Origin of the sequence: Wenzhouxiangella indolica, from assembly GCF_042310355.1 — a bacterium.
In the GTDB taxonomy this organism is placed as follows: domain Bacteria; phylum Pseudomonadota; class Gammaproteobacteria; order Xanthomonadales; family Wenzhouxiangellaceae; genus Wenzhouxiangella.
Genome location: NZ_JBHJMR010000013.1, coordinates 1 through 57,671 on the forward strand (window position 1 = coordinate 1; position 57,671 = coordinate 57,671).

A 57,671-nucleotide genomic window follows, 5' to 3' on the forward strand; every position below is an offset into this window, starting at 1 on the left:
GCGTCAGGCCAAGGGCGGCTTCGAAAATCTGTGCGCTCATCACTCCGGCTCCAATCAGGGTCCCGAGGCGATGATACCCACTCAAAATTCAACAGAGGCCTAAATACTCCCTTTTGCCGTCCGAATTCATCGCCAAGAGGAAGAAAGGTCATTGAGGAAAGACGACTCTGCTGTGTTGCAGCTGTTAACTGCTCAACGAGCTGACGGGTGAAACTAGTTGGTTGAACAAGGTGGCTAATATTCTGAATCGCACAGGTAGAACGCACCCTCTCGTCGGCACACCCGGGATCCTCGCTATATCGATTCAAAGTCAATGCTCTGAGCTCATTCACTGAAAGACCGTGCAGGGTTGCCAACCTAATCAGAAATGAGTTAATAGACTCAACCTCTGAAGAGCCTATACCTAAAGGATGAAGCCGGAATAATTTCATTCGTCTATCATCTTTTTGTAGACGCGATTTCGTATTTCGAAAGGCTTACGTCCTCGCTTTGACTTTTCGGACGCCTTAACCTTTTTCCAATCTACCGGACGCTTTTCCGGAGTCTTGTTAAGGAGTTCTGCGCCGAGTTCAATCTCTGCGGCTATTGCCTTGAGATCGCCATCGTTTCGGCGCGCTATATCCATATGACGCCATGCCAGGGCGGTGTCCCCTTCTTTCTCCATCCTCGCGAGCGCGGAGCGCAGCCAGCGGCCTACGGCCCCGACAACACCAAGACTGTAGGTGTAGATGTATTCTGCCCAATCACTTAGGGAAGTCACACCAGATTCGAACCTAACCCCTTGCGAATACCATTCGAGAACCTTTAGAAACTCAAAAGCATCCTCTTCCGTCACGCCATACGGTGTAAATTCAACTATCGATGATCGCCCGACCATGTGGTTGGAGCTACGCAGCATGCGGACGATTGGGTACGCGCCTGCGAGTACCAGCGTAACCTCCGCACTGGCCGAAAAACTTTTAAACGAGTCCAAAATGGCGGTTCGAACGTGTGCAGATTTTCCGTGCCACTCGATATGCTGCGCTTCGTCTATGGCCAAAAAACGCGTACGGAGGTACCTTAGCGCATGCTCACATGCTGCCATCAGATCGGGGGTGTTCCTTCTATCAACTCGGTCTAAGTTAGCCTTACGAATCGAGGCGTTTTCCGCGGATGTTGAGTATGCTGGGTGCTCAAGCGCCCTTAAAAGATCCGCATAGAATGCTTTCGAGGAGAAACGACCTTCCTGAGCTCGATTGAGCGCCAGAACATACACGAATGGGTTCTCACTCATTGGATCACCACCTGATGCGTCTAGGTACTCTCTGGCTAATCGCTTTAAGAGTGATGTCTTGCCTGCCCTCGACGGACCGGTCAGAACAATGACCTCACCAACATCCGAGTAGGCCAGCTCCGTCTGCAGGGCGGACAGCGCATCGCGATATGTTTTATGGTGTAATTTCTTGGAAAGAATTTGATCTTTTTTAATCCTTGCCCAACTCGCAATTTCTTTTTCCATTAGTCATCCTGTTCATCAAATTCCATTTCGGGCCTTTCCAATCCGGCGAATAGCCCGATCGACTCTGCTCTATCTCGCATAGTTGAGGATGTCCTCTTTACTGTGTGGCGTCTTTTTTCTTCAAGCCTTTCTTTCTCAACCTCAGCTAACGCAACCAGTTTTTCGTGTTGGTTCTCAGCAGCGAGCTCATCAAGGTGGGCCTTTGCTTCGGCACCCTCGAGGTGGTGCGCCGCCTCATCTAGTCGAACTGCATGCGACAAGCCCTCAAAACGCTCGAATCCTGGCGCCGTAGCACACTGCCATCGGCCATCGACTAAGAAGCGGATCAGGTAGGGGTTTTCCGGGTCTTCTCGGACTTCTTTCTTACGTGGGCCAGTGACTAGATTGTCTGAAGTCGGCGTGTAGTGCTTCCCGAGCTTCTGGATACTCCCGCGATCTGACACGGTATAGTCATCGCAGTCAACGGAGGTCGCAACCTGAAACCGGCTATCAACATCGACCGGAATTCCACTCATGGGGAATCGTTCGAGAAGCCTGTTGAACAGCAGCCCTCTGCTAAGGCGAGACCCTGGCGCGAGTTTCTCGTTGTAGGCAGCCTTGGCTTCTTCGAATTTGGGATACAGCGTTAATAGGTTGTCTACCACTTTGTCGTATGGCTGAAACTTTCTGGAAAGCGAGCGCTCTTTCCATTGAATGCACTGAGCAGGATAATCAGCGATGAATGACGAATTTACGCTCGCAAACACGCCCTCTTGTATGCCATTCCACCGGCTGTTTCCACTTGGGCTGACCGTGTAGGTAAATTCGTATTCGGCAGCCAGCTGCCTGGTAAACACAGAGTTCATGTCCTTGCCGCCATCTGTATGTAGCGACTCAAATATCCTGCCGTAACGCCTTGCCAACTCGCGAAACACCAGCGCAAATACCCGCCTTGATGGCTGCTTGAGCGTCAAGAGAAAAAAGAGCATCACTCGCGTTGCCTCGTCGGTGACAATAGTTAGCCATGGTCGAAGGACTAAAGCGCCAAGTGAAGACGTAGCGACACGAACAAAGCCGTCCATTTGGGTATGATCCATCGTCACGCGTTCAAAAGGCCGTTGTGCTTGGGCGTGTCTCTTTATGGCCGGGGTGGACGCCCTTGCCTGATTCGCGGCTCGACGACCACCGGCCTTTCGGGCCATCGTGACGGGATCCAGACCCTTGAAGCGCTCACTGAAAGTCTTCTTCGATACTGGCGGGCTATCCGGATGAGCTTTTCTTGCTCGGCTTTTGTACTCCCGGAATGCCTCATTCCGGCTGTTAAAGCTCTCATTCGGTATGTTGTGTACGAATTCCGTAAGCAGTTCCTGCACTTCCGGCGCGATCTTGGGTTTTCGGTTTCCCCTAAGATGAAACTGGGGCATAAGAACCGAAGATCTGGCTGAACCTGGGCGGGCAGAGGCTAATCTCTTTCGATATCTGCGAGCAGTTCGGCCCGTGCCGTGTTCGGCCCCTTCCTTCGATGCGTAATGCTCGACCGCCTTTCTATTGCCAAATTCAGCAATGTCAACGCTCTCAAAAGTTTGCTTGTTGCGTGCGTGGAGCTCACTCGCTGCGGATTCGAGCAGTTCCTCATTTTCCGCAACGATGGCGCAATCATCAACTAAAGATTGGCGTTGTAAATCGGCGGAAACTGCACCTTGGTCGATCAGCCAGAGGGCGGCATGGAAGTGACTATCTCCAAGAGATTCGCGAATGTAGCCGAGCGTTAGAAATGTTTCTTTTGACAGTCGGTCCGTGATCGTTTTGACGGCATCCAAATCGGGCTCGGTCATGGTGCAGCGAACTCGGTGCAACAGTGTGTGGTTTCTAGCTTCCAAGCGGGAGATTTCTTCGGCTAAGCCAACCTTATAGTCCAATCCAATTTTGGAGAAGTACGCTCGCGCCGGGAGGAAAGTGAAACAGTCTCCTTCTTGTACCCAGTCTTTGGGATTGCTTTCGACAAGCTGCTGGGCATCCTTTGCGGTCTTGACTTCTATTATCTGGACGATATCGGTGAGCAGAACCAGGAGATCAGGAGTGTAGTCTCGGTACTGTGGCCGACCGAGCTTATCGTGCCTGTAGATATGGATTGGGAGAGGCTGAGAATGGTACTCAAGAACATTTTTGCTCTGGTGCTCCAGCCTCCTGATCCAGGCTAATTCTTCTCTCGACTCAAAACACCGCGTTGCTTGATTGATCTCAGAGAATGCATGTCCCGTGACGGACTGCTCTGCACCTCGGCCGATTTGGCGTGTGGGGGCTTCTTTGCGGCTTTGGATCACATACTGGCGGCCCTCATCCGGGATGCTCAGGTCAGCCAAATAAGGCTCAAATTCGTCGTCGGATAACATTGGTCCCTCCATGTCTCGGGCATGACTCGCCCGTCTCCGGCCGTCTGGACTGTTGACGGGCCAGGTTAGGTGTGGATAATGGAGGGTGCCGGAGAACCCTAAACTACGGCACCATCCTCAGAGCCCCGGGCTGCAACCCGGGGCTTTGTCGTTTTCGCGTCAGTCTATTTCCCGACCATTACCTCCTCTCCTCTCTGCTCCAGGGAGAGACGCTGTTCTATGGCGTCAGCCACCTCCCGCGTCTTTGCAAGCAATGTTCGCCTACCAGGAAACCGCCCAAGTGGGACGGGTAGATTCCCCGCGGCGTGTGCCTGACGGACCGCGCCAGCCGAGGGGTATTTCAGAACGCGCGCCAGCTCATCAACCGTCAGCACAGGCCCGTAGGTCCTGAATAGGTCCAAGTAGGTTTCTGTGTCGCTGGCCATCTCTCGCTGCGTCTGATTGCTCCTAGTTAGTGCCCGAGCTTACAACAATCCGGCAGCTCTGTACAGCCGAAGAATTTGCCATTTTTGTCAATACAATCATGAAATTGGGATACAAATTTTCGTGAGCTTACGGACACTTCTGAGTGGGGGTCGGGGCTAGCGCGCACCCTTCTGATACTTCCTGAGTTTTATAGGATTGGTTAGGAATCTTACCGAGGAGTTATGTGCCTCGATAATTTACTGGAGGACCTCCAGGGTGCCCGGAAACTGGCAGTTTGTGGCTGTTCAGACCGAGAATCGGATACAAATTTACGGCTTCAGGGAAGGTGCCTACACCGAGGGACGGTGCGGGAGCCCCGCGCGGACTCCACCGCCCGCCGTACATTTCGGCGCCTTGGTCAGACAGGGGATCGGGTCATTTCTCTGGTCTACGCGTTAGGCCCGCACAATCAGGCGACCACGCCGTGGGCGATCCGACCGAGGAGCTCCTCGACTTCGCGGGCACCGGTTTCCGTAATCGCGAATTCCGCCGGCGAAACTCCGCCGAGACTCCGGTTGGGCGCACTCATCCATTCGCTACCGTCACGTTTGCTGCCGAGGACGTCCTCGGCCATTCCGTACAAGCCCACAAGCCGGACAAACCGGTCTGATTCGTCAGCGGTGAAGCGGCCGCCGCGTTTGCGCCGCTGAAAGGTGCTGGGGGAGATATGGAGCGTTCTTTGCAACAGGGGCTCAGGAATGTGGTACTCCGCGGCCAGCCGGATCACCTTGCCGGAGAGAAAGCCGCGGCTGATCATCTGGACCATCTCGGTGATCGAGTGGCCGCCGCCAAGGGCATCAAAGGCGTAGAACCGGAAATCCCGGGCGGAAATGGCGAGCTGTTCGTGTTCGGTTTGACCAGCCATGACACAGCCCTCCACCAGATAGTCATTTGACCATCTTCAATGGCCAGATCCTAAAACAGCTGCCCTCACCCGTGCAAACGCGCCCCTGCAGGCGCATCTTGGGATGTGCTCCTGCCGCTGTGGGCTACTACGACAAGCCTGGCTAGCAGCTCTGCTCAAAACTCCAGACCAGCGGCGTTAGGCGTACCCTCCAGCGGTCACCCGATCCAGATACCCCTCCACCGCAGATTCTCGCCCCATTTTCAGCATGTCCTCGGCAGTCATGAGCCCAAAACTGGGCAATGACTGCGACCGAAACCAGGCGAAAGCTATTCTCGGGTGGCCGGTCCACGGCGCTACGCGCTCCAGGATATACACCAGGGCCAGCAATCGACGCTGAGCTACCTCAGAGCGCCGCTGCGGGTCGTCTGGGCCGTCTTCGGGGGATAGGCCGACAGAGGCCACCAGTTCGGCCTTGGTGGCGAGCAGAATCCCAGCCAGCGCATCAACGTCGACCGTTCCGTCAGATCGTATGATCCGGTTCGTCCAACCCGAAGGATTGCTCATGGCAGGCCCAGCCTAGCTCCTAATTTGCACCTCCCGGAAAGTATACTCCACCACGTAGCGAGTACATTCTGTCCCGGGCCAACGAGGGCCAAAACTCCAAAACAGCCACAGCACAATGAGCTTGGCGGCGCCCAACCGCAAGGCGGACCACGCCCAGCCAATTCACAACATGCGCGCCCTAACGGGGCTCAGCGACTGCAAAATCCATCACAGACCCGAATCGAAGTCCACCAAAGACCTACTCGTCGTAATATTTCTGATAGCCTCGCGCGTCCCGGGAGCCTCGCGAATTATCTCTGGACTCTCTTCATCATGGTATGAAACAAATCGAACGTGCTGTGATTCGCAACGGTTGAAGAAGTAGCAAGAGCTCGGAGACTGTGATTTCGCCATCCGGAAAAAGGGAAGAAGCTTTAATCCAACTGCCTCTGAATTACCTAGCAGGTATAGGGAGTCAACATCCATTGGACTGGTAGTTGAGCGCTCAACTCGCTCAAAACTACTTCTTGTTCCCATTAGCTTGGGCATTTTATAGTGATGTTGACCATCTCGGAAGCTTGAAGAGCCCGGCTGAACCAAGTCGACTGATCTCCACGCCAATCCAAAAACCTCACGGACATCTTGTAGAAGATCAAGAAACTTTTTCTCAAGACCCGTCGCAACACTCTCACCCATTGCGCCGCCGTGACCGAGGAATTGGTTACGTAAGCCGCTAGCCTCGTCAAATATCTTAGCAAGCCTAGATTCAGAAATTGCACGCAGAAATCTTTCGCTGTGAATACAATAGATCTCAAATGCTAGGGACTTCAATTCATTATCATCAAGCATCCTTCTCAGTTCTTTTGCTAAAGTAGCGTGAACTGTTTTCCACGTTCCAAACGTCGCCCTTTGTAAAGATGTATTTGCTCGTTTTAGCCCTGAAATGAGGTTTGGCTGAACATGTGCCCACTGATGATCGTCAGATGTAAAGGCGCTGAGGTGGACTGTCGACAGGAAGGCAGAAAGAGCTTCGAAAAAGTCCTTCAATATTGGGAGCCGAACAACTGCCTTTGCCTCAGCTGTTCGATGTCGCCATAGAATACTAGCAAGTGGGTAAGGAAGTGTTTCTAACCAAAAACTGTCCTTGTCATCTCGATTTATAAACTCAAGCCGATTCTCCAATTCATCTGCGGAGGTCTGGCCCTCCCAAATTAACTCACGAGTCTCTGAAACTTCGGACTCAAGCCTCTCAAGTCGACGTTCGACATCAGTAATTTGACCCTGTGCTTCCAAGTTTGGCAAGTAAAACGTCGCCAGCATCAAACGGGTTGGCATTAGTAGTCCAGTATCGGACCTGGCCGCACTCGCCTGCATGGTCAATTGCCCAAGCTCAGACTTTATATAGCTCCTGAAGAATGCTGGATCGACTACAGCCCCATTCAACTTGAAGCGAAACGAGGGGCGATTGCTCGGCGGCGTATTGCCCTCAATGCGTACTGTTCCCGTAATATCAATAATTGCTTCATTCGGACCTACTTCACTCAAGTCATCGTCTTTAGGATCAAACCGCTCAGGCTTTCCTGCGAAGACTTGATCGGCAGGTAAAGGAGAAAACATTCCTTTTCGAAATTGGCTACGCAGTTTATACGCAGCCTCAATCGCCGGATAGCCAAGAAATTTCTCACATTCGGAAATACAACCCAGACTTGGATGGCCACTTTGAGAACGGCGATACCAATTTTTCAGTACGGTAGCGATCTGCTCATCAGTCTCTGGAAGCTTTGCCGTAAAAATTGGTTGCTGATATCCCACCTCTATTAACAGCAAATGAGCGGATACTAGAGTACCTGGAATCAGGCCACTCGGAACATATATTGCTCCTGCGACGCAACAGTTGAGCTTATTTAAAGTTTGGCGAAATTTGGAGCTTGTCGCGAGCCTGTTTTCAACAGTAACAATGGCAAGACCGCCTTTGCTAAGTTTTTCACAGCATGAATAAACAAATGCCTCTGATAGTCCTCTCGGAGCTCTTTCTGGGAAAAGCTCTTTTTGTCCATCAGAAAGTCTTGCGGCAAGCGGGAGGTCAGCAACTATTAAATCATAGCTGCTACCAAGCTGGTTGCGGATCTCTAAAAAGTCAGCGCGCCTTACTGAAGCCTCTTGACCTAGCATGACTTCTGCAATTCGATGGATCTCGGTATCTTTCTCAACCGCATCAACGGTAGACGGGGAGGTCGCGTCAACTATCGCACGGAGCATTGATCCAGACCCACAAGCCGGATCTAATATGGCGCTCGGCTCTTCTTGTTCTGCAAGGGCAGCAACAAACTTTGCTAGAGGCAAGCTTGAAAAGTGCTGGTTCCTGGGATCTGATCCACCAAACATACGCAGGAGCTTAGAAACAAGCTCCGGGGATAATTCGTCAGGAATGTCCCCCTTCACCAGGGGATCAAGCAAGGCGATCACCGCTGAACGACCGGTTTCCTTCTCAACAAACTTAGAACCCCGGCGCTCGATGTTAATTCCGATATCTTTTCTCATCATCAATTCCTACAGGCGGGAGCAGCACCATCTACTCTTGAACCGATCTGGAAGACCTAGACACCTAGCACGCATACTATGATGGAAGGAAGAAGGGTGTAAAATCAGCGGAAGTCGCCAAGCCGGCCTTAGTGATGCTCAGAATCTCTGCGAGCGGAACCACTGGCTGATCATCCGGCGGTCACGCTGATTCTTCGCTCTTCTACTCCATTCAGCTTCACGCCGGCGATCACATCAGGCACTTGCCGGAAGCCTCGAAAAAGCCGGCGCACATTCAGTCTGGAATATCTGGCTCATCGCCCCACATAGCTGAGGCTGCTCTATTCGATCGCGCAGTTCCAGCGCGATTGGCTGAAGCAAACGGGCTACTAGCAGAAGCACTATGGGTTGACCGATAAACGAGTCGATCATTCACAATGGTTCCAATATAGCGACCATCTGGTCCGAAAACCTTCTCACTTTTAATTTTGCCGACAACCGTGCCTGACTGGCTGTAGACTTTGTCACCTAAAACTTGGAGTGGTTTTCCGTCTTTTGTGTAGAGATTCATTTATCCTCCAAAGGAATAGCCTCACTTAAGGACAGCGCTCATTCGCTAACCGAAGGCGGGTCGGCTGGAGTGCCTTGATGGCACGCGGGCATCAGTTCATCCATGGCCTCCCTTAGATTGTGCCCAAGAGACGATAAGGGCGACGAATCCTTAGCCACAAGGGCATCAACAATCAGCCGGATGTAGGCGTCCTTCGATAAGCCTAACTTTCCAATCAGCAATGGCCAATATACTTTGCCCGGAAGGACGCGCACCAGATGTTCTGTTGGGTTTGACACCGCGTCGTCTATGATAGTAGCTTCGGCATCCATGATATTTTTGGGAGATGTCGCCCACTTGGCTGGATCAAGCTCTTCCTCATGATTTTGGCGCGTCGCGGCATCGGATTCTTGGACCTTCAAAGCGTTGAGCGCTCGGTTAAATTGGTCCGTGCATCGGTTTTTAAATCGTTCGGATACCTGTTTGTTTCTTAGGGCACCGGTGAATTTTGCTGCGGCCTCGTTTAGGAATTCACCATATAATACTTCGCTCTGCTCGTTTGGGTTCCCAATATGTTCCGATACCGCGAGGAAAATTGACTTGTGGCAAAGGAGGGATTCAATCTCATGTGCGGGCAAGACGTGAACGGCACTAGGTAATGAGTCCAGGAAAGCATTTGGCCAATAATCTCTGTCAACAATGCCAATCGCCTTCATGCCTTGAACAACCGCCGAATCAGAGAATGCTGCGGTGCACTTGATAACATCGCGGCACGAGCCCACTGGAACAACGGCAATGCTCCGGTCGTTGTAGTACGCTCGCAATACGCGTTGATCCACACTGGATTCCGTGCCTTCGCAGAAAACGACTGTGTCTGCGTAGATCGAGAATGAGGCCGCTGCTAGGATCTCCTTCGAAACGTCCGGCGGAACGCCCTGTTCCACGGGTGTGATCTGAGGGTTGCTGCCGGGTTTCACGATCAAATAACCAGATGCCTGTCTAGACTGGGCGAATGGCAGATCATGGGTTATGTAGACAAAGCGACAGTCCGATCGCAGGCGTTCGAGTTCGTCCCAAAACTGCATGGCAAGCCGTGAGTGGAGGTGAACCTCCGGCTCATCAACGACGATAACGCCCGGTTTGGCATCGAGGACGCGCCCTGCTAGATAGAGGGCGACGCGTTCTCCGTCGCTCATCGACTGTGCAGCATATTCCTTCTCTCCCGCCACATACTCGGAAGTGACCTTGGGGGTGTAGCCCTTGAACACGATTCGGCGCCCAGGGAACAGACGCTCCCACGAATCCTGCAATCGCATAAGTTTCGTAATCTCCGGTTCGACTCCCTCATTGTAGGTGTCACGAAAGTCGATGGCCGATGCCGAATCCTCGGCCATAAGCTTGGCGAATAGGTTGTTAATTTCGGACGAGATATTCCAAGGCTGCTGCCTGTGGCGCTGTTTGTGATTCGTTAGCTCCTGCTCTGCTTGGGTCAGCGACTGCATTGGGATGTTCTCTGCGAGCGCAATGTTCCGTAGCGCGGCTATCGTCTCGGCATCGTTCCATTTGGCCAGCTGCAGGCCGAACCGAGTTTTGCCGGAACCGTTCGGACCAATTATGACCAGGGGAGCATCCCCGTCGTGGATCGCCTGGGCGGAGTTGTACTTGATTGGGATCGTCATTAATCCATCTCTATGCGTGCCAACGTCTTAGCTAAGCGGCGCGCGTAAGTGCGGCCGGTGGAGGCTCTTTACGGTCGGAACGTACTTGAGCGGCTTGTTAGGTTTTTTCCTGCAATAGCTCATTTTTCGCCCTCTGAACTAATACCTCGTAGTAATTCAACGCCAACTTTGCAGCTGCGACAGGATCCTTTGAAGGTAGAGCTCTTTTAAGGTGTTGCTTAGGAGGATTGAACGTCTGCCTGTATCTTCTATTTTCAATCGCAGGTAATAGGGGATCACCTGGCGAATACTCTAGTGTTGGCGTAGATTTGCCATCTTGTGGTTGCGCATCGAATCTGTAACTCATATCCTTAAATAGGTCTAGCCGCGCAATGTGTCCTGACCAATTTGGCGCGATCTTTACATGGGCGCCGGTCCACGCTAGGGGCACTTTACCGTGCTGCGATTGGTGACGGGCCTGATATAGGTACTGTAGCAACTCGTCTTCCTTTCTCTGACGATATATCGGAGCTATCCAAGCGCTGTATTTGGGGACACTGTCTTTCCCTTCGTGGTCAAATGAAACCCAAGCTTCTTGTAATGAGTCAACGAAGCGGCCCCAGGCCTCCGTATAGCAGTAACGGCTCACCGCATTTTCCATTGCCTCAATACTAGAACGCGCCTCAGCCAGTTTACTTACTGCTACGTCCCAGATTCCGTGTTCTTTGGGACTTATTGACTTTTTCCTGGCACCAATCCTTCCTTTAAATATCGGCATTTACTAAATAAATCCAACGTTTGAGCTGAGCGGCGCGCCTCTGGCGCGTCCCGTGGAAGCCCGTCAGGGCCGGAACGTACTTGAGCGACTTGTTAGGTGTTGCGCGATCCGGACTCACCAATGTATCCTTACCATACAACCACCCACACTGCTGGGAATACAAAAAGGAGGTCTATTATGACCAAACTATTGAGATTCCCATTGCTGGCCCAAACTGAGGAACGTTTGGCTTGTGGCTGATGGGGAAGTTGGAGAAGGGAAATGGGGCAGGGGATCTACGCGGAACATTTTTGCTCAAGCGATTTTTGGGTAAAACCATCAGTCGTCTCGTTCAATAACTATCTGCGGTGAAGCTGTCGCTAGGCTAAGTTGCTACAAGAAAACGTTCTGCCATTGCAAAAACGGTGATTGTCATAAAGCCCCAGAGCTTAGCCGCTCCCTTCAAATCTACGGTCTCCAACCTGGATCCTGCCACCGGCTAGTATGTGACTGATGATTACATTCGGTCAAGGTTAATCTCTGGACAGGGCCGGAGTTAAAGCCGGCAAGCAGCCACTCTCGCGGGCTCAGATTTCCGCCTTGTTCCCCTACGATTGCTAGCAGATCACGAGACGCTAGAATAGATCAAAGGATAGAAAGGTCAGGAGCACGCCCGGCGAAGTGGCCCTGTAAATGGACTCATGGGATCAATCCCGAGCACGTCCGCAGCTTCTGGGACAGTCATTGAGGGGGCCCAAGGCGACTGCCCGCTGGCCAGTTAGATCGGGAAGGAGATGCTTTGCCGGTTGGCGTGAAATTCTTGAGAGAGAGTAATTAGCCCAGTAGAACGTCTCCTGTGAAGAGGGCCAACGCAGCCGATCAAGAGTTGACCGATCGATTTGGAAAAGTCAAATTTGTAGTCAATAAATCAGACACTTAATGCCGTGGCCACTTTATGCTTCCTCATCGTGGCCACTTTATGCTTCCCCAACCATAGTGGTTGTAGGTCCGAAACCATAACTTGTCCGTTTCAGACAAGCTATGTTGAAAATATCGCACAACCTGTCCGGCTCGCCTCGGGTAGGCCAGCTTGGGACTGAAGCTTGATCGGCCCCGCTTAGTTTGACGCGGTGAGCGCGTCTCTGCCCTTCGAGGCGCCCTTCAAGACCAGATTAGGAATCATCGGGCTCCTCGTGGCCTCCTTTGATCAGCGGCATGGGTCGACCATGGATATCGATCGGGCCAGCGTCTTGCAATGGTAGTGACCGCACCTTCTCCTCCCAAAGGTCACACTCCTGATCCGTAGGGCCGGGCTGATCTCCAATTGGGTTTCCTCGTTGCATCCGACGAAGCCTCTTCGTGGCGGCATCCAGAAGGCTTGCGCCCTCTATATTGCCCTCAGCCACAGTCAGCCGTCGATCATCATCGTCAAAAATGGAGTACCTTAGTTCCGCCCACTGTAGTTCTCCGGTCAATGTAGTGCTCCAAAATACGAGTACGCGGTCATTGTGAACTTTCGCAAAGATGGGAGCGCTAGCGCCGTCTGATTCCTCATACGGCTGATTCACGACTGTAGGCTGATCCCGCTGCAAAGAATCCCAATCAACTCTAGCAAAAAACAATTTGCTTGCATTCTGAACTCCAACAAGTCCCGAGGCGAAGCGAGAGTCCTGCCAGGCAGCCAGCATTCTTCCTTGCTTGGCTATCAGTTTGACGGTATTTCCCGTCGACGATCTAGTTAGAAGCAGGCTATCTTCTTCAGTGAGGGCCTGACCATCAAACCGGGCATAAAAGGCGGGATGTTGGCGACCACTTCCCTCCTGAATCGACCAGGCGACATGAACTGCCCCCTCAGAATCCAGCTCGACAGTCCAGTTCTTTAGTCGACTTTCTGGCTCAACCAGCACCGACGGATCACTGATCTCCAGACCGGATCCCTCGATAGTGATATCTCGAAGCAGCAGCGCATTTACATCTCGCTCAACGAGCAAGAGCCGCTCGGTTCTTTGGAGAAGCTTGATATCAAAACTTGCGATTCCGATGTCGTACCGCCGTAGCGACTGACTTTCATCAAGGGCGGCCAAATAATTCCGGGGCGCCGTTTCATTCGTGCCATTCGACGATGGCACCTGGTAGGGAACGAAAAACAGAGTCCGACCTCTGTGATGTAGACGCCATGACGGGCGCCTATGGTCGATCCCGATGTACAGGCATCGATCATCGATAGGAAGATCCCAGCCCTCGGGAAGATTGCCCTGAGGATCCCTGGCCACCAGGTTTAGCATTTCTCCTATGGGCCCAGGCCACTTGGCTTCCGGTACGATCTTGGCATATGCCTCGCTGACGACAAACGAGTCGAAATCGTCCTGGCTCCAGCCGATCTGGCCTAGTTCCGGAAGTTCGGAGCGATCGACTTTCTGTCGAGTGGCAACTTCATAGTCGCCATCCTCGGCACAAGAAGCCAGAAGGAGGCCTGATGCTGCCAGGGCGGTTCGGAAAAGCATCTTCATTCGCGAATAGTAATGGTGTGCAGCATCTGGGTCGGTGAATCGGTCCGGATTCTCTAGACACTCTGGAGAATCCGCGGCGATTCGAGGCGAAGGCGGAAAATCAATGGTATGGCTAGCCAGAAAAGCCCGGCCCACTCTCGGCTACTCAGCTGAAAGCCATACTCATGCAACAGCGATGTGGCTTGGCCAAAGGTAGATTCGCTCAACGGGTAATCCCCCCCGAAGAGTGGCGGTACTCAAAAGTAGAATTTTCTCGCAAACCAACGCAAAGGACTTCCCCCGCTTCATGGACACCTCAGGCCCTCACGATGAGCCCTGCTGATGGTCTTGGAGACAGCATGCCGCATCTTCCGGCATAAGCCGAAAGTCTAGTAGCCCGCGCCCGGCCGCCCACGCGATACTGTCGAGTCGACAATGCCCGCGGGCACAGCCATGCAAGAATCAAGCTACCAGCAGCACTTTGATCGCGCCCGTCGCGACCCCGACGCCTACTGGCTGCAGCAGGCCGAGCGCATTCAATGGTTTCGCCGGCCCACGCGCGGTCACGAGCCGGCCGCGGCCGGCGGCATGCAGTGGTTCGCCGACGGCGAGCTCAACACCGCCTGGCTCGCCCTGGACGCGCAGATCGCTGCCGGGCGCGGCGCGCAGGCCGCGCTGATCCACGACTCGCCTGTTACCGGCAGCGTCGAGACCCTGACCTTCGCCGAGCTGACCGAACGCGTCGCGCGCATAGCCGGGGCGCTGGCCGAACTGGGCGTGCAAAAGGGCGACCGGGTGGTGATCTACATGCCGATGGTGCCCGAGGCGGTCATTGGCATGCTGGCCTGCGCCCGGCTCGGTGCCGTTCATTCGGTGGTCTTCGGCGGCTTTGCCGCGCACGAACTGGCCGTGCGCATCGACGATGCCCGTCCCCGCGTCGTCCTGTCGGCCTCCTGCGGCATCGAGGTCGAGCGCGTCATCGAGTACAAGCCACTGCTCGACCGGGCGCTCGAACAGGCCGCTCATCGGCCGGAGGCGACCGTCATCCTGCAACGACCCCAGGCCGAGGCGAACCTGCAGCCCGGCCGCGACCATGACTGGCGGACGCTGGAAGCGGCGGCCGGGCCGGTCGACGCGGTCGCCGTCAAGGGCAACGACCCGCTCTACATCCTGTATACCTCGGGCACCACCGGCAAACCCAAGGGCGTGGTGCGCGACAACGGCGGCCATGCCGTGGCCATGCACTACAGCATGGAGGTGGTCTACGGCATGCAGCCCGGCGAGGTGTTCTGGGCGGCCTCCGATGTCGGCTGGGTCGTCGGGCACTCCTACATCGTCTACGCGCCGCTGATCTACGGCTGCACCACCATCCTGTACGAGGGCAAACCGGTGCGCACGCCCGATGCCGGCGCCTTCTGGCGGGTGATGGCCGAACACCGCGTCACGGCCATGTTCACCGCCCCCACCGCGTTTCGCGCGATCAAGAAGGAAGACCCCGAAGGCAAGTTGATGCAGGGCCACGACCTGGCCGCGCTCAAGCGCCTTTTCCTGGCCGGCGAGCGCCTGGACCCGCCCACCTACGAGTGGCTGCGCCAGGTCAGCGGCCTGCCGGTGCTCGATCACTGGTGGCAGACCGAAACCGGCTGGGCGATTGCCTGCAACCCTGTCGGCCTGACCGAGTTCCCGGTTCGCCCCGGCTCGGCCAGCCGGCCGACACCCGGCTTCCAGGTCGAGATTCTCGATCGTCACGGCAAGCCCTGCCCGGACGGCCGGCAGGGCTCGATCTGCATTCGCCAGCCGCTGCCGCCCGGCTGCCTGCTCGGCATCTGGCAGGACCCCGAGCGCTTTCGCCGCGCCTACCTGCAGACCTATCCGGATCACTACCTCACCGGCGACGGCGGCTACATGGACGAGGACGGCAATGTCTTCGTGATGGGGCGCACCGACGATGTCATCAACGTTGCCGGCCACCGCCTGTCCACCGGGGAGATGGAAGAGATCGTGGCCGGCCACCCGGCGGTGGCCGAGTGCGCGGTCTTCGGCGTGGCCGACGATCTCAAGGGCCAGCTGCCGCTGGGACTGGTGGTACTCAAGGACGACTGCGCCCAATCGGCCGAAGCCGTCTGCAGCGAACTGGTCGCGCGCGTTCGCGAGCAGCTCGGTGCAGTCGCCTGCTTCCGGCGCGCGGTGGTGGTGCAGCGCCTCCCCAAGACACGTTCGGGCAAGATCCTGCGCCGCACCCTGCGCGAGCTGGCCGGCGGCGAATCGCCACCGGTGCCGTCCACCATCGACGACCCGGCGATCCTCGACGAAATTCGCGAGCATCTCGAGTAGCGGGCCATGCGAATGCGCTTGACATCCGAGACCGGAACGTGGATAAGATGCAAACCATGGATCCTCTCGTGACAATCAATCACAACTGCGCAATGTGCATGTGCATGTGTCTGCAAGCCCCGGCTGCGGATGCGTGTACGGCTGTGTTCTGATCCAGTAAGACCCACCGAATCACGACAAAACCCGCAGCGGCCAGGCCGGTGCGGGTTTTTTCTTGTTCCTGATCCCCTCATCGAGCCCCCGCTGCGGAAGACCAACCACCCGCAACGGAGAGCAAGCAGATGAGTGACAGCAAGCAAAGACGATTCGAGACCCTGCAGGTCCACGCCGGGCAGGAGCCCGCGCCGGGCACCAACGCCCGCGCCGTGCCGATCTACCAGACCACCTCGTATACCTTCGACGACGCCGATCACGGTGCGCGCCTGTTCGGCCTGGAAGAGTTCGGCAACATCTACTCGCGCATCATGAATCCCACCAATGACGTTTTCGAACAGCGCATCGCCGCGCTCGAAGGCGGCGTGGCCGCCGTGGCCACCGGCTCGGGCCAGGCCGCGCAGCTGATCGCCATCACCACCCTGGCGCAGGCCGGCGACAATATCGTGGCCGCGTCCTCGCTCTACGGCGGCACCTGGAACCAGTTCAAGGTCACCCTGCCCCGGCTGGGCATCGAGGTGCGCTTCGTCGACGATGACGACCCGGCCGCCTTCGCCGCGCAGATCGACGAGAACACCCGCGCGATCTATGCCGAAACCATCGGCAACCCCGGCTTCCGCATCCCCGACTTCGAGGGGCTGTCGGCCCTGGCCCGGCGCGAAGGCCTGCCGTTGATCGTCGACAACACCTTCGGCGCCGGCGGCTACCTGTGCCGGCCGATCGAACACGGGGCCGACATCGTGGTCGAGTCGGCCACCAAGTGGATCGGCGGGCACGGCACGTCCATCGGCGGGGTGATCGTCGATGCCGGCCGCTTCGACTGGGGCAACGGCCGCTTCCCGCTGTTCACCGACCCGGCACCCGGCTACCACGGCCTGAATTTCTGGGAGGCCTTCGGACCGGACAGCCCCTTCGGCAACATCGCCTTCGCCATCCGTGCCCGCGTGGAAGGCCTGCGCGATCTCGGCCCGGCCCTGAGCCCCTTCAACAGCTTCCTGTTCCTGCAGGGGCTCGAAACCCTGTCGCTGCGCGTCCAGCGACACGTCGACAATACCCAGGCGCTCGCCGAGTGGCTGCAGCAGCAGCCCGCCGTCGAGTGGGTCAACTATCCGGGCCTGCCCGACCATCCTTCGCACGAGCGCGCCAGGCGCTACCTCGACCACGGCTTCGGGGCGGTGCTCACCTTCGGCATCCGCGGCGGCGAGCAAGCCGGCCGGCGCTTCATCGACAGCGTGCAGCTGGCCAGCCACGTCGCCAACGTCGGTGACGCCAAGACCCTGGTCATTCATCCGGCCAGCACGACGCACCAGCAACTGTCCGAGGACGAGCGCAAGGCCGCGGGCGTGACCAGCGAACTGGTGCGCGTATCGGTCGGCATCGAGCACATCGACGACATCATCGACGACTTCGCCGGCGCCTTCGAGCGGGCCGGACTGGCGGCAGCGGCATGAGAACCGACGACCGCGTCATTGCCATCGACAACCCGCCGCCGCTCGCCGGCGGCGCGCGGCTTCCGCGCCTGGAGATCGCGTTCAGGACCTGGGGCCGGCTGGATGCCGGCGCCAGCAACGCCGTGCTGGTCTGCCCGGCCCTGACCGGCGACCGGCACGTCGATCAGTGGTGGTCGGGCCTGCTCGGGCCCGGCCGTAGCCTGGACCCCGAAACGGACTTCATCATCGCCGCCGACGTGATCGGCGGCAGCGGCGGCACGACCGGGCCCGGCCACCGGCGCGGCCTGCGCCTGTGGGGCGATCGTTTCCCCGCAGTGTCGGTGCGCGACATGGTGACGGTGCAGCGCCTGCTCGTCGACGCGCTGGGGATCCGTCGCCTCAAGCTCGTCATCGGCGGTTCGCTTGGCGGCATGCAGGTGCTCGAGTGGGCCACCGGCCACGCCGACCGGGTCGCGCAGGCAGTCGCCATCGCCGCACCCGCGCGGCAGACCGCCTGGGCGAGCGCCCTCAATTATGCCCAGCGCCGGGCGCTGGACGAGCATGGCGACCTGGAACTGGCGCGGATGATCGCCATGCTCAGCTATCGCCACTGGGACAACCTCGACGGTCGCTTCGGGCCGGAGGCCGGCGGCGAGCGCACGGCACAGGGCTGGCTGGCGCATCACGGACGCACACTGCGCGAGCGCTTCGACCCATTGGCCTACCGGCGCCTGATGGACGCCATGGACGGTCACGATATCGGCCGGGGCCGCTGGGGCTGGCGCAAGGCCGCGCAGGCAATCCGGGCCCGCACCCTGATCGTGGGGATCACCTCCGACCTGCTCTATCCGCCCCGCGATCAGCGGGCCCTGGCCGAGGTGCTGCCGCACGCCGGGCTCGAGTGGCTCGAGGCTGACCAGGGCCACGACGCTTTCCTGATCGAGCAGGAGCGACTCGACCGCATCGTCTCGGGCTTTCGGCGCGCCAGCGAAAGCCCCCGGCCCGTTCTGGAGGCTCGCGCATGAACACCGTCACCCGCAGCCATCCGGCATTCAATGAACCTCCAAGCACCGGCGCCCGGCCGCGGTCGGCGTCGGAGACGGTCGATGTCGTCGTCATCGGTCATACCGGGCAAGTGGGCTCGGCCCTGGTATCCCGACTGGGCCGACTCGACGAACGCGGCGACCTTCCCGCGCTGCGATTCGCAGAGGGCATCAATCGCCGCAGCCGCCTCATCGTCGATCAGTCCGCAAGTCCGGCACTGCAACGTGATCCGGGAACACTCGAAGAACTGGGTGATCGCCTGCGCGCGCGGGGCCGACCGACCGTCGTCGTCGACTGCACGGCCGACCCGGATCTGCCGGCCCTGTATCCCGGCTGGCTCGAGGCCGGCATCGGCGTGGTCACGCCCAACAAGCACGGCTTCTCGGCCGACCTGGGGCTGTATCACCGCATCCACCGGGCGGCTCGCGTCGGCAACGCGCCGCTGGCCTACTCGGCCACGGTGGGCGCCGGACTGCCGATTCTCTCGTCCCTGCGGCGCCTGCGCCGCGCCGGCGCGGTGCCGGCGCGACTCAGCGCGGTGGTCTCGGGCACGCTCGCCCACGTGTTTGCGCAAATGGCCGACGGGCAACCGCTGTCGGCCGCCGTCGACGACGCCCGCGAGCGCGGCTTCACCGAGCCGGACCCGCTGGAAGACCTTTCGGGCAGCGACGTGGCGCGCAAGCTCGTGATCATGCTGCGCGAAGCCGGCCTGGACGACATCGCGGTCGAACGCCAGCCGGTTGTGGCCGACGACTGGGCCGACCAGGCCCGGCAAGGCCCTGCGGTGATCACGGCCCTGCGCGAGCGCGACGGCGAATGGCGGCAGCGCTTCGAGTCGGCACGGGCCGCCGGCGAGACCTGGGCCTACCTGGCGCAGTTCGGGCCCGAGGGTGCGAGCGTCGGACCGCTTCGTCTCGACCGCCGCTCGCCGTTCGCGCGGCTCGGCGGCAGCGCCAACCTGGTTCGCATCGAGCTGGCCGACGATCCTCGAACACCGCTGGAAGTCCGCGGCCCCGGCGCCGGGGTGGCGGTCACGGCCGGCTCGGTGCTCGCCGACCTGGTCGAGGCCGCCGGGGCGCTGTGCGGCCCGCGATGACATCAGACCGTTCGCGCGCAGGCCTTTTCGGGCGTATTCTAGGAAGTACGGACCGTATTGCCTTCGAATTTCCTCAATCGGGAGTTGGGCCATGAACATGACCGCCATGAGCGCTGCCCTGCCGCACGACTCGTGTATGCAGGGCCTGGCGCAGGCCGCCCTGGAGGCGAGCTACGACTCGATCCTGATTACCGACGCCAACCTGGACCATCCCCGGATCGTCTACGTCAACCCGGCCTTCTGCCAGATGACGGGCTGGACGCGCGAAGAAGTGATCGGCCGCACGCCAGCCATCCTCCAGGGCGAGGACACCGACCGCGAAGTCACCCGGCGGCTGCGGCAGGCGCTCGAGGCCGGCCGCGACTTCGAAGGCCGCACCCTCAACTACCGCAAGGACGGCCGCCGATTTCACATCGAGTGGCGCACCTCGCCGGTCAGGAATGAGAACGGGGAGGTCACGCACTACCTGGCCATTCAGCGCGACGTTACCGCCCATGTACGGTTGATGCGCCGCCTGGTCGAGCGCGCCGAGTCCGACCAGTTGACCGAACTGCTCAATCATGGCGCCGGCGAACGCGAGCTGGAACTGCAGATTGCCCGGGCCGTGGAAAGCGGCCAGCCCCTGAGCGTGGTGTTGCTCGACATCGACCACTTCAAGCCCGTCAATGATGAACACGGCCACCAGATGGGTGATCTGGTGCTCGAACGGATCGGTCGCCTGATCAACCAGCGCCTGAACCGGCAGGACATCGGCGTGCGCTGGGGCGGGGAGGAGTTCCTGCTGGTGCTGCTCGATACCGATCTCGAGGGCGCCCGGCGGGCAGCGGAAACCTTCCGGGGACTGATCGAGGCAACCGGGTTCCACGACGAAATCCGCATCACCGCGAGCTTCGGGGTCGCGCAATGGCGACCGCAAGACACGCCCGAGACACTCTTCAAACGTGCCGACGTCGCTCTCTACGAAGCGAAAGAAAGCGGCCGCAACCGGGTCTGCATCGCCGGGGACTGATCGACCCGTACTAGCGCCGGTAGAGATACTCCTGCATGCCGTTGCCCAGCAGCATGGTCTTTTCCGAGCCGAATCCGGGCAGGCGCTTCTCGAGCTCCTTGGGGCTGTAGCGCGGCGCGGGAATCGCTTCGAGCGCAGCCTCGTCCGGTTCGGCCAGCAGTTCGAGGCCAACCGGCGCGAAAGAGGCCGGAACGGCCGGCATGCGCGTGGCCCGGTATTCGATCAATGCGTGCAGCCTCGCGCGCGGTGAGGCGCGCTCGGCCAGGCGACGGCCCAGCGCCTCGATCACGGCGGCCGGCAGGTAGTTGAGCAGGTTCCAGCACAGCACCAGGTCAACCGTCTCGCCGTGCGCGGGCGGCAACAGGCCGTCGAGCCAGCGCTCGACGGCCTGCGGCCCTTCTTCGTCCTCGACGTCCGGCAACTCGGCCAGCCGGCCGGGCAGGTCGACCACGTCAAGCCGGCAGCGATAGCGACCGAACAGATCGACCGTGCCGGCTCGCGCGCGTCCCAGGTCGAGCACCACGTGGCGGCGGTCGTCCTCGAAGGCCTCGACCGCCATGGCGAAAAGCGGGGCGCGTATCGGCTCCGGGCCGCCCCCTTCGAGCGGCCGTGCGGCAGTGCTGTTCATTCAGGCCGTCCCGGGTGAATGCTTCAGTGGCTGGCCTGCTTGCCCGCTTGTCCACCGGACTTGGCCCCGCCGGCATCCGCATGCGGCGAGTCGGCCTTGGCGCCTGCATTCGCCGTCGGTGCGGACTTCTGCCCCGAGAAGGCCTTGCTGAGCGTCTCGCCCTTGGCGTCCATGTCGATCGACCCGTTGAACTGGGCACCGTCTTCCAGACTCACGCGAGGGGCCGCGATGCTGCCTTTCACGCGCGCGGACTTGCGGATGACGACCTGCTCGGAGGCGACGAGATTGCCGTCCATCCGGCCGTCGACAAAGATCGAGTGAGCATAGACATCGGCGGCAACATCCCCCTGGCTGCCGATCGTGACGCTGTTGTTCTTGAGTTCGACGGTCCCCTTGACCTTGCCTTCGATGACCAGGTCCTCGTCACCGCGCAGCTTGCCGTCGACATTGATCGACGGGCCGATCATGGCCGTGCCGCCCGAGTTGCGCGGCGCCGGGCGCGGTGCGCTGGTGGAGGCTTCGGGCTTGCGGCTTTCGCCGGCGGTGGATTCGGATTCTTGCTGATCGCGCTTGTTGAACATCCTTGTGTCCTGCTTTGGGGATTGGGGGCTGTTCAAGCTACTCCCGGGCGCCAGGGTGGTCAAGTGCCGGAAGACAGGAATGCGACCGGCCGGGCAACGTGGCCCGGCCAGTGCGTGACAGACGTCACATCACTCGAGATCGAGGAAGCTTCTGAGTTGTTCCGACCGGGTCGGATGGCGCAGCTTTCGCAGCGCCTTCGCCTCTATTTGACGGATGCGCTCCCGGGTGACGTCGAACTGCTTGCCGACCTCCTCGAGGGTGTGGTCGGTGTTCATGTCGATGCCGAAACGCATGCGCAGCACCTTGGCCTCGCGCGGGGTCAGGCCAGAGAGCACCTTCTGCACGGTATCGGTCAGGCCGGTGGTGGTGGCCGTGTCGATCGGCGAGAGGATGTTGGCATCCTCGATGAAATCGCCCAGGTGCGAGTCCTCGTCGTCGCCGATGGGCGTTTCCATCGAAATCGGCTCCTTGGCGATCTTGAGCACCTTGCGCACCTTGTCCTCGGGCATTTCCATGCGCACGGCCAGCTCTTCCGGCGTGGGCTCGCGACCCATTTCCTGCAGCATCTGCCGGGAAATCCGGTTGAGCTTGTTGATCGTCTCGATCATGTGCACGGGGATACGGATGGTGCGCGCCTGGTCGGCGATCGAACGCGTGATCGCCTGGCGGATCCACCAGGTCGCATAGGTCGAGAACTTGTAGCCGCGGCGGTATTCGAACTTGTCGACGGCCTTCATCAGGCCGATGTTGCCTTCCTGGATCAGGTCGAGGAACTGCAGGCCGCGGTTGGTGTACTTCTTGGCGATCGAGATCACCAGGCGCAGGTTGGCCTCGACCATTTCCTTCTTGGCGCGACGGGCCTTGGCCTCGCCGATCGACATGGCGCGATTGAGTTCGAGCAGCTCGCCGGCCGGAATGCGCTGGTCGCGCTCGAACTTGGCCAGGCGCTCCTGCAGGCCGGCCAGGTCGTCGTGGTGTTCCTTGACCGCCTTGGCCCACTTGCTTCGGCGCCTGATCAGGCCTTCAACCCATTCCGGGTCGCTGGCGTTGTCGCGGAAGCTGGTGATGAATTCCTTGCGCGGCATGCCGCAACGTTCCACGCAGATCTGCATGATGGAACGCTCGACGTCACGCGTGCGCGCCACCTGGAAACGCATGCGGTCGATCAGGTAGTCGAACAGGCGCGGCGGCAGCTTCAGGCGCATGAACTGCTCGGCGATCAAGTCGCGTAGCTCCGAGGCCTTGGGGCTGTTCGGGCCGTAGCGGTCGTAGAGCTTGATGAAGCGCTCGTGCAGCTTGCGCATTTCATCGAAGAACTGGGTCACCTGCTCGGGATCGGGCAGGGTGTTGACCGTCGGCGCCGGCTTGTCCTCGTCTTCTTCCTCGTCTTCGTCGATGTAGACGGCCTCTTCCTCGACGGCCGCTTCCATCGCGTCCTGGGAGATCAGCTCCATCTCCGCGAGCAGGGTCGGGTTGATGAAGCCGCTGACCAGTTCGTTGAGCCGCAGGTTGCCTTCCTTCCACGACTCGACTTCCTCGAGCAGGGTCTCGATCGTGCCCGGAAAACGCGCCAGCGCCTGGTTGACCTGGTTGAGGCCGTCCTCGATGCGCTTGGCGATATCGATTTCGTCCTCGCGCGTGAGCAGCGACACCGAGCCCATTTCACGCATGTACATGCGCACCGGGTCGGTCGTGCGGCCGAGCTCGGTCTCGACGGCCGCCAGGGCCGCCTCGGCATCCTGCTGCGCGGCCTCGTCGTCGGTATCGCTGCTGGCCGAGTCGTTGAGAATCAGCGCATCGGCATCATCGGGCTCCTCCTCGAAGACCTTGATGCCCATGTCGTTGATCATGTTGACGATGTCCTCGATCTGCTCGGGATCGACGATATCGCCGGGCAGGTGGTCGTTGACCTGGGCGTAGGTCAGCCACTGTCCCTGTTCACGGCCTTTCTGGATCAGCTGCTTGAGCTGAGAGGGTCGCGGTGCATTTTCCATAGGTGCTTTTTCGGCTTTCATATTTGTCCGTCTTCGTTGCGCCGGCTCAGCAAGCGGCGCAGTTCGCTGGTGCGGTCTGCATCGAGACCCCCTTCGTTCAGTTGGGCCTGCTGAAGCTCTCGAATTCTGGTCTGTACCATTTGACGACGGATTCTGGCCAGAGTTTGCGTCAGCGCCGCCGGCATTTCTTCCGGATCAGAGATCACTTCGCGGGTCGCCAGGCGGGCAAGCCATGGCGCTTCGCGGCGATCTCGCCAGGCCTCCAGAAGCTTAGCCGTAGAAAACTGGGGCTTGTGGCGGCAAAAGTCAATCAATTCGCGCAGGAAATCCACTCCGCGGACCGTTGCCGGGGCATCAAGCGCGTCCTCGGGCAGCCCGGCGGCCAGCCCCGGACGCTGCACGAGCAGGGCCACGGCGTACTGCACGGGCGTGAGCGAGCGATCCTCGTCCGCGGCCGCGGCAGGCCTCGCCTGCGGCCGACCCTCGGCTTTCGGCTGGATGCGCCCGCCGTGACCGGCGCGCCGAACCAGCTCCTCGCGCATCATGTCGGCGAACGCGCCCTCGGGCAACTTCTCGAGGTACGGCTCGGCCAGCGCCACCAGTCGCGCGCGCCCGTCCAGGCTGGTCATATCCAGCGATTCGGCCAGGTGATCGAAGAAGAAGGCCGACAGCGGCCGGGCATCGTCGAGCATCTGCGCCATCGCGGCCTGCCCCTGGCCGCGAACCAGCGAATCGGGGTCCTCGCCTTCGGGCAGGAACAGGAATCTGACCTCGCGATTGGATTTCAGTTCCGGCAGCGCCGCCTCGAGGCCACGCCAGGCCGCCTGTCGTCCGGCGCGATCACCGTCGAAGCAGAACACCACCACCGGCGAGGCACGAAAAAGCAGGCCCATGTGGTCGGAGGTGACCGAGGTGCCCAGCGTGGCGACGGCGTTGTCGAATCCGAACTGGAACAGCGCGGCCGCGTCCATGTAGCCCTCAACCACCAGGATGCGCGGCGGCAGGCCGCCGCGGCGCACCTGGTAGAGCCGGTAGAGCTCACGGCCCTTGTGAAAAACCGGCGTCTCGGGCGAGTTCATGTACTTCGGACCGCGCTCGCCGAGCGAGCGTCCGCCGAAGGCGATCACCCGACCGCGACGGTCGTGAATGGGAAACATTACCCGGTCGCGGAACTTGTCGATGACGCGCCCGTCGCGGCGCGTGATCAGTCCGGCCTGCTCGAGTTCCTGCGGCCCGAACCCCTCCTGCTGCAGAAAATCCGCGAGCGCCTGCCACGCCTGCGGGGCGTAGCCGATGCCAAATTCGTCAACCGTGGCCTTGTCGAAACCGCGCCCTTTCAGGTAATCGCGGGCCGCCTCGCTGGCACCGAGCTGGCGGCGAAACCAGTTCTGCGCCTGCGACAGGGCCTGATACAGCCGGTCGTTGCTCTTGACCGGCGCGCGACCGGCTTCGCGCGGCACTTCCAGGCCGGCGGTGTGCGCCAGCTCCTCGATCGCGGCGGGGAATTCCAGGCCGTCGTACTGCATGACGAAACCGATCGCCGTACCGTGCGCACCGCAACCGAAGCAGTGGTAGAACTGCTTGTCGGAGCTGACGGTGAACGACGGCGTCTTCTCGTCGTGGAAGGGACACAGGGCCTTGTGTTCGCCCCGGCCGGCCGGCTTGAGCTCAACGCGCGAACCGATCACTTCGACGATATCGGTGCGCTCCAGCAGGGATTCGATGAAATCTTCGGGGATGAGGCCGGGCACAGGACCAGTTCAGCGACCCGGGGCTAGCCGGCCAGCCGCGATCGCACCAGCCTGGAAACCTCAGCCATGTCGGCGCGCCCCTGTAGGCGCGGCTTGAGCAGGCCCATGACCTGGCCCATGCCGCTCATGTCGGTGGCATCGGCCTCGGCGATGGTCTTGTCGATGATCTCGACGAGCTCGTGCTCGGGAAGCTGCTCGGGCAGGTAGGGCTCGAGGATCGCGATCTCCGCTTCCTCGCTCTCGGCCAGCTCGGGCCGACTTCCCTCCCGGTACTGCTCGGCCGATTCGCGGCGCTGCTTGATCATCTTCTCGATCACGGCCAGCACCTGCGCATCGTCGAGCTCGATGCGCTCGTCGATCTCGCGCTGCTTGATCGCGGCGGTGACCATGCGCAGGGTCTTGAGGCGCTCCTTCTCACCGGAACGCATCGCCTGCTTGACGTCATCGTTGAGCTGCGTTTTCAGCGACATGACCGGCCCGTCCCGCCGAGAAGTTGCGTAGAATGCTTGATCAGTAGAGCCGCTTGCGGTTCACGCGCTCGCGCGAGATCTTGCGCAGGTGGCGCTTGACGGCCGCGGCCTTCTTGCGCTTGCGTTCCTGGGTCGGCTTTTCGTAGAACTCGCGGCGGCGCGCTTCGGCGACCACGCCGGCTTTTTCGCAGGAGCGCTTGAAGCGGCGCAGCGCGTATTCGAACGGTTCGTTTTCCTTGACCTTTACACTGGGCATTAAAATTCCCTAAACGGATTTCGTGGAAAGCTGACCATTATAAACGTGGAAATGCCCGACGTGCAAAACATTCTCGGCATCGAGACCTCCTGCGACGAAACCGGCGTGGCCCTGTACAGCGCCGCGAGCGGGCTGGTCGGCGACCTGGTCTACACCCAGGCCGACCACGCCGCTTACGGTGGCGTGGTGCCGGAACTGGCCTCGCGCGACCACGTCCGCAAGCTGCCGGGCATGGTGCGCGAGCTGCTCGATTCGGCCGGCATGCCGGCCAGCGAGCTCGATGCCGTGGCCTACACCGCCGGCCCGGGCCTGGCCGGCGCCCTGCTGGTGGGCGCGGCCACCGGTGTTGCCCTGGCTGCCGCGCTGGGGGTGCCGGCCATCGCCGTCCACCACATGGAGGGCCACCTGCTCTCGCCCCTGCTCGAGGACCCCGCTCCGGACTTCCCGTTCGTCGCCCTGCTGGTGTCGGGCGGCCACACCATGCTGGTGGCGGTCGAAGGGTTCGGCCGCTACCGCCTGCTGGGCGAGACGCTCGACGATGCGGCGGGCGAAGCCTTCGACAAGACCGCGCGCCTGCTCGGCCTGGGTTACCCCGGCGGCCCCGAAATCGCCCGCCTGGCCGAGGGCGGCGACCCGAATCGCTACGACTTCCCGCGGCCGATGACCAACCGGCCGGGGCTGGACTTCAGTTTCTCCGGCCTGAAAACGCACACGCGCGAGCTGGTCGCGCGCGTGACCGAAGCCGACCATGCCGACGTGGCCGCAGGCTTCGAACAGGCCGTGGCCGAAACCCTGGCCATCAAGTGCAAGCGTGCGCTGAAGGAAACGCGCACGCAGCGCCTGGTGATCGCCGGCGGGGTAAGCGCCAACACCCGCCTGCGCACCGAACTCGAGCGCCGCATCCCCGGCCAGGTGTACTATCCCGCCCTGAAATACTGCACCGACAACGGCGCCATGATCGCCCATGCGGGGTGGTATCGGAGGGGGGAAGCGACGAGGGATGGGTTGATCGCGGTCAAACCACGTTGGTCAATCGAAGCGCTGGGCAAGGGTTCCGAATGACCAAGTACGCTGTGAATGACCAATGACCAAGCACCAATTTACAAACAATGTTCAGGGACCGAATGAAGAAATGACCGAAACTTGCTTCGATCACTTTTCGGTGCCGCAGCAACCGTTTGGAATTTCGGTCATTGGGTTTTGTTTGGTACTTGGTGCTTGTGAATTGAAAATTTGCGTACTCACTTCCACCGCACCCGACCGCTGGCACAATCGCACATAGAACCACACACACTGGAAGCACCCCACCAAGTGGATATAGTTTTTATAAAGGATCTCGACATCGAGACCGTCATCGGCATCTACGACTGGGAACGCAAGATTCGCCAGACCGTGCGCCTGAACCTGGAAATGAGCAGCGACATCCGCGCCGGCGCTGCCAGCGACCGCATCGAGGACGCGCTCGACTACAAGGCCGTGGCCAAGCGCCTGATCGGCTTCGTCGAGTCGAGCAGCTTCCAGCTGGTCGAGACCCTGGGCGAGCGCTGCGCCGAGATCGTGCTGAACGAGTTCCCGGTCGACTGGCTGCGGCTGGAACTGGACAAGCCGGGCGCCGTGCGCGGCTCGAAGTCGGTCGGCATTCGCATCGAAAGAGGCCGCCAACCATGAGCACCGTCTACCTGGGGCTGGGGTCGAACCGCAACGCCGAGGCCAACATCCGCGCCGGCGTGCGCGCCCTGTACCGCAAATTCGCCGCCACGGCGATTTCGCCGGTCTACCGGTCCGCCGCCGTCGGCTTTTCCGGCCAGGACTTTCTCAACTGCGCGGCCCGCATCGAAACCGATCTTGGGCCGAGCGAGCTCAAGGACTGGCTGACGGCACTCGAGGACGAATACGGCCGCGACCGCAGCCAGCCGAAGTTCTCCGACCGCACGCTCGACATCGACATCCTGCTGTACGACGACAAGGTCGGCGACTTCGACGGCCTGACCCTGCCGCGCGACGAGATCCTGAAATACGCCCACGTACTAAAACCCCTGGCCGACCTGGCGCCGCAGTTGAAGCATCCCGAAACCGGGAAGACCTTCGCCGAGCATTGGGAAGAATTCGAAGGGGATCGGTCCCTGGAGCCGGCCGAGCTCGGCAATGAGCAGCCGACCACGCCCAACTGGTGGGGCAGCGGGGGTTGAAGAGGCACTCGCCACGGAATCTTCAATGACCAAATAACAAGTACCAAACAAATCTCAATGATCGAAATTCCAATGACGTGAAACCGGCGCAGCGGTATAGCCCGCGCCCGTTTTGATCATTCAAACATTGGCCATTAGAGTTTGTTTGAAAATTAGTGCTTGGTACTTGAAAATTCTTTGTTCGCTTCCCCCGGAACCCGACAAGCTCGAAGGGCACTCACCCTGCGCCAAGGGCAGCTTTGGCTGCTGGGGTGACGAGACGCTGCGCCAGGCCATCCGCGCTTTCGCGACGTCACACGTCTGCTGAAATAAAAATCTCTTAAACGCAAAGACGCGAAGACGCAAAGAAAAAAACTGAAACAAAACCACGGAAGAACACCGAAAGCTCCGAACATATGTAGAGCTCGAATCCTGGCCTGAATACATCGATCGCTCACCGCTTCTAGTTGCAACCAGTTGAGGTTGGACTTCGGTGCATTCGGTGGCCTCCATCCCCTGGTTGAGTCAGTCCTTTGCGTCTTCGCGTCTTTGCGTTTACAAGGTTTTCTTTCACATATTCAACAAACGGCCGCCGTCGACGGCGAGGATCTGGCCGGTGATGTAGGGGGCGTCGAGGGCGAGGAAGGCGACGGCGCCGGCGATGTCTTCGGGCCGGCCCTGGCGCTGCAGGGGGACACGCTCGAGGATTTCGGCGCCCGCTTCGGGTGACTGCTCGCTCTCCGGCCAAAGGATTGCACCGGGTGCGACACCGTTGACGCGCACTTCCGGGGCCAGCTCGCGTGCGAGGGCGCGCGTCTGCGCGATCAGGCCGGCCTTGGCCTGGCTGTAGACCGGGTGATTCGGCAGCGGCACCAGGCCGTGGATGTCGACCATATTGACGATCGCGCCCTCGCGGGCGGACAGCTCAGCCGCGCAGGCCTGCGCCAGGAAGAACGGCGCGCGCAAGTTGCTGGCCATCAGTTCGTCCCACTGCGCCGGCGTGGCCGAGCCGACCGGCGTGGGGTAGAAGGCCGAGGCGTTGTTGACCAGCACATCGATGCGACCGAAGGCCTCGAGCGCGGCGTCGCGAATGCGCTTCGGCGCGGCGTGTTCGGCCAGGTCGGCCTGCACCAGGGCCGCCGAGCCACGCCGCCGGTCCAGCAGCTCGTCGCGCAGCGCCTCGGCCTCGTCGGCCGATCCGCGGTAGTGGATCACCACATCCAGGCCGCGCGCGTGCAACGCACGGGTGATGGTCGCGCCGATCCGCCGGGCCGCGCCGGTTACAATCGCCACTCGTCCACGCTGTGCTTCCACGCTTGTCGTCATCCCGTTCTCCATCCCTGTCGCTGCCCGAGCCGCCGGCCGAACTGGTTGAGCTGAGCGAGGCGCTCAGCCGCAGGATCGTCGCCGAAATCGAGCGCGACGGCCCCATGCCTTTCGACCGCTACATGTCCATGGCATTGTACGAGCCGGGGTTGGGCTACTACGTCAACGGCCTGCACAAGTTCGGCCAGGCGGGCGATTTCGTGACCGCGCCGGAACAGGGCGGCCTGTTCGCCGCCGCGCTGGCGCGCCAGTGCGACGAGGTGGCCGCCGCGATCGGGGAGCAATGGACGCTGCTCGAGCTCGGCGCCGGTTCGGGCGTTCTGGCGCGCGAGATGCTGGCCGAACTGGCTTCACCGCCGCGGCAATACCTGATCCTCGAGCCCAGCGCGGCGCTGCGCGAAGTACAGCGCGAGAACCTGGCCGGGCTGCCGAAAGCGCTGCGTGAGCGGGTCCGCTGGATCGACACCCCGCCCGATGATCCCTTCGAGGGCGTCGTCATCGGCAATGAAGTCATCGACGCACTGGCCGTCGCGAAGTTCGAGATCGGTGAAGCCGGCCCGCTCGAGCAGCGCGTCGATTTCGACGGCAAGCGCCTGTGCTGGACCCGGCAGGCGCCCCGACCGAGGCTGTCGAAGGCGGTCGAGCAACTGCAGGAACGGCTCTCGAAGCCCCTGCCGGAAGGCTATGCCAGCGAGATCTGCATCGACCTGCCCGGCTGGATCGAAACCGTCACCGGGCCGCTCTCGCGCGGCCTTGTCCTGTTCATCGACTACGGCTACCCGCGAGCGGAGTACTACCATCCCGACCGCGGCGACGGCACCCTGGTCTGCCACTACCGGCACCGGGCGCATTTCGATCCCTTCGTCTGGCCGGGCCTGACCGACCTTTCGGCCTTCGTCGATTTCACCGCCGTGGCCGAGTCGGGTTTCGAAGCCGGGCTCGAGGTCGCCGGCTTCACCACCCAGGCCGGTTTCCTGCTCGCCCTGGGCGCCCACGAGGCGGTCGAGCGCGCCACCGGCGACGAACAGCGCCTGCGGCTGGCCGGCGAACTCAAGCGCCTGACCCTGCCCGGCGAGATGGGGGAGAAGTTCAAGGTGATCGGGTTGTCGCGGGGCCTCGACGAAGGCTTGAGCGGGTTCGGGTTGATGAGTCAGCTTCATAGGCTTTGAAGAAGGTTTCAGGGTTCAGGGTTCAGGTTTCAGGGGCGGGCAGCGGCGAGGGGTGCGGGGCGGCATTGCCGCGAGACCTTGCAACTCTCCAATGCCTGCGCGGCGCCGCCGCCCCGCACGGCTTTCGGCTGCCGACCTGAAACCTGAACCCTGAAACCTGAAACCTTTAGTCCCCCAACTCTATTTCGGACGCCTATCCTCGATAATGAGACAAATTCGGCTACAGCACCATGTCCAAGAGCTTTGACTACATCATCGTCGGCGCCGGTTCGGCCGGTTGCGTGCTCGCCAACCGGCTCAGCGCCGATCCGGCGGTCAGCGTGTTGCTGCTCGAGGCCGGGCCGCGCGACTGGAATCCGTTCATCCACATGCCCGCCGGCCTGTCCAAGCTGGTCAATTTCAAGTCCCTGAACTGGAACTACGAGACCGAGCCGGAACCCGCGCTCAACAACCGTCGCCTGTACTGGCCGCGCGGCAAGGTGCTGGGCGGGTCGAGCTCGATCAACGCGATGTGCTACTCGCGCGGGCACCGCAGCGACTACGACGACTGGGCGGACGCCGGCAACGAAGGCTGGGCTTGGCGCGACGTGCTGCCCTACTTCCGTCGCTCCGAGGACCAGGCACGCGGCGAGTCGGAACTGCACGGCGTGGGCGGGCCCCTGAGCGTTTCCGACCTGGGCTACACGAACCCGCTCAGCGACGTGTTCATCCAGGCCGCCGAGCAGGCCGGCTTTGCCCGCAATCCCGATTTCAACGGCCCGGCCCAGCGCGGCGTGGGCTTCTACCAGGTCACCCAGCGCCAGGGGCGGCGCTGCAGCACGGCCACCGGCTACCTCAGCCCGGTCAAGTCCCGGCCCAACCTGACCGTGCTCACCGGCGCATTCACGCTGAACCTGACCTTCTCCGCCGGCGACCGAATCGGCGGCGTGCGATACCGGCGTCACGGCGTGACCCACACCGCGCTGGCCGAGCGCGAGGTGCTGCTGACCGCCGGTGCGATCAACTCGCCGCAGCTGCTGATGGTTTCGGGCATCGGCCCGGCCGGCATGCTCGAGGCCGCCGGCGTGCGCTGTCGGCACGAGCTGCTCGAGGTCGGCCGTAACCTCCAGGACCATCTCGACGTCTGCACCCTCACGCGTTGCTCGCAGCCGGTCACCTACGACCAGCTCAACGAACTGCGCGTGGGCCTGCGCTATTTCCTGCACCACGAGGGCGAAGGCACCTCGAACATCGCCGAGGCCGGAGCCTTCCTCGTCAGCGGGCGCGGGCGCGACGATCGCCCGGACATCCAGATGCATTTCGTGCCGGCGCTGCTCGACGACCACGGGCGCAACCGCCTGCCCGGCGACGGCTACACGCTGCACGCCTGTCCCCTGCGTCCGCAGAGCCGGGGCCACCTGGCGATTCGCTCCGGCGACGCGCGCGAGCCGATTGCCATCCACGCCAACTACCTCAGCGAGGCCGAGGACCTGGAGATGATGCTCGAATGCGTCAGGCTCTCGCGCCGCATTCTCGAGCAGCCGGCTTTCCGCCCTTTCCGCGCCCACGAGATCTATCCCGGCGACGACGTGCGCGATCGCGACGCCCTGATCGAGTTCGTCCGCACCAAGGCCGAGACCATCTACCACCCGGTCGGGACCTGCCGCATGGGGAGCGACCCGCACGCCGTAGTCGACCCGCAGCTGAAAGTCCGCGGCCTGCAGGGCCTGCGCGTGGTCGACGCCTCGATCATGCCCACGCTCGTCGGCGGCAACACCAACGCCCCGACGGTCATGATCGCGGAGAAGGCGGCCGACATGATCCGCGAAGAAGTCGCGGCCCGCCCGGCGCAAGCCGGCGAAGCCGCCTGAGCACTCAGGACTCGCGCGTGCCCATCAGCGGCAGGGGCACGTGCAAGAGCGCGCACACCACGCGCAGCAGGTCGAGTTCATCATCGACGACCTGTTCGTCGTAGGCGGCGCAGCGCAGGAGCGCGACCACCAGCGAATGCTTCGAGGCCGGCCGCAGGTCGTCGAGCCGGGCGAGCAGGTCGTCGAGGCGGCCGGCCCAGCCGGCGGTGTCGGGCATGGCCGGAATCTGCCCCTCGAGCTCGGCCATGCCGGCGCCGAAGGCTGCCTCGGCCGCGGCGGAATCCTCCGGGTGGCCGTAACGCGCCAGGATGGCCATCAGCTCGGTTGCTTCGGGCTTGCGTGACGCGAGCTTGCGGCGGCCGGTAGCGGCGGCCCGGGCCGGTCTCAGGGCGTCCCGGACCAGGGCATTGACCAGGCGCGTGAGCGCGAACTCGTGCATGTCGATCTTGCCGTCGGCCTGCGCCAGCCCGTCGAGCAGGCGCATGAAGTCCATCAGCTCCGCCTCCGGCCGACGACGAATCTGCGGGAAGGCCAGCTCCACCAGCGGCAGGCGAATGGCGCGCGGCTGATCGACCAGCGTCTCGCGCAGATGACGCACCTTCTCCTCGCTGTCGCCGCCGAGGGTGCGCGCGACCTGCAGTAGCTGCCGCTCGCGCACCTCGCGATCGGCGCTGATCAAAAGGCAGCAAACCAGCTCCGGCGCCCACTCGTCGGAGTGGGCGGCTTGCTCGAGCCGGGAAGGAATGCCCGCGGCCATCACCGCCGCCGTCAATGCCTGTTCCAGGCCGGGCTGGCCGATCTGTTCGGCCAGGTTGCCCAGATCGGTGACCAGCCGCGTGGGATCGACACCGCCGGCCGCCGCCTCCTCGACCTGTTGGCGACGCGCTGCTTCTTCCGCCTCGGCCTTGCGCGCCTGGGCGTGGCGTTTCATGTCCTGCGCGATCTGTGCCAGCTCCTCGGACCGGAACGAGGGGTCGACGGCCTTGATCCGCTTTTCCAGCGGCGGATGCGTGGCGAAGGCCTGGTAGCCCATGCCGGTCGAGAACAGCATGTGTCCGACTTCCTCGGTGTCGGCGGTCATGAACGAGCCGGCCTGGAGCGCGCCGATTTTCTTGAGCGCGTTGCCGATGCCGTCGGGGTTGCGCGTGAACTGCACGGCCGAGGCGTCGGCCAGGTACTCGCGCTGGCGCGAGACGGCGGCCTTGATCCAGCGCCCGAAGAACAGCCCGATGTAGCCGATCACCACCACACCCAGACCCGCCAGGACGGCCGGCGCGGCGCCGCGGCTGTCGCGGGCGAAGCGGGCGGAGTAGAGCAGCTTGCGCCCGAGGATGGCGATCACCAGGATGCCGAACAGAAGGCCGATCAGGCGGATATTGAGCCGCATGTCGCCGTTGAGAACATGGCTGAACTCGTGGGCGATCACGCCCTGGAGTTCATCGCGGTCGAGGTGCTCGAGCGTTCCGCGGGTGACCGCCACCGCCGCGTCGGCCGGCGAGAAACCGGCGGCGAAGGCGTTGATTCCCTGCTCGTGCTCGAGCACGTAGATCTCGGGCACCGGCACGCCGGAGGCGATGGCCATTTCCTCGACCACGTTGCGCAGCCTGCGGCGCAGTGGGTCGGTGGTATCGCCGTCGATCCGCGTCCCGCCCATGGCCTGGGCAACCTCGCCGCCACCGCCGCGCAATTGCAGCGAGCGGACCGCACTGGCCCCCAGGATCACGCCACCGGTCACAACCGTCGCCCAGACCAGGTTCCAGGGATCGGGGCCGAGGGCGAAAAAGACAAAGACGTCCACCGCGGCGATGATCGCCAGCACCGCGAGGGCGAACATGACGATCAGGAATTTGCTCTGTCGGCGGGCCTTGTCCTGGTGCTCGAAGAAGTTCATACGATAAGAAAGGTTTCAGGGTTCAGGTTTCAGGTTTCAGGGCGGCAGCCGCGTAGCCTTGGGGGGCGGCTTCGCCGCGAGACTGCGTAGGTCTCGGTTAAATCCGCGACGGACGACCTTGCGGCCTGTACACGCAGCGCTAGGCGTGTCCAGATCATCTACGTCGTCCGTCGGCGATGCGACGCCGACCCACGGGGGCTTCGATCCGACAACGCGGCAAAGCCGCCCCGCGATGATCTCAGTTGCCGACCTGAAACCTGAACCCTGAAACCTGAAACCTTGTTTTTAACCAAAATCCACCTGGACGGCTTCACGCTTCTCGGGGTCGTCGATCTCGAGCAGCTCGGCCGGCTTGAAGGTGAACATGCCGGCGATGATGTTGGCCGGGAAGCTCTCGCGCAGGGTGTTGTAGTGCATGACCATGTCGTTGAAGGCCTGGCGTGCGAAGGCGACCTTGTTTTCCGTGCTGGTCAGCTCCTCGGACAGCTGCATCATGTTCTGGTTGGCCTTGAGGTCGGGATAGTTCTCGGACAGGGCGAACAGGCGTCCGAGTGCGCCCGACAGACCCTGCTCGGCCTGCGACAGCTTGCGCATGGCGTCCGGATCGGAGGGGTCGGCCGCGGCGGCCTTGAGCTGCTGGTGCGCGCCGTTGCGGGCCTGGATGACGCCTTCGAGGGTTTCGCGCTCGTGCGTCATGTACTTCTTGGCCACTTCGACCAGGTTGGGAATCAGGTCGTGGCGGCGGTTGAGCTGGACGTCGATCTGCGCGAAGGCGTTCTTGTAGCGATTGCGCGCGGCGACCAGGCGGTTGTAGATCGTGATGGCGAAAAACGCCGCCGCGACGATAAGGATCAGCAGTACCCATTCCATGGGTGGTTCCTCCCAGGAGAAGTCAGGCGTCCAGTTTACCCGCTCGGATCGGCACCGTCATCGCCTGCGATACGCAGGTCGAACAGCAGCCCGACGAAGCGACTCTCGACCAGCGGCCAGCGCAGGAACTGCGCCCCCTGCGGCAGCAGCGGCGGTGGCCCGGCGCGCGAGGGAAACGGCGACTGCAGCCAGGCCAGGGCCCCGGCACCGCGGCGCCACTGATCGAGCCGCTCGGCATCGCTCTCGTCCAGGGTCGAGGGGTCGACCAGCAACAGGTCGCAGTCGCGCGGCGCATCACGCCCATCGAGCAGGCGAATGCCCCATCGCCCGGCAAGGCGGCGAAGAACGCGCATGGTCGGCGGCGGAACCCGGGCACAGACGGTCTGGCCCTCGAGCAAGCCGGACAGGCTGCCGGCCATCGATTCGTCGCCGTGGTCGAGCACGGGCAGACGAACGCGGAAGCGGCTGCCGCCGTGGCAGCTCTCGATCAGGTCGAGCTTGCCCGCCATGGCATCGACCAGCTTGCGGCAGATCGCCAGGCCCAGGCCCGAGCCGCTGTAGGACCGGGTAATCGAGGCGTCGAGCTGGGTGAAGGGTTCGAACAGCCGCTTGCGGTCGCGCTCGCCGATTCCGGGCCCGGAGTCGGAAACGACGACGACCAGCTGCCCGTCGCGCCCGATCTCGGCGCTCATCTCGATGCCGCCGCGATCAGTGAACTTCACCGCATTGCTCAGCAGGTTGCCCAGCACCTGGCTGATGCGGTCGCTGTCGCCGGTGGCCGACAGCGGCAGGTCAGCCGACAGGCGCAGGCGAAGATCCAGGCCCTTCTTCGCGGCGTTGGGCGCATGCAGGTCCACGACCTGTTCGAGCATGGCCGTCAGGTCGAAGGGCTGAGCGTTGAGGCTCATCCGGCCGGCCTCGATTCGCGAGATATCGAGCACGTCGTCGATGATCCGCTGAAGCTGGAGGCCGGACTGGCGAAGCGTATCGAGGATGTCCTGCTGGCCGGGCTCGGTTTCGGTTTCGTAGAGCAACTCGACCATGCCCAGAACGCCGTGCAAGGGGGTGCGGATTTCGTGGCTCATCGTCGCCAGGAACTCCGACTTGGCGTTGCTGGCCTGCTCGGCGCGCTCGGCCAGTGAGCGCACGCGCTGCAGCAAAAGGGCGTTGTGGAGCGCCTGGCCGGCCATTTCCTCCAGCAGCCGCAAGCGTTCGCGGACAGCGCTCGAGGTCTCGACCCTCGGCCGCTCGACCAGCACCCGGGCAACCTCGCGCTGCCCCACCTGCAGGGCCACGGCGAGATCCCGCGCGCCATCGGCTTGTTCGAGCCGCTGGCGCCACTGCGCCCGCGCAAGCTGCGGCGCCTCGGGATCGGAGCACACCAGTTCGCGCGGAAGGTGACTCTCGAGATAGCCCAGCCAGGCGACGCGGCCCCCGGTCACGTGCACGATCTCGGTGGCGATGGTCTCGGCCAGGGAAATCGGCTCCAGGCTGCGATTGAGTCGCGTGATGATCAGGCGCTGCTCTTCGGCCAGCGCGCGTTTCTGCCTCGCCTCGCGCATGTCCCGGCGCCGCCGGTTGGCGCGACGGTAGCCGCGCAGGCCGACGCCGGCGCCCGTCACCGCGAACAGGCCGTAGGCCGCCAGCGCCCAGCCGCTGAGCCAGGGGGGCTGGCGAATCTTGATGGCCACGGCGTCGCCTCGTTCACTCCAGGGGCCGTCCGGCGCGGCGGCTTGAACGCTGAAACGATAGTCGCCCGGCGGCAGGCTCGAGTAGTAGTGCCGGGTCTGGCCGATGAGGTCGATCCATTCGTTGTCCCAGCCTTCCAGCTTGATGCGATAGCGGGTGCGCTCGTGCGCCAGGTAGGTGGTGGCCAGGAAGTCGACGAACACGCTGTTGTTGTCGTGATCGAGTTCGATCTGCGGCGAGGTTCCGGGTCCGAGTGCGATGCTGCGATCGCCGGCCTGTACGCGCGACAGGTGCACACGGGGCGCCACGGATACGCCGCTGACGGCGTCCGGGTCGACCGCGACGATACCGCCCAGGCCGGCGAAGGCCAGGCGACCGTCCGGCAGGGGCTGGGCGGTATTTTCACCGAACTCGACCGGGGCCAGGCCGTCACGGCGTGAAAAATGCCGCAGGCTCCCGTCCGCCGGACGGAAACGCGACAGGCCGCTGGTTCGCGTCAGCCAGATATCGCCGTGACCGTCGGGCAGGACGTTGATCAAGCGCCCCGGCGGCAGCCGGTCGGAAAGGTTGATCGCCTCGACCCGGCTCAGGCCTTCGCCGCGGTCACGCCAGAGCTCGAGGGATTCGTCGGTCGCGAGCCAAAGTTCATCGTCGCGCCAGGCCGCCGAAGCCAGGGGCTGGGAATGATCGACGGGCTGCCGGACGAACCCGCGCGAGTCGTCCCATCGATACAGCCCCCCGGAAGCAAGCAGCCACCAGCGCCCGCCGGGGCCCCGCATCAGCTCGCGACCGGCGGATTCGGGCAGATGATTTCGCCCCTCGCCCGCGGCATGGAAGCGCTCACGCTCGCCGCTGTGCTCGTCGATGAGCAGCAAACCGGCGTCCCGGGTGGCGAGCCACAGGCGGTCTTCGTCCTTGCGACGCAGAAAGGCGAAAGTGCCGGAGTCGAGTTCCTTGCGGTGCACAAGAACGTCGTGCCGGCCGTCGGGGCCCAGCTCGATGCGCACCACCGATGTCTGGGTGGTCACGTAGAGCAGGTCGGCCTCACGCCACACCTCCAGGACATTGGCGCCGGCGAGCGCCTCGCGGGCCGCCTGCGGAATGACGGGCCCGGATTCGCCCCCGCCCCGACCCGGCAGGAATTCGAGCTGCCCGCGCAAGCCGCCGACCCAGAAGCCCCCGGCGCGGCCGTCCCAGTCGAGGCTGGTGACCGGATCGATCGTCAAGCGCGCGCCTTCGGTATCTCCGGGCACCGGCTGGTAGCGCTCGAATGCGGAAAAGCCGGGCGGCAGGTACGCCGCACCACTGCGGGTCGTGGTCAGCCACAGTCCGCCTTCGCGGTCGAACAGCAGCCCGTCGACGGCATTCGAGGGCAGGCCGTTGTCGAGCCCCGGAACGTGCCGAATCACGCTGCTCCAGTCATCTTCTCCCGTACGGTAGCGGTGGAGCCCCTTGGTCGTGGCGACGATGATCTGGTCCGACTGGGGATCGGGCGCGATCCCCGTGATCGTGCCGTCGACCCGGGCGACCCGCCGTGCTTCGGCCTGCGGCGCCACGTCGCTCGGACCGAGATCCATGAGGGCACCGCCTTCGTTGAAATAGATACGGCCGTTCGCCTCGGCCAGGCTGATCGCGAACCGGCCTTCCTCGAGGCGGCGGATCGGGGTGAAGCGTTCGGCGCGCTCGTCGAACACGGAAATCTGGCCGGTCTGAACGAGCCAGACTCGGCAGCTCGAGTCGCGTTCAAGATGAACCTGGAAGCCGCCCGGATCGAGCCCGTCCTCCGCCGCCTGGGCGAAGGTCTCGAGGGAATCGTCGGATGGATCGTAAACGGCGACACCGCCGCGCATGAAGGCCATCCAGGTGCGCCCCCGGCAGTCCTCGGTCATGGACCAGATATTGCCGGCCGGCAGGCGACCGCCGCGCTTGCTCGGCTCCAGGTGGCGGACCGGCTCCAGGTCGGGGGCAATCTGGACCACGCCGCGGTCCTCCACGGCCGCCCAGACACTGCCGTCGCTGTGGGCCATCAGGGACATGATGTTGCGACCAGGCAGCGGGTCGGGTGTTTGCGGATCGCTCGGAATGATGCGCATGCGCGCACCTTCGTGACGGACCAGGCCACCGCGAGTCCCGATCCAGATGAAGCCGCGCGCGTCCTGAACGATGTCCTCGACCTGCCGATCGGGCAGACCCTCGTTGACGCTGAGGGTGCGAAAGACCGGGCCCTGGTCAGATCCCCTCGCCGCCCCGGAAACCAGGATGATGGCCAGCACGACCAGGCAACACAGCGGATGACGCCGGCGCCCGGCGCCAACGGCCACAACTGACTTGGCACCCTCTGCCAACATGCCTCCAGATCATCAACATTGGACCCGGAAAGTCAAGTCAAGGGCTTTTCCAGGTGGTGCCAGGTACCCATGTGGTGGTGATCGCCGTAGAGCAGCTTGCCGGAATCGATGCGCTCGAGACCCGCGCGCTCGAATTCGCGGGTCCAGTCCGGCCGCGCCGCGATGGCCTCGTTGACGCGAAGCATGTCCTGCAGCCGGCCGCGGGCGGCCAGCAGCTCGGCCAGCGTGTCGGCGACGGCCGAACGGCGGCCGGCCAGGGGCTCGCCGCGCAGGCTCAGCAGCTGATCGGCCAGGCCCAGGACATAGCGGAACAGTTCCGAGGCGGACTGGCGATGGCGCTGGAAAAGGGCGGGACCGATCCGCTCGAGCGCCTCGTGAAGCTGCGCGGGCGTCATGCTGGCGCCGGCGAACTCGCCCAGCACATCGAACAGCCGCAGCTCGTCCAGCACGGCAAACTCGCCGGCCTCGCGCTGCATGGTTCGGATCATGTCCGATTCGGACGCGTGCGCGACGATCACCAGGCGCCCACCCGGACGCAGCAATTCATGCACGCGCGTTGCGGCACTCGACCAGTCGCAATACTCGATCCCGTACTGGCTCATGACGAGGTCATAGGCGCCCGACGGCAGGCTGCATTGCTCAAAGGGGGTCTGGTCGACGAAGCGGATATCGTCCATCAAGCTCGCCGCATCGGGATGGGCGCGGCTTACCGCCTGCGGATCGACGCGGGCGGCATCGATGGCGGTAACGGCAAGGGCCTTGGGCACGCGGCGAGAGTAAGCTGCCGCCAGAAGCGCCAGCGCACCATTGCCGGTGCACACATCCAGCAACTCGGCGCCGGCGTCGAGTGCATCGAACTGACGCGACCAGAACGCCGCAACTTCACCGTCGTAGTTGCGGGAAAAGTCCTGCGGCAGGGAAGTCAGGCAGCCGCGTGACCAGTATCGGCTCCAGTGGCTGTAGTCGGGCATGGGAAGGCATTGGATGAACCAGGGCGTAGTTTACCCCCGGCTGGAAAAAGAAAGGCCCGGGAGTCCCGGGCCTTTCCTCGACACAATGTCGACTTCTCGTTTCCGATCAGGTGATCAGAAGTTCTGGGTGTACCGGATGTACGGGATACGTCCCCAGCCGTCCGAGTAATCGAACGCGTAGCTGCGCGAGAAGAAGGACGACTGCGGCGGGTTGCGGTCGGCAACGTTACGCACCAGCAGGGTCAGCTCGCTGTTCCACGGGGTGAACCAGGTGGCGCTGACGTCGTGACGCGTCCACGAACCGATGTGGCCCTGCTCGATGCGAGCGGACGAGTCGTCGTTGAGGACAACCTGCTCCGAGGTGCTGTCGGTGTGGTGGATGTTCCACGCAAACCGGAAGTCACCGAACGAGTAGGTGTTGTCGAGGTTCGCGCGATACTGCGGCGTGCCTCGGGTACCCACCGTCTCGGGGCTCGGGATGTCGTCATCCAGCTCGGACTCGATCTCCCACTCGTCGACATAACCAACCTGCAGGTTCGAACGCAGCATGCCGGCATCGCCGAAGTCGAAGTTGGCACGCAGGTTGAAGTCGATACCCTGGGTTGTCAGGTCGCCTTCGTTGGCCGGGCCAAAGATGACTTCGTCGATACCACCGCTGTCGTCACGGTAAACACCCAGCCCCGGCGGGAAGGCGCGGCCTTCAAACTCGAGGTTGATGAGCTCCTGGGCACCGATCGAACGGATGATGTTGTCGATCTCGATGCGGTAGAAGTCAACCGAGCCGCTCAGCCATTCGGTGGCCTGGAAGCCGATACCGGCCGCATAGCCCTTCGAGTTTTCCGAATCCAGGTCGGGGTTACCGATCTGGAAGGCGTCGGTCTGGATTTCCGGGCAGTCGTTCTGCGGAACGCCCAGCTGCTCACAGCGGGGGAAGTCGCGCACGAACTCAGCCGAGAAGGCCGGCTTGGCGTTGATCAGCGTCAGGTCCGGAGCCGCGTAGCCCTCGGCATAGCTGGCACGCAGCGTGATGGAATCCGTCGGCTGGTAGCGCAGGGCCACCTTCGGGCTGATGTCGTCACCGTAGTCGGAGTAGTCATCGTAACGAACCGCGGCGGTCACTTCGAGGTTGTCCATGACCGGGAACAGCCACTCGGTATAGAGGGCGGAGACGTCACGTTCACCCGACGAGCTGTTGCCGGCAGAACCGCCGACCAGGCCGGCTTCCGACAGCGAGTCGTACTGGTCGGAGAAGGCTTCTTCGCGGTACTCGGCACCGACCACGGCCTGAATCCAGCCGCCGCCGATTTCGGCGATGTCCATGCCGGCGCTGCCGTAGAATTCCTTGATTTCGAATTCCGAGACGCGCGAAATGGTCACGCGCATGCCGTTGAGGGTGTCATCGGAGGCGCCGAACGGATCGGTCGGATCATAGCTGCCGTCGTCGAGGGCGGCCTGCATGTTCGAGCGCATGCCGTAGTTACGGCCAATGTCGTAACCCTTGTAGCGGCTGTAGTTGACGCCGAAGTCGAGGTCGACACCGCCGACGCGGCCTTCGAAGCCGAGCAGACCGGAGTGCACGTTGGACTCGACTTCCGAGTCACGCGGGCCCAGCGCCTGGAAGCGGTGGTAAAGAACCGCCGGGTAGTCGTACGGGTTGGCCGGGGAATCGGCGGAGACAACGGCGAAGTCCGGCAGCGGCGCGTAGCGACCGAAGGAGAAGGTGCGGGTGTTCTCCATACGGGTGTAGGCGCGCCAGTCGTCGTTGACCTGGTAGTCACCCGTGACGTGCAGCGACTGGTTGCTGATGGTCGCTTCGTCGGCCGACTCGGTGGTGAAGTCGTAGAAGCAGCCTTCGCCGCCCCAGAACGTGTCGTCGGTCAGACGATGCAGGTTCGGCGAGAGCGACTCACAGGCGCCGTCGGGGGAGTTGACCTGGCCGGCGTTCGGGCCGTCCTGCAGCACCCAGTTGTTACCGTAGGGGCTGAGGTTGTTCGACTGCGAGAACGGGTTGGCGACGGTCGATTCCGACCAGGGACGCTGGTTGGCAAAGATCATGCTGCGCGAGTTCTTCGAGGCAACGGCCAGCATGCGGCCGCGGTCGCCCTGGATACCCACCATGGCGTGACCGGCGCGCTGCTTGCCGCCATCGCGTTCCGGGTTGCTGTAGGTGTAGCTGACCTGGGCGCCTTCGTAGTCCTTGCGCGTGATGACGTTGATCACGCCGCCGATCGCGTCGGAACCGTAAACGGCCGAGGCACCATCGGACAGGATTTCAATACGCTCGACAGCACCGATCGGGATGGCGTTGATGTCCTGGCCAGTACCCGAGAACGGGCTCTTCGGGAAGCGACGGCCGTCGATCAGGACCAGGGTACGGTTGCTACCCAGGCCACGCAACGAGATCGAGCCGAAGTTCTGGGCCGAGGAACCGGACTGCGGACGGAAGGAACCGAACGAGTTGAAGGTGGTGTTGCGGAGCAGGTCGGCGATCGAGGTTTCACCCGACAGCTCGATCGCTTCGCGGTCGATCACGGTAACGGGAAGGGCACCTTCCACGTCGGCGCGCTGAATGCGCGAACCGGTGACCTGGACGCGGTCGAGGTCTGCTGCCTCTTCGTCGTCCTGGGCAGCGACCGGCGCGGCGGTCATTGCCAGGCCGGCGATCATACCCGCCCCGAGGGCGTAGTTGATTGCCTTGGCAAGTTGGTTACGGTTGTGCTTCATCAGACTCTCCATTTGTCTTTTGATTTCTGGTTGAGCATTCGATACTAGTATCGACAGCAATGTGTCGGAGCGGAAACCCTTGCCAAATCAGGCGCGCTGACGCACGGCCCGACTGACCCGGCCTCCGACTCAGCGCCGATACTAGCACCTTCGATCGCCAATGAAAAGGGTCTTGTTAATTCCGTGTAAAGCGCCGCAGTTCGCCCCGAAAGGCCTTTGATGGCGGGGCTTCCGGACGACCGAGAGCACTCCCCGGCCGCGCTTGACGGCTCTTTTCGACGCGCGCCACCGGCCCCGGCCAGGGCCCCGCCGCGAACGATTCGAAGGCTGGTATCCTTCCCGATCAAGCACCGGCTCGCCGGTCTCACCATTATTCCCCGACCCCGAGGCAGGCTTCGTGCACAACCCGCCCCATTCGGAATCGACCGATCATCAGCTGGCCCAGCAGGCCGAGTTTCGCCTGCGCCAGGGCGACCTCGCGGGCGCGCGCGAGACGTTCTGGGAACTCGCGCGCCGCAACGAGGATGCCGGCCTGTGGCTGCGCCTGGCCGAGATCGATCACGCGCTCGGCGACGGCGAGCAGGCATTGCGATCGCTTGGGCGAGCCGGCGGGATCCAGCCCCGCCCCTGGCAGGCGAGCGCACGCATTGCGGAACTCTTCTTCGAGCTCGGCCGCCCGGAGCGTTCGCTGGCCATCCTCGATCGCGAGGCCGCCCGGGATCGCGCGAATCCGCGCCTGCAGCTGCTGCTGGCCCAGGCCCGCGAGGACGCCGGCCAGCGCGAGGGCGCGATCGACGCCTACCGCCACGCGCTGGCCTGCCAGCCCGGCTGGCCGGCGGCCATGGGCGGGCTGCTGCGCGTCGCCCGTGACGAGATCAGCGAAGCGTGGCTCGACCAGGCCCAACGCATGCTGGCCGCGAGCCAGCTCGATGCCGACGAGCGGGCCGTACTCGGCTACAGCCTGGGGCGCGCGCTGGAAAGGCGCGGCGACTTCGACGGAGCTTTCCACGCCTGGCGCCGGGCCAACGAATTGCGGCGGCGGCAAAGCGGCGGCCTCGACCATGATGCGGCCCGCCTGCATGCCGACCGCCAGATTCAGCGCTACAGCCCGGACTTGCTGGCCCGCCCACCGGCGCTCGGCGCCTCCGACCGGATCCCCCTGTTCATCGTCGGCATGCCGCGAAGCGGCACGACCCTGCTCGAGCGCATGATCGGCGCCCATCCCGACGCCATCGGCTACGGCGAACTGCCGACCATGGGCCAGATCGCCCGCCAGCTCGAGCGCCATGCGCCGACCTGGCCGGCCGGAGCCGGCGCCATCGACGATGTGTACTCACCGGCATTACTGCAGGGGATGGCCGACTTCTACTACAAGGAGTTGGACCTGCGATCGAGCTCGCGCGCCCGGTTCAGCATCGACAAGGCGCCCCTGAACTTCTTCCAGGCCGGCCTGATTTCACTGTTATTGAACCACTCGCGCATCATCGTGTGCGAACGCGATCCTCGCGACGTCTGCCTGTCGATCTACTCGGAGAACTTCGCCCCCGACCAGGCGTTCGCCACCGACCTCGACGACCTGGTGTTTTTCCATCACCAGTACCGGCGCTTGATCTCGCACTGGCAGCAAACGCTGCCGAACCGGGTGCGCTGCGTGCGCTACGAAGACCTGGTCGATGCACCCGCCGAAACGCTCGAACCCCTGCTCGAGTGGATCGGCATGCCCTGGGACGACGCCTGCCTGGACTTCCATGACCGCGGCGGCGAAGTCGCCACCCCCAGCCGCTGGCAGGTGCGCCAGCCGATTTATCGCTCCAGCATGGGACGCTGGCGCAATTTCGAACCGCATATCGATCCGTTGCTGAACGCCTTCGGCAGCGAAGACGCCCCCACACTTGACGATTGAGCCGCCTGCGCGGCGACGGCTATCATGGCGGACATGAGCACGAACACACCCCCGGGCCCGGACCTGGAAAGAATGACGCAGGCGGCCGAGGCCGGCGTGGCACAAGCCCAATTCAGCCTCGGCCTGGCCTGGCTCTACGGCGATACGGGTCGGCCGGATCCGGCTCGGGCCTGGGACTGGCTCGACCGCGCGCAGCGGCAGGGCGTGGCCGAGGCGCGCGCGGCCCTCGGCACGATGTGCCTGAGCGGGCAGTGCGAGGGCCGGGAAGGCGCCTTCGACCTCGAACGCGCCGTTGAACTGCTCGAATCCGCCCACGCCGACGATTCCGTCGAGGCCGCCTACCGGCTCGGCACGCTCAAGCTGACCGGCTGTGGCGTGCCGGCCGACAGGCAGGGCGGCGCCGGCCTGATCGAGACCGCGGCCCGACGCGGGCATATGCTGGCGCTCAACGATGCCGCCTGGTGCCTGGAGCACGGCCTGGGCCTGGCGCGCAACCCGGCGCGCGCCCTGAAGGCCTGGCAGCTGGCCGCCGAGGCGGGCATGCCGCGCGGCTGGTTCACGCTCGGCGTCTGGCTGGCGCAGGGCCGGCACGTCAGCGCCGACCCGGCGCTGGCCCGGGCCTGCCTGGACAAGGCCGCCCGCTCCGACTTCCCCATGGCGGCGGAGTTGCGCGACGAACTGGCCGACGAAGGCGCCGATGCCGGCCGGGCGCTCGGGCTACAGGTCGACCCGGCTGCCGCGGCGCAAGCGCCCCGCACGAGGCGTGAGGTGCTGAGCGAGGCACCCCGGATCGAGGTGCTGCACGATTTCGTACCGGTGGACGCCAGGGCACACCTGATCGCCCGCGCCCGGCCAATGATCGAGCCTTCGAGGGTCCTCAGCGATACCGGGTCGGTCGACCGCTCCCGCATTCGCACCAGCGGCGAGACCTGCCTGCTGCCGGAACTGCTCGACGTGACGGCCTGGCACCTGCTCGAGCGGCTGCACGAGGCGATGGGCATCCCGATGGAAAACGGCGAGCCGCTGATCATCCTGCAGTACACGCCGGGCAGCGAGTACCAGCCGCACTACGACTATTTCGACCCGGACAGGCCGGGCTCGCAAACGGCCCTGCGCCAGGGCGGCCAGCGCACCTGGACGCTGCTGACCTATCTCAACGCCGTCGCCGGCGGCGGCGCCACGGCGTTTCCGGATCTCGACATCGAGGTTGCGCCGGACCCAGGCAGCGTGCTGGCCTTCCGCAACGTCGACGAAGCGGGTGGGATCGAGCCGCGCACCCTGCATGCCGGCCTGCCGGTCACCGCGGGTGAAAAATGGCTGGCCACGCGCTGGATCAGGGAGCGGCCCTTCGTTGCCGAACGCGGCGCCGGAAGGCCCGAACCGGGCTCGAGCACGCCCGAGTAGGTCCGTCCTAGCGCACCAGTTCCTCGCGAATACGCCCCAGGGCCTCGTGCAGCGCCGAGGGCACGCGCGGCCCGAAGGCTTCCAGGTGCCGGCCGATCGCCGCGACTTCTTCCCGCCATTCGACCGGATCGACCCGCAGCAGCTCTTCCATGTCGGGCTGCTCGTCGAGGCCGTCGAGATTGATCGCGGCGGGATCGGGCAGGCCGCCCACCGGCGTGTCGACCACATCGGCCTCGTCGCGGCAGCGCGCCATGATCCACTCGAGCACGCGCATGTTGTCGCCGAAGCCCGGCCAGATGAACTTGCCGTCACCGTCGCGGCGGAACCAGTTGACCTGGAAGATCCGCGGCGGCTTTGTCAGCTTGCCGCCAACATCGAGCCAGTGGGCCCAGTAGTCGGCGAAGTGGTATCCACAGAAGGGCTTCATGGCCATGGGGTCGCGCCGCACGATGCCGACCTGGCCGGTGGCCGCGGCCGTGGTCTCCGAGGCCATGCCAGCGCCGACCAGCACGCCGTGGGTCCAGTCGCGCGCCTCGAGCACCAGCGGCGCCAGGCTGGCGCGCCGGCCGCCGAAAATGATGGCGTCGATCGGCACGCCGTCGGGATTGTCGGCCTGATCGGAATAGCTCGGGCAGCGATCGATCGCCACGGTAAAGCGCGAATTCGGATGTGCCGCCGGGCCGTGCTTGGGGTCGAAGGGACGGCCGCGCCAGTCCTTCGCCGGCTTGCCCTCGCCCAGGCCTTCCCACCAGGGCTGGTTGTCCTCGGTGACCGCGACGTTGGTGAAGATCGTCTCGCGGTCGAGCATGGCCAGGGCGTTGGGGTTGGTCTTCGCGCCCGTGCCCGGCGCGACGCCGAAGAAACCGGCTTCCGGGTTGATCGCCCACAGCCGGCCGTCCTCGCCGGGGTGCAGCCAGCAGATATCGTCACCCACCGTCCACACCTTCCAGCCGGCCTCGCGGTAGGCCTCGGGCGGAATCAGCATGGCCAGGTTGGTCTTGCCGCAGGCCGAGGGGAAGGCGCCGGCGACGTAGCGGACCTCGCCCTCGGGGTTCTCGATGCCGACGATCAGCATGTGCTCGGCCAGCCAGCCCTCGGTGCGCGCCTGGTAGCTGGCGATGCGCAGCGCGTGGCACTTCTTGCCCAACAGGGCGTTGCCACCGTAACCCGAGCCGAAGCTCTGGATGCTGAGCTCTTCGGGAAAGTGGACGATGTAGCGGCGGTCCGGATCGAGGTCGCCGGTCGAATGCAGGCCCTTGACGAAGCTGCCGTCGCGCTCGATGCGCGCCAGGGCTTCGCTGCCCATGCGCGTCATCAGGCGCATGTTGGCGACCACGTAGGGGCTGTCGGTGATCTCCACGCCGCAGCGCGAGAAGGGTGAGTCGATCGGGCCCATGCAGTAGGGCACGACATACAGCGTGCGGCCTTCCATGCAGCCGGCGAACAGGCCTTTCATCAGCGCATGGGCTTCGGCCGGCGCCATCCAGTTGTTGTTGGGCCCGGCGTCTTCCTCGCGCGCGGTGCAAACGTAGGTGAGATGCTCGACCCGCGCGACGTCGGCCGGGTCGGAGCGATGCAGGTAGCAATCCGGGTGGGTCTCGGGGTTGAGCCGTTCGAGATCGCCGGCTTCGAGCATGGTCCCGATCAGCCGTTCATTCTCGGCCGCGGAACCGTCGCACCAGTGAATCCGGGACGCCCGGGCATGGGTTGCGACTTCGTCGACCCAGTCGTTGAGAATCTGCAGTTTGGAAGACATGCGCGCGCCGCTTTTGTGCGAGTGATCAAGGTCGGGCAGGTTAGCCCCTCAGGGGGCGGGAATCAATCAATCCGGATTGGATTTTCCAATGATCGTCCCGGCTGGCCAAGGCTCTGCCAATACCCCGATGCCCTGCCCGCCTCGCCCATCACAGATCGAAGGGCGCGAGCTTGCGCTCGACATAGCTGAAGTCGGGGCGAACGTACTGCGGCAGTCCGTCCTTGCCGTAGGCCGGATAGGCCTCGCCGCGGATCAGCGGCTCGAGATAGGCACGGCAACTCGGCGTGATGCCGAAGCCGTCGGCGGCGATGAACTTTTTCGGCATCTTCTTTTCGTGGTTGGCGATGCGCGACAGCGGCGCCGGCTCGATCTTCCAGCGGTAGGGCTTGTCGCTGCTGCGCTTGATCACGGGCATCACCCCCGACTCGCCGGCAATCGCCAGCTCGACGGCGGCCTTGCCCACCGCGCGGGCGTGTTCGAGATCCGTGGCCGACGCGATATGCCGCGCCGAACGCTGCAGGTAGTCACTCACCGCCCAGTGGCACTTGTAGCCGAGATCCTCCTTGACCATGCCGGCGACCACCGGCGCGACGCCGCCGAGCTGCTTGTGCCCGAACGCATCGGTGCTGCCGGCGTCGGCCAGGAACTGTCCGTCGGCCGTGCGCGCACCCTCGGAGACGACGATCGAGCAGTAGCCGTTGGCCTCCACCGAGCGACGGACCTTGTCGCGAAACTTCTCGCGATCGAACGGCACTTCGGGAAACAGGATGACCTGGGGTGGGTCGCCCTTTTCCTTCCCGGCCAGGCCGCCGGCGGCGGCGATCCAGCCGGCATGGCGCCCCATCACTTCCAGGATGAACACCTTGGTCGAACTCGAGGCCATGGCCATCACGTCCAGGCTGGCTTCCAGGATCGACACGGCCACGTACTTGGCCACCGAGCCGAAACCGGGGCAGTTGTCGGTCACCGCCAGGTCGTTGTCGATGGTCTTGGGAATACCGATGCACTGCACGTGAAAGCCGAGCTTGTCGCCGATCTGCGAGACCTTCCAGGCGGTGTCGGCCGAGTCGTTGCCGCCGTTGTAGAAGAAACAGCCGATGTTGTGCGCCTTGAACACCTCGATCAGGCGCTCGTACTCGCGCCGGTTGTCCTCGATCGACTTGAGCTTGTAGCGACAGGAGCCGAACGCGCCGCCGGGGGTGTGGTTGAGCGCGGCCACTTCCGATTTCTTCAGCTTGCTCGTATCGATCAGCCGCTCCTCGAGCGCCCCCATGATGCCGTCACGCGCAGCATATACCTTGCCGATTTGATCGCGGTTGGCCCGCGCGGTCTCGATCACCGCCGCGGCGGTGGCGTTGATCACCGGCGTCACACCACCGGACTGGGCGTAGAGGATGTTCTTCTTGGGCATGACGCGTTCTCGTGATCGAAGCCTGTCGGGAAGGATAGCGAATCATTGGCTGGTTCGCTTGTTGGCTGGTTTGCTGGTTTGCTGGTTCGGCAACTGCGCGGATTGCGGGGCGGCTCTGCCGCGATGGCCCGATGCCGGCTGCACGCGAGAGCCCGTCAGTGTTCACCCGCTTTCGCTGCGAAGCCGCCCACCAATCCTCTACGGCGCCGAACCAGCCAACCAGCCAACAAGCCAACAAGCCAACCAGCAAACACCCCCTACCGCCGACGATCTCGAAACGAGCACTCCCCAACAACCCCTTCCCGACTGCATTTGACACCCCCGCCCTTCCCGGTTAGCTTTGTCGGCTTGATTCCACTACCACGCGCGCAAGCGTCCTAAAACCATGCGTATCGTATTGCTCGGCCCGCCGGGTTCCGGCAAGGGCACCCAGGCCGCCCTCCTCAAGGAGCGCCTCGGCGTTGTGCATATTTCCACCGGCGAACTGCTGCGCGCCGCGGTGGCCGAAGGCACCGAACTCGGCAAGCAGGCCAAGGCCGCCATGGACGCCGGGGAGCTGGTATCCGACGAGCTCATGCTGGGCCTGATCGAGGAAAAGCTGGGTCAGCCGGAGGCCGAACCGGGCTTCATTCTCGACGGCTACCCGCGCAACCAGGCCCAGGCCGAAGCGCTCGACAAGCTGCTCGACCGGCTCGGCCAGCCCATCGACCATGCCCTGGAGCTGACTGTCGACGAGGAGCAGATCGTCAAGCGACTGGCCCTGCGGGCCGAAGAAGAAGGCCGCTCCGATGACACCGAGGCGGTGATCCGCAAGCGCCTGTCGGTTTATCGCGAGCAGACCGCGCCGATCTCCCAGCACTACGCGGAAAAGGGCATCCTGGTTCGTGTCGACGGCGTCGGCGAGATCGACGAGATCAATCGGCGCCTTGCCGCGGCGCTTTCCTGACGCGGATTCGCGCCCGCAGCACGCCATCACGCGTGTCGGCATGAAGCAGTTCGTGACCGCTGCGCTGGCAGAACACGGCGAGATCGATCTCGGCCATCGGGTCGGTGGCCAGCACCTCCAGCTCCGCACCCGCGGCGAGGTCGTGCATGGCCTGGCGCGTTCGCCAGACCGGCTCGGGACAGGCCAGGCCGCGGCAGTCGACCACCCGTACGTCCGTATCGTGCCCGCTCATGTCTGAACTCTTCTCCCGCCTGATCGGCATCCTGATGCTCAGAAACGGCCCGCAGGATCTGCCGGGCGGCAGCCGCCCCCTGACCCTGGCGATGGCCTTCTACGTGGCGGCCACCGCGATGTCGCTATCGCTCGGTGAAGGCGGGCCCGACAATCCGGTCGCCGCGCTGGCACTGGCGACTGTGCTGCCGATGATCCTGGTTCGCATTGTACTCGGGCTGCGCGGCCGACCCGCCCGCTGGAGTCAGACGCTCGCCGCGCTGTTCGGCAGCAGCGCCCTGATTACGCTGCTTTCCATGCCGCTGGGCGCGAGCGCGAGCGCGGGCGGCGAACCCGACCCGGTCCTGGTCATCGCCAGCCTGGTGCTGTTCATCTGGTCCTTTGCCGTCGATGCCCATATCTGGCGTCACGCACTCGACACCACCTTTGCCGCAGGACTGGCGGTGGCGGTGTTACTGTTCACGCTATCCATGTACACCATCACCTTGATTGCAGGTCCGTTTTGAAAATCCATATTCTCGGCATTTGCGGCACGTTCATGGGCGGGCTCGCCGCCCTGGCCCGTTCGGACGGTCACGAAATCAGCGGTTCGGACGAGAACGTCTACCCGCCCATGAGCACGCAGCTCGAGTCGCTCGGCATCGCGCTCAGCGAAGGCTACGACCCGGCCCACATCCCCGACGACGTCGACCTGGTGATCATCGGCAACGCCCTCAGCCGCGGCAACCCGGCGATCGAGCACGTGCTCGACAACGACATTCCGTTTGCCTCCGGGCCGCGCTGGCTGGGGGAGACCTACCTGCGGCGGCGCACCGTCCTGGCGGTTGCCGGCACGCACGGCAAGACCACCACGGCGAGCATGCTGGCCTGGATCCTGGAAGATGCGGGCAAGCAGCCCGGCTTTCTCATCGGCGGCCTTCCGGTCAATTTCGGCGTCTCCGCGCGCACCGGCGAGGACCTGTTCGTGGTCGAGGCCGATGAATACGACACGGCCTTTTTCGACAAGCGCGCCAAGTTCGTCCACTACCGCCCGCGCATCGCCGTGCTCAACAACCTGGAATTCGATCACGCCGACATCTACCCGGACCTGTCGGCCATCCAGACGCAGTTCCACCACCTGGTGCGCACCATTCCCGGCAACGGTCGCCTGGTCGTCAACGCCGCCGACCAGAACCTCCAGGCCGTGCTCGATCGCGGCTGCTGGACGCCGGTTTCGGGCTTCGGCCTGAGCGAGAACGGAGCCGGCGAATGGCAGGTCGGTCTGGACGATCCCGCCGGCCGCAAACTGTCGATCAGCCAGGCCGGCGAACAGGTCGGCACGCTGGAGTGGCCCCTGACCGGGCGCCACAATGCGCTCAACGCCCTGGCGGCGATTGCCGCGGCCGATGCGGCCGGCGTCGAGCCGGCGCAATCCATCGAGGCGCTGTCGCGCTTCGAGGGCGTCAAGCGGCGCCTGGAGCTCCTGGGCGAGCGCGGCGGCATCCACGTCTACGACGACTTCGCCCACCACCCGACGGCCATTCGCCTGACCCTCGAGGGGCTACGTCGCGCCGTGGGTAACGCGCGCATACTCGTCGCGCTCGAGCCGGCCAGCAACACCATGCGCGCCGGGTTTCATGTCGCCGAGCTGCCATCGGCCCTGACCGCGGCCGACTTTGTCTGGCTGCGCAGTTCCGACGGCATGGACTGGGACCCGCACGCGGTGATCGAGAAAACCGGCGGCCGGGGCCGCCCCCGCAGCCGCGTCGACAACCTGCTCGAAGACCTGCTGGCCGAGGCCCGGCCCGGCGACCACGTCATTTTCATGAGCAACCGCGGTTTCGAGAACGCCCCGCAGCGCTTCTTCGAGGCCCTGGCATGAGCGGCGAGCAGCTGCCCCTGTTTCCCCTCAAGACCGTGCTCTTTCCGGGTGCGCCGCTGACCCTGCGCATTTTCGAGCAGCGCTACCTCGACATGGTGCGGGATTGCGCGCGCAACGGCACCGGCTTCGGCGTGGTTTGTGCCTGGCCGGCCGAGCACGAAGACCGCGCCAGCCACGCGCGCATCGGCACCGAAGCGATGATGATCGACTTCGACCAGCTCGAAGACGGCCTGCTGGGGGTGACCTGCCGCGGCCAACGGCGCTTTTTGATTCGCGCCACCCGTGCCCGCGAAGACGGCCTGCTCATCGGTGACGTCGACTGGCTGCCGCCCGAACCGGCCGCACCCGTGCCGCCGCGCTGCGCGGCCCTGCAGACCCTGATGCAGGAACTGATGCGCCACCGCGACCTGGCACAGCACTTCGAGGTCGACATCGAGGACGCCAGCAGCCTCGGGCGCACCCTGGCGGCCAGCCTCGCGCTGCCGGAGGAACACGCCCAGGCCCTGCTGGAAATGACCGACCCGATCAGCCGCCTCGAGGGCCTGATCAGTCTGCTCGAGGATGCCGACGAGGAAGACGACTGATCAGGCGCAGTCTCGCCTCCCCCACCGGGCGGATCTCGGCGCGGTCGCCCAGGGCGTTTTCCAGCGCCTGCAGGGCCGCTTCCGGCTCGCGCGCGTCCTGCCAGCGATTGACCAGCCCCAGAACCTCGCCGACCGTCTCGATCCTTACCTGCCCGAGCCAGACCGGGATATCGCCGGGCTGAAGCCGAGTGCCGGAAGCCCAAAGCCGCAGCACCTCGCGCCGCCCGTCGTCGCGGTCGCGGACCAGGATCAGGTTCTCGGGCTTACCGGCGAAATCGCGCGCCAGATGCGGCAACCGGTCCGGGTCCGGACGCACGCTGAGCAATGCCGCCCAGCGCAACGAGCGAGCTTGCGGTTTGCGCCAGCCCGAATCAGCCAGGCGTTCGACCAGCCAGGCGCGCGAGCCGGCGTACTGAAAATCGAAGCGCTGGCTCTCGGCGAGGCCCAGGCGCGAGCGCCGCGCCGGCAGGTCCTGCCAGCCGCCGGCCTGCCAGGCGTTGGCCGAAATGCTCTGGCGCGGCAGTTCGAGCCGCGTGGCGTCGGCAAGCCGCTGGTAGCCGCCGTCGAGCTGGAAAGCCGTCACCGAGACCAGCAAACCGTAGAACAACAGCGCCAGCATGCCCGGATGCCGCCGCGGCAGGGAACGCTGCCGATAGCCGATACCCACCAGGGCCAGCCAGCCGCCGCCCAGGGCGAGCGCGGCGGCCAGGCCCAGCGGCGTGACCAGGCCCAGGTAGAAGCTGGCGAATGCGACCAGGGACAGCAGCACCGTGTTGACCAGGTAAGCCCACTTGCGGTGGACCGCGCGCAGGTCCTTGGCCACCATGACGGCGAAAAAGCCCAGCAACACCGTGGCCAGCGTCAGCCCGCGATGCGGCACCTCGCCGTAGCCGGGCGCGGCCCCGGGCGCCGGGAAGAGAAAACCCAGCCAGGCATTGAGCAGCTCGGCGAGCAGCCAGCCGCCGGCGGTGGCCGCCAGCCAGTGCGCGGCGGCGTTGCCGCGCCCGAGCGCCAGCATGAGCAAGGCCATCGTGCCGGCAACCACGGCCAGCACGCGAAGATCGCCGGCGAAGGCGATCGTGATCATGACCGGGTCGGCCACGTGGTTGCGCAGGCTGGTCGCCAGTGAAGCCAGCTGCCGCTCGGCGTCCAGCGTGCCGGCGGCGAACGGCGCGGCGATGATCACGGCAAGCAGCACCGACAGGCACCCCAGCAGAAACAAGCCGAGCAGGGTCACCGAAAGCAGCTCCCGCCGCCCGGGCCCCGTTCCGAACAGCGGCTCGACCCAGCGGCCGATCAGGGGGTGATCGCTCGACCAGCGGATCAGGCTGCGCAGCCACCAGCTGCTGCGCCGGGCCGTATAGGTATAGATCACGCGGGTCGCCCAAACCACACCCCACAGCACCAGCAGCAGCGCGACCAGCACGACGGCCAGCCGCCCGGCGAATTCCGCGGCCAGCTCGAGCGAAGCCCCGAACAGCAGCCCTGGCAGCATGTAGATCGGCACCCATATGGCGCAGGCCGGAATGGTGGCCAGCAGCATGGTGCGCGGTGGCAGGTTCATCGCACCCGCGACCAAGGCGCTGACCGGGCGGGTCGGGCCGAGCAGCCGCCCGAAGAAAACGCCCTTGCCGCCGTGGCGAATCATCGCCGCGCGAACCCGGGCCATCAGGTCGGGATGACGACGTAGCAGGGGCCAGCCATCGATACGCTCACGATAGTGGCGGCCGATCCAGTAGCTGGTCCAGTCGCCGCCGAGCGCGCCGAAGAAGGCCGCCAGCCAGCACCACATGAACAGCGCAAGATCACCGCTGGCGACCGCGCCGATAACGAACAGCAGCACCACGCCCGGCAGCAGCAGGCCGAGCAGCGCCACCGACTCGAGGAACGCGAACACCGCCGACATGGCAATGAGCCAACCCGAATGGGACTGGACCAGCTCGAAGGTTCGGTCGATCAGCGTCGTTTCCATGGCCGATGGCTGCGGACGGGCCCGTGCGAAGGCGGCCCGTGTTCCTTAGGATATGCTTTCAGTTTCGCATTAGAGGACACACGAAGCCATGACTGCATCGCTCGCGGGCAAGACCCTGTTCATCTCCGGCGCCTCGCGCGGCATCGGCCTGGCCATCGCGCTCAAGGCGGCCGCCGACGGCGCCAACGTGGCCGTCGCGGCCAAGACCGACCGGCCCCACCCGAAGCTGCCCGGCACGATTCACACCGCCGCCGAGGAAATCGAGGCCGCCGGCGGAAACGCCCTGCCGTTGAAGCTCGACATCCGCGACGAGGACGCCGTGCGTGAAGCCATGGCGAAGACCGCCGAGACCTTCGGCGGCATCGACGTTCTCGTCAATAACGCCTCGGCGATCTACCTCGCGCCCACGCCGGACGTGCCCATGAAACGCTACGACCTGATGCACGGCGTCAACACCCGCGGCACTTTCGTTTGCTCGCAGGCCGCGCTGCCGTACCTAAAGCAGTCCGACAACCCGCATATCCTGAACCTGTCGCCGCCGCTGAACATGGAACCCAAATGGTTCGCCCCGCACGTGGCCTACACCATGGCCAAGTACGGCATGAGCATGTGCGTGCTGGGCATGGCCGAGGAGTTCCGCGCCGACGCCATCGGGGTCAACGCGCTGTGGCCGAAAACGGTCATCGCCACCGCCGCCCTGGCCATGCTGGGCGACGCGGTCAAGCCCGAGAATTGCCGCAAGCCCGAAATCCTGGCCGACACCGCCCACTGGATCCTCACCCAACCCGCGGGCGAGGTGACGGGCAACTTCTTCATCGACGAGGACGTGCTCGAAAAGATGGGCGTGAGCGACCTGGATCAGTACGCCGTCGAGCCGGGCAAGGACCTGCTGCCGGATCTCTTCCTTTGATGCGTTGTCGCGTCCCCTGGATTGGGGGCACTAGTTGTGGCGTACTGATTGGCTTCTCGCAAAGGCGCCAAGGCGCCAAGGCGCAATGTACGCAATGGAAGACGAGAATTTAAAGAGATTGGATAGTACTGCGTGATCGGGCCGATGATAACTGTTTCAGACCTGAGTCCATTCTCTTTTCCTTTCCTTTGCGCCCTTAGCGCCATTGCGCCTTTGCGAGAAAATCGTTTTAATTACGGCGATCTATCGCCACATAGTCGCGTTCGCCGGCGCCGGTGTAGACCTGGCGCGGGCGCCCGATGCGATGCGGGGTGGCGGACTGTTCGAGCCACTGGCTGACCCAGCCGACGGTGCGGCCGATGGCGAACATGGCGGTGAACATGCTGGTCGGGATGCCCAGGGCCTTGTAGATGATGCCCGAGTAGAAATCGACGTTCGGGTAGAGCTTGCGTTCGACGAAGTAGTCGTCTTCCAGGGCGATCCTCTCGAGCTCCATCGCCAGGTCGAGCAATTCATCCTTCTGGCCGAGATCCTCGAGCACCTCGTGGCAGGCCTTGCGGATGATGGTCGCGCGCGGATCGAAGTTTTTGTAGACGCGGTGACCAAAGCCCATCAGGCGGAACGGGTCGTTCTTGTCCTTGGCCTTGTCGACGTACTTGCCGACCTGGTCGACGCTGCCGATCTCATTGAGCATGTTGAGCACGGCTTCGTTGGCGCCGCCGTGGGCCGGGCCCCAGAGTGCGGCGATACCGGCGGCGGTGCAGGCATACGGATTGGCCCCGGTCGAGCCCACCAGGCGCACGGTCGAGGTCGAGGCGTTCTGTTCGTGGTCGGCGTGCAGGATGAACAGCAGGTCCAGCGCCCGGGCGGCGACCGGGTTGACCTCGTAGTCCTCGGCCGGCACCGAGAACATCATGTGCAAGAAGCGCTCGGAGTAATTCAGCGAGTTGCGCGGGTAGGCGCTCGGCCAGCCCATGTAGTGGCGGTAGGCGGCGGCGGCAATCGTCGGCATCTTGGCGATCAGGCGCTTGGCCGCCAGGTCGCGCTGCTCGGGATCACTGACGTCGAGCTTGTCGTGGTAGAAGGCCGCCATCGAGCCGACCACGCCGGACAGGATGGCCATCGGGTGCGCATTGTAATGGAAGCCCGAGATGAAATTGTTCAGCTTCTCGTGGACCATCGTGTGATAGGTGATGTCGCGGTCGAAGGCGGCAAAATCGTCGCTCGACGGCAGTTCGCCG

Annotated in this window: 43 protein-coding genes (1 of these 43 running past the window's edge); 17 read left to right on the forward strand and 26 right to left on the reverse strand. The window is 63.4% G+C overall.

Features of this window, described 5'->3' with window-relative positions; genetic code table 11:
- Window positions 1-427 precede the first annotated feature (427 nt).
- From ACDC67_RS12685 to ACDC67_RS12725, 9 genes are all read right to left on the reverse strand, one after another.
- The gene (locus ACDC67_RS12685; RefSeq protein WP_376693683.1) at window positions 428-1,498 is read right to left on the reverse strand and encodes an ATP-binding protein; all 1,071 of its coding nucleotides are present in this window, start codon (window positions 1,496-1,498) and stop codon (window positions 428-430) included.
- On the reverse strand, window positions 1,498-3,870 hold the full coding sequence (locus ACDC67_RS12690) for a TnsA endonuclease N-terminal domain-containing protein (protein ID WP_376693684.1): 2,373 nt from the start codon (window positions 3,868-3,870) through the stop codon (window positions 1,498-1,500). The genes ACDC67_RS12685 and ACDC67_RS12690 overlap by 1 nt, the downstream gene beginning before the upstream one ends.
- Before the next feature lie 874 nt (window positions 3,871-4,744).
- Window positions 4,745-5,215, reverse strand: a complete 471-nt coding sequence (gene parS, locus ACDC67_RS12695) for a type II RES/Xre toxin-antitoxin system antitoxin (RefSeq protein ID WP_376693685.1) — start codon at window positions 5,213-5,215, stop codon at window positions 4,745-4,747.
- A gap of 162 nt (window positions 5,216-5,377) precedes the next feature.
- On the reverse strand, window positions 5,378-5,746 hold the full coding sequence (locus tag ACDC67_RS12700) for an XRE family transcriptional regulator (RefSeq protein WP_376693687.1): 369 nt from the start codon (window positions 5,744-5,746) through the stop codon (window positions 5,378-5,380).
- A gap of 207 nt (window positions 5,747-5,953) precedes the next feature.
- On the reverse strand, window positions 5,954-8,266 hold the full coding sequence (locus tag ACDC67_RS12705; RefSeq protein ID WP_376693689.1) for an N-6 DNA methylase: 2,313 nt from the start codon (window positions 8,264-8,266) through the stop codon (window positions 5,954-5,956).
- Between the two features lie 274 nt (window positions 8,267-8,540).
- Window positions 8,541-8,816 (reverse strand): hypothetical protein, encoded by a 276-nt coding sequence (locus ACDC67_RS12710; protein ID WP_376693692.1) that lies wholly within the window; start codon window positions 8,814-8,816, stop codon window positions 8,541-8,543.
- Window positions 8,817-8,854: 38 nt separating this feature from the next.
- The gene (locus ACDC67_RS12715; RefSeq protein ID WP_376693694.1) at window positions 8,855-10,474 is read right to left on the reverse strand and encodes an ATP-dependent nuclease; all 1,620 of its coding nucleotides are present in this window, start codon (window positions 10,472-10,474) and stop codon (window positions 8,855-8,857) included.
- 97 nt (window positions 10,475-10,571) lie between these two features.
- The gene (locus ACDC67_RS12720; protein WP_376693696.1) at window positions 10,572-11,231 is read right to left on the reverse strand and encodes a hypothetical protein; all 660 of its coding nucleotides are present in this window, start codon (window positions 11,229-11,231) and stop codon (window positions 10,572-10,574) included.
- 1,151 nt (window positions 11,232-12,382) lie between these two features.
- Window positions 12,383-13,720, reverse strand: a complete 1,338-nt coding sequence (locus tag ACDC67_RS12725) for a hypothetical protein (RefSeq protein WP_376693698.1) — start codon at window positions 13,718-13,720, stop codon at window positions 12,383-12,385.
- Window positions 13,721-14,152: 432 nt separating this feature from the next.
- Here ACDC67_RS12725 and ACDC67_RS12730 point away from each other — a divergent pair, with 432 nt between their 5' ends.
- The 5 genes from ACDC67_RS12730 (at window position 14,153) to ACDC67_RS12750 (ending at window position 20,765) form a co-directional block, all read left to right on the forward strand.
- Window positions 14,153-16,033 (forward strand): propionyl-CoA synthetase, encoded by a 1,881-nt coding sequence (locus ACDC67_RS12730; RefSeq protein ID WP_376693700.1) that lies wholly within the window; start codon window positions 14,153-14,155, stop codon window positions 16,031-16,033.
- Between the two features lie 281 nt (window positions 16,034-16,314).
- The gene (locus ACDC67_RS12735) at window positions 16,315-17,637 is read left to right on the forward strand and encodes an O-acetylhomoserine aminocarboxypropyltransferase/cysteine synthase family protein (protein WP_376693702.1); all 1,323 of its coding nucleotides are present in this window, start codon (window positions 16,315-16,317) and stop codon (window positions 17,635-17,637) included.
- The gene (locus ACDC67_RS12740) at window positions 17,634-18,641 is read left to right on the forward strand and encodes a homoserine O-acetyltransferase family protein (RefSeq protein WP_376693704.1); all 1,008 of its coding nucleotides are present in this window, start codon (window positions 17,634-17,636) and stop codon (window positions 18,639-18,641) included. The genes ACDC67_RS12735 and ACDC67_RS12740 overlap by 4 nt, the downstream gene beginning before the upstream one ends.
- Window positions 18,638-19,756, forward strand: a complete 1,119-nt coding sequence (locus ACDC67_RS12745) for a homoserine dehydrogenase family protein (protein ID WP_376693706.1) — start codon at window positions 18,638-18,640, stop codon at window positions 19,754-19,756. The genes ACDC67_RS12740 and ACDC67_RS12745 overlap by 4 nt, the downstream gene beginning before the upstream one ends.
- Before the next feature lie 91 nt (window positions 19,757-19,847).
- Window positions 19,848-20,765, forward strand: a complete 918-nt coding sequence (locus tag ACDC67_RS12750; protein WP_376693707.1) for a GGDEF domain-containing protein — start codon at window positions 19,848-19,850, stop codon at window positions 20,763-20,765.
- A 10-nt stretch (window positions 20,766-20,775) separates the two neighbouring features.
- Here ACDC67_RS12750 and ACDC67_RS12755 read toward each other — a convergent pair whose 3' ends face one another.
- From ACDC67_RS12755 to rpsU, 6 genes are all read right to left on the reverse strand, one after another.
- Window positions 20,776-21,393, reverse strand: coding sequence for a hypothetical protein (locus ACDC67_RS12755; RefSeq protein WP_376693709.1), 618 nt, complete (start codon window positions 21,391-21,393; stop codon window positions 20,776-20,778).
- A 23-nt stretch (window positions 21,394-21,416) separates the two neighbouring features.
- The gene (locus ACDC67_RS12760; RefSeq protein WP_376693711.1) at window positions 21,417-21,974 is read right to left on the reverse strand and encodes a bactofilin family protein; all 558 of its coding nucleotides are present in this window, start codon (window positions 21,972-21,974) and stop codon (window positions 21,417-21,419) included.
- A gap of 129 nt (window positions 21,975-22,103) precedes the next feature.
- Window positions 22,104-23,969 (reverse strand): RNA polymerase sigma factor RpoD, encoded by a 1,866-nt coding sequence (gene rpoD, locus ACDC67_RS12765; protein WP_376693712.1) that lies wholly within the window; start codon window positions 23,967-23,969, stop codon window positions 22,104-22,106.
- A 17-nt stretch (window positions 23,970-23,986) separates the two neighbouring features.
- Complete coding sequence (dnaG, locus tag ACDC67_RS12770; RefSeq protein WP_376693714.1) at window positions 23,987-25,720, reverse strand: DNA primase; 1,734 nt, start codon at window positions 25,718-25,720, stop codon at window positions 23,987-23,989.
- Window positions 25,721-25,743: 23 nt separating this feature from the next.
- Window positions 25,744-26,190, reverse strand: coding sequence for a GatB/YqeY domain-containing protein (locus ACDC67_RS12775; protein ID WP_376693715.1), 447 nt, complete (start codon window positions 26,188-26,190; stop codon window positions 25,744-25,746).
- Window positions 26,191-26,230: 40 nt separating this feature from the next.
- Entirely contained in the window at window positions 26,231-26,446 is a 216-nt protein-coding gene (gene rpsU, locus ACDC67_RS12780; protein ID WP_116897063.1) for a 30S ribosomal protein S21, read from the reverse strand.
- A 51-nt stretch (window positions 26,447-26,497) separates the two neighbouring features.
- Here rpsU and tsaD point away from each other — a divergent pair, with 51 nt between their 5' ends.
- The 3 genes from tsaD (at window position 26,498) to folK (ending at window position 28,635) form a co-directional block, all read left to right on the forward strand.
- Complete coding sequence (tsaD, locus tag ACDC67_RS12785; RefSeq protein ID WP_376693717.1) at window positions 26,498-27,508, forward strand: tRNA (adenosine(37)-N6)-threonylcarbamoyltransferase complex transferase subunit TsaD; 1,011 nt, start codon at window positions 26,498-26,500, stop codon at window positions 27,506-27,508.
- Between the two features lie 249 nt (window positions 27,509-27,757).
- The gene (folB, locus tag ACDC67_RS12790; protein ID WP_376693718.1) at window positions 27,758-28,114 is read left to right on the forward strand and encodes a dihydroneopterin aldolase; all 357 of its coding nucleotides are present in this window, start codon (window positions 27,758-27,760) and stop codon (window positions 28,112-28,114) included.
- Window positions 28,111-28,635 carry a 2-amino-4-hydroxy-6-hydroxymethyldihydropteridine diphosphokinase gene (folK, locus tag ACDC67_RS12795; protein ID WP_376693720.1) on the forward strand — a complete coding sequence of 175 codons (525 nt, stop codon included), beginning with the start codon at window positions 28,111-28,113 and terminating at the stop codon, window positions 28,633-28,635. Before folB ends, folK begins: the two co-directional genes overlap by 4 nt.
- Window positions 28,636-29,184: 549 nt before the next feature.
- On the opposite strand, the gene ACDC67_RS12800 is transcribed toward folK, so the two are convergent.
- Window positions 29,185-29,940: a pteridine reductase gene (locus ACDC67_RS12800; protein ID WP_376693721.1), complete on the reverse strand. Its 756-nt coding sequence runs from the start codon at window positions 29,938-29,940 to the stop codon at window positions 29,185-29,187.
- Here ACDC67_RS12800 and ACDC67_RS12805 point away from each other — a divergent pair.
- Both ACDC67_RS12805 and ACDC67_RS12810 read left to right on the forward strand, forming a co-directional pair.
- Window positions 29,931-31,109 carry a class I SAM-dependent methyltransferase gene (locus tag ACDC67_RS12805; protein WP_376693723.1) on the forward strand — a complete coding sequence of 393 codons (1,179 nt, stop codon included), beginning with the start codon at window positions 29,931-29,933 and terminating at the stop codon, window positions 31,107-31,109. The two genes, ACDC67_RS12800 and ACDC67_RS12805, sit on opposite strands and share 10 nt — an antisense overlap.
- A gap of 230 nt (window positions 31,110-31,339) precedes the next feature.
- Window positions 31,340-32,959: a GMC family oxidoreductase gene (locus ACDC67_RS12810; RefSeq protein ID WP_376693724.1), complete on the forward strand. Its 1,620-nt coding sequence runs from the start codon at window positions 31,340-31,342 to the stop codon at window positions 32,957-32,959.
- Between the two features lie 4 nt (window positions 32,960-32,963).
- On the opposite strand, the gene ACDC67_RS12815 is transcribed toward ACDC67_RS12810, so the two are convergent.
- The 5 genes from ACDC67_RS12815 to ACDC67_RS12835 all read right to left on the reverse strand — a co-directional run bounded on the left by ACDC67_RS12815 (window position 32,964) and on the right by ACDC67_RS12835 (window position 43,452).
- Window positions 32,964-34,850, reverse strand: a complete 1,887-nt coding sequence (locus ACDC67_RS12815; RefSeq protein ID WP_376693725.1) for a M48 family metallopeptidase — start codon at window positions 34,848-34,850, stop codon at window positions 32,964-32,966.
- Between the two features lie 285 nt (window positions 34,851-35,135).
- Window positions 35,136-35,720 (reverse strand): LemA family protein, encoded by a 585-nt coding sequence (locus tag ACDC67_RS12820; RefSeq protein ID WP_376693727.1) that lies wholly within the window; start codon window positions 35,718-35,720, stop codon window positions 35,136-35,138.
- Window positions 35,721-35,755: 35 nt separating this feature from the next.
- On the reverse strand, window positions 35,756-39,757 hold the full coding sequence (locus ACDC67_RS12825) for a sensor histidine kinase (protein WP_376693729.1): 4,002 nt from the start codon (window positions 39,755-39,757) through the stop codon (window positions 35,756-35,758).
- A gap of 32 nt (window positions 39,758-39,789) precedes the next feature.
- Window positions 39,790-40,728 (reverse strand): class I SAM-dependent methyltransferase, encoded by a 939-nt coding sequence (locus ACDC67_RS12830; RefSeq protein WP_376693731.1) that lies wholly within the window; start codon window positions 40,726-40,728, stop codon window positions 39,790-39,792.
- Window positions 40,729-40,842: 114 nt separating this feature from the next.
- Window positions 40,843-43,452, reverse strand: coding sequence for a TonB-dependent receptor plug domain-containing protein (locus tag ACDC67_RS12835; RefSeq protein ID WP_376693733.1), 2,610 nt, complete (start codon window positions 43,450-43,452; stop codon window positions 40,843-40,845).
- A gap of 397 nt (window positions 43,453-43,849) precedes the next feature.
- On the opposite strand from ACDC67_RS12835, the gene ACDC67_RS12840 reads away from it, so the two are divergent.
- Both ACDC67_RS12840 and ACDC67_RS12845 read left to right on the forward strand, forming a co-directional pair.
- Window positions 43,850-45,355, forward strand: coding sequence for a tetratricopeptide repeat-containing sulfotransferase family protein (locus ACDC67_RS12840; protein ID WP_376693735.1), 1,506 nt, complete (start codon window positions 43,850-43,852; stop codon window positions 45,353-45,355).
- Between the two features lie 33 nt (window positions 45,356-45,388).
- Window positions 45,389-46,759: a 2OG-Fe(II) oxygenase gene (locus ACDC67_RS12845; protein ID WP_376693737.1), complete on the forward strand. Its 1,371-nt coding sequence runs from the start codon at window positions 45,389-45,391 to the stop codon at window positions 46,757-46,759.
- A gap of 7 nt (window positions 46,760-46,766) precedes the next feature.
- Here the strand turns inward: ACDC67_RS12845 and ACDC67_RS12850 are convergent, their stop codons facing one another.
- Together ACDC67_RS12850 and ACDC67_RS12855 are read right to left on the reverse strand one after the other, a co-directional pair.
- Window positions 46,767-48,515: a phosphoenolpyruvate carboxykinase (GTP) gene (locus tag ACDC67_RS12850; protein WP_376693738.1), complete on the reverse strand. Its 1,749-nt coding sequence runs from the start codon at window positions 48,513-48,515 to the stop codon at window positions 46,767-46,769.
- A gap of 148 nt (window positions 48,516-48,663) precedes the next feature.
- Window positions 48,664-49,926, reverse strand: coding sequence for a 6-phosphofructokinase (locus ACDC67_RS12855; protein ID WP_376693740.1), 1,263 nt, complete (start codon window positions 49,924-49,926; stop codon window positions 48,664-48,666).
- Between the two features lie 385 nt (window positions 49,927-50,311).
- Between ACDC67_RS12855 and ACDC67_RS12860 the strand changes: the two genes are divergently transcribed.
- Window positions 50,312-50,872, forward strand: a complete 561-nt coding sequence (locus ACDC67_RS12860; protein ID WP_376693741.1) for an adenylate kinase — start codon at window positions 50,312-50,314, stop codon at window positions 50,870-50,872.
- Here the strand turns inward: ACDC67_RS12860 and ACDC67_RS12865 are convergent.
- Window positions 50,841-51,104 carry a sulfurtransferase TusA family protein gene (locus tag ACDC67_RS12865; protein ID WP_376693743.1) on the reverse strand — a complete coding sequence of 88 codons (264 nt, stop codon included), beginning with the start codon at window positions 51,102-51,104 and terminating at the stop codon, window positions 50,841-50,843. The two genes, ACDC67_RS12860 and ACDC67_RS12865, sit on opposite strands and share 32 nt — an antisense overlap.
- On the opposite strand from ACDC67_RS12865, the gene ACDC67_RS12870 reads away from it, so the two are divergent.
- The 3 genes from ACDC67_RS12870 to ACDC67_RS12880 are packed head-to-tail and all read left to right on the forward strand — an operon-like array spanning window position 51,103 to window position 53,548.
- A complete protein-coding gene (locus ACDC67_RS12870) occupies window positions 51,103-51,609 on the forward strand; it encodes a hypothetical protein (protein WP_376693745.1) in 507 nt (168 codons plus the stop codon). The two genes, ACDC67_RS12865 and ACDC67_RS12870, sit on opposite strands and share 2 nt — an antisense overlap.
- Entirely contained in the window at window positions 51,606-52,964 is a 1,359-nt protein-coding gene (gene mpl / locus ACDC67_RS12875) for a UDP-N-acetylmuramate:L-alanyl-gamma-D-glutamyl-meso-diaminopimelate ligase (protein WP_376693747.1), read from the forward strand. The genes ACDC67_RS12870 and mpl overlap by 4 nt, the downstream gene beginning before the upstream one ends.
- Window positions 52,961-53,548, forward strand: coding sequence for an LON peptidase substrate-binding domain-containing protein (locus ACDC67_RS12880; RefSeq protein WP_376693748.1), 588 nt, complete (start codon window positions 52,961-52,963; stop codon window positions 53,546-53,548). Before mpl ends, ACDC67_RS12880 begins: the two co-directional genes overlap by 4 nt.
- Here ACDC67_RS12880 and ACDC67_RS12885 read toward each other — a convergent pair.
- A complete protein-coding gene (locus ACDC67_RS12885; RefSeq protein ID WP_376693749.1) occupies window positions 53,511-55,520 on the reverse strand; it encodes a VTT domain-containing protein in 2,010 nt (669 codons plus the stop codon). The genes ACDC67_RS12880 and ACDC67_RS12885 overlap by 38 nt on opposite strands.
- Before the next feature lie 88 nt (window positions 55,521-55,608).
- Between ACDC67_RS12885 and ACDC67_RS12890 the strand changes: the two genes are divergently transcribed.
- A complete protein-coding gene (locus tag ACDC67_RS12890) occupies window positions 55,609-56,430 on the forward strand; it encodes an SDR family oxidoreductase (RefSeq protein ID WP_376693751.1) in 822 nt (273 codons plus the stop codon).
- 229 nt (window positions 56,431-56,659) lie between these two features.
- Here ACDC67_RS12890 and ACDC67_RS12895 read toward each other — a convergent pair whose 3' ends face one another.
- On the reverse strand, window positions 56,660-57,671 hold the 3' portion of the coding sequence (locus ACDC67_RS12895; protein ID WP_376693753.1) for a citrate synthase. It continues 281 nt past the right edge of the window; 1,012 of the gene's 1,293 nt are visible here — the last part of the coding sequence; the start codon falls outside the window, past its right edge; the stop codon is at window positions 56,660-56,662.

Bases quoted from the DNA above. Each gene is read 5' to 3' on its own strand.
- ACDC67_RS12685 (WP_376693683.1), bottom strand. From the start codon at position 1,498: ATGGAAAAAGAAATTGCGAGTTGGGCAAGGATTAAAAAAGATCAAATT.
- ACDC67_RS12690 (WP_376693684.1), bottom strand. From the start codon at position 3,870: ATGTTATCCGACGACGAATTTGAGCCTTATTTGGCTGACCTGAGCATC.
- ACDC67_RS12700 (WP_376693687.1), bottom strand. From the start codon at position 5,746: ATGAGCAATCCTTCGGGTTGGACGAACCGGATCATACGATCTGACGGA.
- ACDC67_RS12705 (WP_376693689.1), bottom strand. From the start codon at position 8,266: ATGAGAAAAGATATCGGAATTAACATCGAGCGCCGGGGTTCTAAGTTT.
- ACDC67_RS12710 (WP_376693692.1), bottom strand. From the start codon at position 8,816: ATGAATCTCTACACAAAAGACGGAAAACCACTCCAAGTTTTAGGTGAC.
- ACDC67_RS12715 (WP_376693694.1), bottom strand. From the start codon at position 10,474: ATGACGATCCCAATCAAGTACAACTCCGCCCAGGCGATCCACGACGGG.
- ACDC67_RS12720 (WP_376693696.1), bottom strand. From the start codon at position 11,231: ATGCCGATATTTAAAGGAAGGATTGGTGCCAGGAAAAAGTCAATAAGT.
- ACDC67_RS12725 (WP_376693698.1), bottom strand. From the start codon at position 13,720: ATGAAGATGCTTTTCCGAACCGCCCTGGCAGCATCAGGCCTCCTTCTG.
- ACDC67_RS12730 (WP_376693700.1), top strand. From the start codon at position 14,153: ATGCAAGAATCAAGCTACCAGCAGCACTTTGATCGCGCCCGTCGCGAC.
- ACDC67_RS12735 (WP_376693702.1), top strand. From the start codon at position 16,315: ATGAGTGACAGCAAGCAAAGACGATTCGAGACCCTGCAGGTCCACGCC.
- ACDC67_RS12740 (WP_376693704.1), top strand. From the start codon at position 17,634: ATGAGAACCGACGACCGCGTCATTGCCATCGACAACCCGCCGCCGCTC.
- ACDC67_RS12745 (WP_376693706.1), top strand. From the start codon at position 18,638: ATGAACACCGTCACCCGCAGCCATCCGGCATTCAATGAACCTCCAAGC.
- ACDC67_RS12750 (WP_376693707.1), top strand. From the start codon at position 19,848: ATGAACATGACCGCCATGAGCGCTGCCCTGCCGCACGACTCGTGTATG.
- ACDC67_RS12755 (WP_376693709.1), bottom strand. From the start codon at position 21,393: ATGAACAGCACTGCCGCACGGCCGCTCGAAGGGGGCGGCCCGGAGCCG.
- ACDC67_RS12760 (WP_376693711.1), bottom strand. From the start codon at position 21,974: ATGTTCAACAAGCGCGATCAGCAAGAATCCGAATCCACCGCCGGCGAA.
- rpoD (WP_376693712.1), bottom strand. From the start codon at position 23,969: ATGGAAAATGCACCGCGACCCTCTCAGCTCAAGCAGCTGATCCAGAAA.
- ACDC67_RS12775 (WP_376693715.1), bottom strand. From the start codon at position 26,190: ATGTCGCTGAAAACGCAGCTCAACGATGACGTCAAGCAGGCGATGCGT.
- rpsU (WP_116897063.1), bottom strand. From the start codon at position 26,446: ATGCCCAGTGTAAAGGTCAAGGAAAACGAACCGTTCGAATACGCGCTG.
- tsaD (WP_376693717.1), top strand. From the start codon at position 26,498: ATGCCCGACGTGCAAAACATTCTCGGCATCGAGACCTCCTGCGACGAA.
- folK (WP_376693720.1), top strand. From the start codon at position 28,111: ATGAGCACCGTCTACCTGGGGCTGGGGTCGAACCGCAACGCCGAGGCC.
- ACDC67_RS12800 (WP_376693721.1), bottom strand. From the start codon at position 29,940: ATGACGACAAGCGTGGAAGCACAGCGTGGACGAGTGGCGATTGTAACC.
- ACDC67_RS12810 (WP_376693724.1), top strand. From the start codon at position 31,340: ATGTCCAAGAGCTTTGACTACATCATCGTCGGCGCCGGTTCGGCCGGT.
- ACDC67_RS12815 (WP_376693725.1), bottom strand. From the start codon at position 34,850: ATGAACTTCTTCGAGCACCAGGACAAGGCCCGCCGACAGAGCAAATTC.
- ACDC67_RS12820 (WP_376693727.1), bottom strand. From the start codon at position 35,720: ATGGAATGGGTACTGCTGATCCTTATCGTCGCGGCGGCGTTTTTCGCC.
- ACDC67_RS12825 (WP_376693729.1), bottom strand. From the start codon at position 39,757: ATGTTGGCAGAGGGTGCCAAGTCAGTTGTGGCCGTTGGCGCCGGGCGC.
- ACDC67_RS12830 (WP_376693731.1), bottom strand. From the start codon at position 40,728: ATGCCCGACTACAGCCACTGGAGCCGATACTGGTCACGCGGCTGCCTG.
- ACDC67_RS12835 (WP_376693733.1), bottom strand. From the start codon at position 43,452: ATGAAGCACAACCGTAACCAACTTGCCAAGGCAATCAACTACGCCCTC.
- ACDC67_RS12845 (WP_376693737.1), top strand. From the start codon at position 45,389: ATGAGCACGAACACACCCCCGGGCCCGGACCTGGAAAGAATGACGCAG.
- ACDC67_RS12850 (WP_376693738.1), bottom strand. From the start codon at position 48,515: ATGTCTTCCAAACTGCAGATTCTCAACGACTGGGTCGACGAAGTCGCA.
- ACDC67_RS12855 (WP_376693740.1), bottom strand. From the start codon at position 49,926: ATGCCCAAGAAGAACATCCTCTACGCCCAGTCCGGTGGTGTGACGCCG.
- ACDC67_RS12860 (WP_376693741.1), top strand. From the start codon at position 50,312: ATGCGTATCGTATTGCTCGGCCCGCCGGGTTCCGGCAAGGGCACCCAG.
- ACDC67_RS12870 (WP_376693745.1), top strand. From the start codon at position 51,103: ATGTCTGAACTCTTCTCCCGCCTGATCGGCATCCTGATGCTCAGAAAC.
- ACDC67_RS12865 (WP_376693743.1), bottom strand. From the start codon at position 51,104: ATGAGCGGGCACGATACGGACGTACGGGTGGTCGACTGCCGCGGCCTG.
- ACDC67_RS12880 (WP_376693748.1), top strand. From the start codon at position 52,961: ATGAGCGGCGAGCAGCTGCCCCTGTTTCCCCTCAAGACCGTGCTCTTT.
- ACDC67_RS12885 (WP_376693749.1), bottom strand. From the start codon at position 55,520: ATGGAAACGACGCTGATCGACCGAACCTTCGAGCTGGTCCAGTCCCAT.
- ACDC67_RS12890 (WP_376693751.1), top strand. From the start codon at position 55,609: ATGACTGCATCGCTCGCGGGCAAGACCCTGTTCATCTCCGGCGCCTCG.